The sequence below is a fragment of the Nonomuraea sp. CA-143628 genome (assembly GCF_050942315.1).
Taxonomy (GTDB): domain Bacteria; phylum Actinomycetota; class Actinomycetes; order Streptosporangiales; family Streptosporangiaceae; genus Nonomuraea.
Window position 1 is genome coordinate 1,124,009 of record NZ_CP192072.1, and the last position, 52,887, is coordinate 1,176,895.

Below are 52,887 nucleotides of genomic sequence, written 5' to 3' on the forward strand. Positions count from 1 at the left end.
GGAGTCTTGGGCGCCTGAACCACCCTTCAACGGGTGGATCGACATGGTCGAGGTGGAAGGACGGGTCCTCATCGTGCAAGCGGTTAGCGGGACGAACTCCACGGAATGCCTCAAGGCCGATAAAACTGAAGTGGCCGAGTCCAAGACGAGCGTGCGGGTCCGTGTCGTGCTTCGCGACGTCTGCCCGCGACGTGAGCGCACGCTACTGGAGAAGTGGCGGGACGAGTTGTGGCCGCGATCGTACATCGGTACCGGCGGAGTTGTTGTTGTGCCTGTCACGCTCGACCGCCCCCTGGGGCGCCGGAAGATCTTCGACGAGCAGGGGCATGAGGTCCAGGTCTGCCCGATCGCGGGCTCGCGATTGGAGACCATACAACGGTGCCAGATGTAGGGTGCGGGTGCCGAACACTGCAGGCAAGGGCGAGCACTTGATCTGGGGTGTGCCATGCTACTCAAGCCCGCCGATCGGCGCGGGCTGACTCCGCTGTTCCGGCAGCACGTCCAGCCCTACGGCGAGGTACGGCTGGACGTAGGCAAGCGTCTGCCCCTGGGCGGTGGCGCGGCTACGCCGGGCTTGTGTTCCTGGGCGGGCGTTTCGGCCTTTTCACGCTTCCCTGCCCGCCGCCAGATGCTGGAGTTTCAGGACGACCATGTCGTCACCGAACGCGACGATCAACCGTCCATCCGACGCGACGGCAACGTGCGAAACCGCGCCGGGCAGGTCCAACTGCTGTAGTTGACGTCCACTGTCCAGGTCCCACACCCGGACGGTACGATCCGCGCCCCCGGTCACCACGACCGGCACGCCCTCCCATTCTGTCACGACCACGGCCAGCACCGCCGCCGTGTGTCCCATCATGGGTTCGCGGAGCAGTCGTCCGCTGTCCAGGCCCCACACCCGGACGGTACGATCCGGGCTGCCGGTCACCACCACCGGGACGCCGTCCAGGGCGCCGATCGCGGCAGCGTTCACCACCCCTTCGTGACCGGTGTTCACCCCACCGGCGTGACCGGTGTCCGGCTGGCAGACCGCTCGGCCGCTGGACAGCCACCACACCCGTATCTCGGGCGTATCAAATCCGTGTCCGGCGGTGACCGCCACCGGGCGGCCTCGTAGCGCGCCGACGGCCACGGCAGTGACGTGCGTGTACTCATCTCCTCTCCCGGTGACGGATGTGCACATGGAGCCGTTGTCCAGGAACCACACGCGCGCTTCGTTGTGATGCCCGCCGGTCACCGCCACGGGACGGCCGTCCAGGTAGCCGGTGGCGACTGCGGTGATGTGGCCGTGGTGGTCCTGCTTGTAGTGCGGGGTTCGGAAGGTGATGTCCACGGCCTGGCCGGCGGGCAAACGTAGCAGCCGAGGCTCGAATCGCTGGTTACAGTTGATCACCGCTATGGGATCCCCGTGGAGGTCGGCCAGGGCGAGCCGAATCAGTCCTTTACCAGTGGGGATGGCAGGTCCCAGCGAAGTGCCGTCGGCAAGGTCGGTGACGCACACGTATCCCTCGCCCCGTCTGGCGTCCTTGGCGGGTTCGTCGTGGTGCGCCGTGACGATGACTTCGCGGCCGTCGACCTCACCGACCGTCAGGGCGGTGATGTCGCCCGGTAGGCGGCCTGGCCGCCCGGCGATCGATGCGGCACACACCTCGGCCAGGTCCCAGGCCTGCACCACGGACGACAGGAAGCCGCTGGTGACGGCGATCACCCGGCCGCCGGCCTCGGCCACGCGAACCGCGTCAGGTCTTCCGCGTCCCGACGGCAAGGGCGTACACAGCGGCTCACCTGTGGACGCGTCCAGCACGCGCAGGCACCCATCCCTGTCAACGGCGACCAAGATCGGACGGCCATCGAGTTCCGCGGTCGCGAGCGAGCGGCCGCGATGCCCCAACACGCCCTCGGGCAGCAGTTCTCGGATGAGGGTCCCATCGCGCAGGTCCCGGACTTCGACTGGGCCGTCGTAGCCACCGCAGACCACGACGGGGCGACGGTCGAGGGACAGCGCGAGCAGGCTTTTCGACTGGCCGGACATCTCGATCGCGGCCGCGACCTCCTTCCCGTCGAGCGGATCCCACACCCGCACAAAGCCGTCGGAGTCACCGGTGACCGCGACCGTGCGGCCGTCCAGGGCCGTCGAGGCGATCGAGATCACCCTTGCATCGCCGTGCGCCTCGAACGGGGTGCCCAGCGGGCGCCCGGCGAGCAGATCCCAGACCCTCGCCGCCGGTCCACCGGAGATCGCGACCGGACGGCCCGCCACCATGGCGACGGCGAGAGGATCGCTCGTGTTTCCTTCGGCGACGAACGGCGAGCCGACGCGCCGCCCGGAGCCGAGGTCCATCACCCACACACTCGCCCGCATGAGCCCGTCGACGATGCTGTACCCGCTGACGATCAGCGATGGACGACCGTCGAGCACCACGGTCTCCAGGGCTTCGACACCTCCATCGTCGAATACGGGCCGGCCGACACATCTGCCCGATTCCAGATCCCAAGTCCAGCCGTCACGGCCGAAGGACGCGACGGTCACCACGCCCTGGCCCGGCGTCCCGCCGGCGGCAACCGCCCAAGCCCCTGCCGATCCCAGTTTCTCGTGGTCAGGCAGATCGGCCGACCACAGCAGCGCGCCGTCCAGCGATGTGCCCGTTGCCCACTCGACCCGGAACGAAGCCTCCGCGCCATGCTCGTCCGGCGCCTCAGCGAGCCGTCGACACAAGTCACCGGCCTGCCATCGTGCGGCGTCCACGGCCAGAACCTGGCGCCGCGCGGCGGGCGGCAGGTCACGATGCCTACCAACGGACGTACGGTAGACCGCCGCGGCCAACCGCGCCTCGGTCCCCACTGCTCGCGACGTGAGCGCCAGCACCTCATCCGGGTCAGCGTGGATCAAGTAGTGCGCATCGCCCAGCATCTTCTCGGCTGACGATTCCTCCGAGGAATCCCTGCCGTCCTGGCTCGGTAAGGGATGATCACCAGTAGACATGGCCAGCACGCTAACACCGCCCCGCGTACGTAGCCGCGACACACCTGCGGGCCTGCCGGGCATGAACCCCTTGGGCTCGTCCTTCCTGTGGCGCATGTTCTGCCTCCTGGTGCTGGCCGTCGCCGTCTCCATGGTGGCCGGCATGCGGGAGTCCCGGCCGGTCGATCCGCCCTTCCCCGGGCGGATCGACACGGTCATGGTGGAAGGACGGGTCCTCATCCTGCAGGTCTTCGGCGCGGCGAGCGACTCTGCATGTCTCCAGACCGACAAAGTCGAAGCAGTCGAGTCCGAGGCGAGTGTTCGGCTTCGGATAGTGCTTCGCGATGCCTGCCCGCCCCCCGAACGCACGCTGCTGGAGATGTGGCGGGACAAGTTGTGGCCGCCTGCCGTGCTCGACATCCTCCGTGGCGTCGAAGTGCCCGTCCTACTCGAGCGGCCCTTGGGACGCAGGAAGGTCGTCGACGAGACAGGCCGCGAGCTCCGGGTCTGCCCGATCACGGGCTCGCGACGGAAGACCATGCAACAGTGCCTGACGTAGGTGCGGGTGCCGAACGCTGCAGCCAAGCTCCCTCGGAGGTCAGCCGAACCGGCCTCCAACAGGTGATCACCGACCTGCTCCATCGAGACCGCCGCAGCAAGCTCTCCGGTCTACGGGCTCTCGCACGCCGCTCCGGCGTGATTCTCTGAGCTTCCCATCCGACTTGGGGCGGCGAGGAGAAGCGATTCGGCCATCTGCGTGTTGGTGAGTGGCCAGCCAATCGCGCCGATGGGGAAGCGTACCCACCTCGTACGTCCAAAACCTGGCAGTATCCGCGGGATGGAAGATCCCATCGCTCGGACCACCGCCACGTACGACCGCATCGCCCCCGTCTTCGCCTCCCGCACCGAGAACCCCGACGCCGTGTTCCGCGCCTTTCGAGAGCGCTTCGCTGCCGCGCTGCCCGCCGGAGGACGCGTCGCCGACCTGGGATGCGGCCCGGGAAGGGACGCGGCCTGGTTCCGAGAGCAGGGGCTCTCCCCGGTAGGAGTGGACCGCTCGGCCGCCATGGCCGCATTGGCGGCCGACCGCGGCGTTCCCGTGGCTCTGGGCGACCTGCGCCACCCGCCACTGGCTCCCGGCTCGCTGGCCGGGTTGTGGTCGGTCGCGGCCCTCCTGCACGTACCGGCCGACGAGACCGTCCCCACGCTGCGCGCCTGGCACGCGGCCCTGCGCCCTGGGGGCGTGCTCGGGCTGAGCACCTCGTCCGGCGAGGGCGAGGTCTGGGAGCCGGTCCCGCAGGCCGAAGGGCTCCTGCGCTGGTTCGTACACCGCAAGCCGCGCACGCTGCTCGCGGTCCTCGCCGAGATCGGCTTCGAGGTACGTGAGCACGCCGAGAGCACTACCCACCGTACGTGGCTCAGTGTGCTCGCCATCCGTCGCGAGGTTTGATCACCCGCGTGCCACTGCCCACGCTCACCATCACCACGCGAATCGGCAAGGGCGGCAGCATACGAACCGTACTGCTCGACGACCGCGGCCACGTCACCCTGCTCAAGCTCCACCTGGGCCGAGTTGATCTCGTGCTCGGCCGCGCCGACGTGCTGGTGAAGTAGCGATCAGTCGGCCAAGTCGTCGGTGTCGGACCTCGTTCCCGTGTCGAACCTCGCCGTCACGGGCGCCGCGCTCCAGTCGCTCACCTCATCGCCCCTGTCGACGCGCAGCAGCCGCGCCTGCATGACGTCCGTCAACTGGTCGGCGCCGGGCAGGAACTCCGGGCCGTTGACGAAGTGCATGACGGCCCCGACGACGTCTTGGCGGTCGTCCTCGTCGAGGTCCTCGGCGGCGAACGGCCTCCAGCCCGTCGCGGTGGCCGCCGCGAGGAGGCGAGCCGGGTCGTGGACGTGCACCTCCAGCAGGCTGATCGTGCGTACGACCGGCCCGGGGAAGGCGTCGAGGCGGGCGTCGCCCGGCGTGCGGCTCTCAAGGTCGGCACCGAGGCCGGCCGAGTCGCCGCGGCCCCGCCGCAGGGACTCCCACGTGGCGGCCAACTCGGGGGCGTCGGCCCAGGTCCCGTTCACGACATCGGCCAGCGTACGACGGAAGGAGGCGGCGGGCGCGTCGGGCAGAGCCGCCGCGATCCGCTCCGACTCAGCGCGGGCGGCGGGGCCCAGACCGTGCTCCAGCACCGAGGAGAGAAGGTAGGCGGCGTGCTGAGCGACGGCGGGATCGGTGCAGGTCAGTACGGCATGCAGGGTCGCGGGCTGGCCGGAGCGCTCGACGAGGGCGTACACCCTGCTCTTGGCGCGGGTGTGCTCGCAGTGGAAGGCGCGAGGGACGGCAGAGGCCATGATCGGGTTCTCCATCGACGTGAGGTACGTGGAAAACCGCTGGTGGGCGTGGTACGGCCACGCCCCCTGACGGAGAAGTCCTGCCCGCTGGTGCTGCTGGTACGGCCAGCTGCCCGGTTCGGTGTTCGCATCGTAGCGCTTGGGTGTTGTTTCGGGTGGCTACGCTGTCGGCGCATGGACCCGATCTTCCAGCTTCCGTCCCATTCTCCGCTGGCCACGGCTGTCTCCGAGGACTGGGGTCTGCTCCCGCTGCGCGTCCCAGCCGGTTGGAACGTCATCTACAACACCCTGGAGGCCCGACGCCTGCCGGATGGAAGGGTCGAGACCAACGACTCCGAGGACCTGTATTGGGCCCGTACCGCACCACCGCCGTGGCTGACCGCGCAGGAGGTGGCGGAGAAGGGTGGCCTGCGGGCTCGGGAGATCAACATAGACGCCGGCTGGTACGGCGGCTACGGCTTCCGCGTCGTCGTCCTCGACCCCGATTGGGACCATGAGCGGGCCTCCTACACCACGTCCGACCTCGGTGAGTTCGTCGCCACCCTGGAGACATGGATGTGGATGATCACCCAGCTAGGGGAGCTCCCCAAGCCGTGAGCCCATCGCTGCGGGCACTCGCGCGCCGCTGCGGCGTAAGCCTCTGCTGGACGATGCTGATCGCTTGCGTGCTCGCGCTGGCATCCTGCGCCGCGGAACCTTCGCCGGTGTCCGCCCCGGCGTCCTCGGCGGGCTCGCCGAAGACCGCCGTATGGACCCGCGACTACCGCCACATCGGCGGCGAGATCTGCGGTGACGGCTTCACGATCACTCGTGTCCTCACCACCTCCCGTCTCCTGCTGGCCGGGAGAGCGCACTGCGGCGACGACACGAGACACGTCCTCGACGTCCGCCGTTAGAAGAGGATGACACGCCTGTCCCCGCCCCCCGCCCACCTCCGACCACCCCTCTGCCAAGGCCATGAACGAGATCCCCAAGGTGGTGTTCTCCCGCACCCTGACATCGGCCGACGACTGGCCCGAGACCCGCATCGCCGGCGGTGACACCGCGGAGGAGATCGCCAAGCTGAAGGCCGAGCCCGGCAAGGACCTCGTCGCCGCCGGCGGCACCGCGTTCATGCACTCCCTGATCAAGCTCGGCGTGGTCGACGAGTACCGGCTGTGGGTGCTGCCCGCCGTCACCGGCAAGGGCGCGCCGCTGTTCCCCGAGCTGGATCAGGCGGTGAACCTGCGCTTGGTGAAAAGCACGTCCTTCCCGTCCGGCGTCCTCGAACTGGTGTACGCGCCAGCCGACAAGTAATACCCAGCAAGCGACACGGTCACGGTGGCACCGGGGGCAGGCGCCTGCCCGTCCCCAGTACCGGCCGCGCCTGAGAAGCCGCGGTCGAACCCAGCACGTCAGGCCGTGAGGGCGGCCGCCGCTTCCCGGTAGATGACATTCGGGTCCTCGGACAGCCATGCCTTCACCTGGCGGCTCCAGTCGTCGGCGAGCACCTCGGGCCGATGCGCCTCGATGCCGTCGAGGGCCGCCGCGACGATCACCTCGGGGGCGCCCTTGTCGCCGTCGTACCAGGCCATCATGTCGGTGTCCGCGGCGCCCAGGTGCAGGCCCGTCACCAGTGTGCGCTGGTGGGCCAGTTCCAGACGTACGCTGTTGGTGAGCGCCCACTCGGCGGCCTTCGCAGCGTGGTATCCGCCCGCGCCGTCGAAGGCGAGCCACGAGATCGCGGACAGGACGTTGAGGATCGCGCCGTCGGCCAGCTGGGGCGCGAAGGCGCGGATCACGTTGAGGGTGCCATAGAAGTGGGTGTCCATCTCGCGGCGAATCGTGTCCAGGTCCCCGGTGACCAGATTCGCCCCGGTCGAGATTCCCGCGTTGTTGATGACGATCTTGACATCAGGTGCCGCTGCCGCCGCGGCGGCGACCGATGCCGGATCCGTGATGTCGAGGCGTAGCGGGACGACCCCCGGTATGTCGATGAGCTCCGGGCGGCGGGCAGTGGCGTACACCTTGCCTGCGCCGCGCTCGAGGAGAGAAAGGACGAATTGCCGTCCGAGGCCGCGGTTGGCCCCGGTCACCAGCACATGTGCTCCATTGATCTGCATGCGGATAGGTTAAAACCTGACGTTGACGTCAGAGGCAACTGTTGTGATGGAGGTCACGGTGCGTATCGGCGAGTTGGCGGCAAAGTCGGGCGTCAGCGTACGGGCCCTGCGCTACTACGAAGAGCAAGGACTGCTGGCCGCGTACCGGAGCGACTCCGGGCAGCGCCACTACCCCGAGTCGGCGGCCGACCGTGTCCACCTGATCCAGATGCTTTACGCGGCCGGTCTGTCCAGCCGGACCATCGCCGAACTGCTGCCCTGCGTCGAGGCCAAGGTCAGCACTCCGGAGTCGCGCGCCCAGCTCGCCGCCGAGCGCGATCGCATCGATGCCCAGATCACCGCGCTGACCCGTACCCGTGACCGCCTGGACGTGATCATCCGGAACACCGAAAGTCCGGACAGCGGCTGCGGGTGGATCGCGGACCAGGACGTCGCCGCAGAGGCAAGTCACTCCGCGACGCCGTAACACCGCATCCTGGTGAGGGTTCCAACCTTCTGCCTCTCGCGGGACGTGAGAACCGGTGAGAGGAGATCACTCACCTTGGATCGTTACGACGGCTTCCGCGAGTTCGTGCTCGCCCGTCAGCAGGCGCTGACGCGCAGCGCGTACCTGCTCACGGGAGACGCACACCTGGCCGAGGACCTGATGCAGAGCGTCCTGCTCAAGGTCGCCGGGCACTGGCCCCGGCTGGTCCGGCAGGGCACCCCCGTGGCGTACACCCGCAAGGCCATGATCAACCAGTACATCTCGTGGCGGCGGCGCAAACAGCCGGAAGTGTCCTACATCGACCCGCCGGAGCGCGGGCACGCGCACGACGATGCCACGGTTGATCGCATCGTCCTGCGTCAGGCGCTCGCCAGGTTGACGCCCCGGCAGCGCGCTGTGATCGTCCTGCGCTTCTACGAGGATCTCAGCGAGCGGGAGACCGCGGAGATCCTCGGCTGTTCGCTCGGCACGGTCAAGAGTCAGACCCACCACGCGCTCGGCCGCCTGCGTGTGCTCGCGCCCGAGCTGTCGCAATTGTTCGCGGAGATGAAGGAGGTGCGCCGATGAACGGGCTGCGCGAGGCGCTGCATGAGGTGGCATCCGACGCCCCGGCCCTCGACCTGGCCGATTGGGCGATCACGGGCAGTCGGCGCAGGCGAAGGGCCCGTCTGGCCGTCGCGTCGGTCTCCATCATGGGAGGGCTGGTGGTGCTCGTCGGCGTCGCGCTGGGCGTGGTGCCCGGCATCAGGACGGTGACGGCCGGCAAACCCGTGGTGGCGACGGAGACCGGCGGGATCGCTGATCTGCCCGGCCGGGGTGTCGGGCCGCTCAGCCACGCGTACCGGACCTTCTGCCTCGTCGGCGGACCCATCCCGGCCGACTGCAGGAACGGCGGGTGGCGCGTGGTCACCCGCTCCGGCGCGACGTACCACGTACCGCAGGCGCTGGGCGTCAAGAGCGGGCCGACCTTCTACCCGCTGGCGATCAGCCGCGACGGGCGCGTCATCGCCTACTACAGCAGGTCGGCCGGGACTTTCCAGGTACGTGACCTGGAAAGCGGTGCCGTGCGGGCCGCGCCCGTCGCCATCGCCGAGGCGAAGCTGGGCGGCAACGCGCGTCTGGAGCTCTCCAACGATGGGAGGTACCTCGCCTTCACCGGCTATCCGTCGCGAAAGGAGGACGGCCTGATCATCGATATGCGGGCAAGGACCACGACGCCCCTGCCGGCCGGCTGGGACCCCAGGAGCATCGACGGCACGACCGTGACCCTGGCCCGGTACGGGCGGTGGGGGCAGAAGCCAGGGATTTGGGTGATGCCTCTTACAGGGGGTGGCTCGCCCGTCACGGTGGGCGACATCTACACACGCATCAGCGCGCTCTCCCCCGACGGTGCAGCCGTGGCCGCGCTGGCGCAGGGGAAGTCCCCGGGGACGCAGGACGACACGATCAGCGTGCTCGACGCCAGGACCGGCCGGGCCACGAGCACGGTCACCATCCGTGGCCTGGCGAAAGACACGGGCATGGTCACCCTCGGCGCCTGGCTGAACGCGGCCGAGGTCACGCTTGCCACCTTCCCCTCGGGGAACCGTCAGATCACCTACGCGGTGAACGTGCGGACCGGCCAGGTGAGGAAGCTGGCCGTCTATCGTCCCCAGGCCGCGATGCACCTGGTCGTCCCCGGGGCTCCCGCCACCGCGTGAGGAGCCGCTCAAGGCTGCCCCTGGGCCACGCGGTCCGGGGGGTCCTCGGCTTCCCAGCGCAGTAAGTCGCCCGGCTGGCACTCGAGCACCTCGCAGAGCGCGGTGAGCGTCGTGAAGCGCACCGCCTTGGCGCGGCCGTTCTTGAGCACCGCCAGGTTGGCGGGCGTGATCCCGATGCGGTCCGCGAGCTCGCCCACAGACATCTTCCGCTTGGCCAGCATCACGTCGATGTCGACGACGATCGGCATCAGATCATCTCGTCCAGCTCGGCCTGCATCTGCGCCGCTTCGCCGTCGCGCGCGACGGCCTGGGCGAGCAGCACCCGCAGCACGCGCACGATGAGCGCGACCCCCAGGATGGCCACGCCGATCCCGGCCATGATGACGCTGACGCCCGGGTCGTCCCGCTGGCCCGGCGCGTTGATGGCCGTGACCGCGAACCACACGAGGGCGGCCGCCACGATCGCGCCGATCACGATGTCCACGTACCGGAAGGCGGCGTGGGAGAACACGGTTCCGCGTCGCACCATCGTCACCAGCCGCCATACGCAGACCACGGCGACCTGGACCGACAGCATGCCCAGGATCGTGATCAGGCGCAGCGGGGTCAGCGGGAGTGACCCGTCCTCCGGGTCGTTCCCGCTGATCAATGTCCAGATCATCAACACCTGTATGAACACGGTGCCGGTGAGCACCACCCCGAGCACGGCGCGCAGCGCGAGCACTGTCAGCTTTCCCATGACGCATCCTTCCATCGAGTTGCGATGGGAATCTATCGAATTTCGATAGGTGAAGCAAGGGCAGGGCTACGGCTTGCCCGCCGACTGACGAGCGGGCGCCCGGCCAGGGCGGCGTCCCCCGGGTTAGAGGTACGACGGCCCCGTCACCGCGCTCGCGCAGCACGCCCCGCAGCCGCAGCGCCGCGAACGACAGCCCGTGCGTGGCGAACAGCGCCGGCCGCGAAATGTCCGATAAATGTCCGGCTTATGGCCTGGCCGAAAATTGCTCTGTTTGGAAGCGTTGGCGGCAGCAGCTGCATGGCCATGGATTCATGGTCGGCATCTGATGATTACATTCCAGAAAGGAGTGGCGATGCTCCGCCAATCGGCTAAAAAGGTCAGCCTATGGCGCGTGGCCGCATCCATTCTCGCTCCGGTGACAGCGTGCGTGATTGCCCTCCCGCAGGCAGCGCACGCTGAGTCGGCCGCGCGGCACGCAAGCGGAATAGGGTGCACGACGTCAGCGCTGACCGACGTCGTCGACCGTACCGCGCGAGTGTCGGGTGGTGCGTCGATCAGCTGCAACCGCTTTCTACTCCCCGAGCAGATGATGCTCGTCGTCTTCGTCGAACTGTTCCGAAACGGCGTCAAGGTTGCGGCAGCGACTGATAACAACACCGGCGCGTATGGCTGTTATGCCGGAGTCGAATTCCTCGACAACGCGCCCGGCAAGCAGAAGTGGCAGGTGAGGGCTACTTTCGGCGGTGTATGGCACGAGACGAAGTGGGGGAACGTTCTCTACCACTAGCGCCTGCATCCCCATAACGCCCTCGATTCTTCGGAAGGGAAGTTTCGATGTCATTGCAACTCACCCGTGCCGGGGCACACATCTCCCGCTTGTGTGCGGTGGCGGTACTCACGGCCGGCGCGGCAACGGTCGGCACGGCGTCGACCACAGGCCCGGCTCAGGCAGCGGCGCCCAAGTGCGACATGTGGGTGCTGGCGGACAGGGTGGATCGAGCCGGGCGAGTTTATGGTGCGGGCGGCTCGAACAGTTGCCTGAGCGGTGTCGGGCTGGGTTATATCACCGTCGATCTCTATCTCGACACTCGCTGGGTCGCCGGCCGGCGGGTCATCGACTGCCGTAGCGGCAGATGCGCCACATCGAGCGGTGAGGTGACCATCCCCAGGGGATCGCATTCGTGGTGCGCCATCGTCCGGGGCGGCTGGCTCATCGGCTCAGGCGATACAGGGACGATTACAAAGTCACACTGCATAGTCACCAACTCCTGATCTCACCTCCAGCTTGCCCGTGGGCGCTTTAGGGTTACAGGTACGACGGTCCGGTCACCCGGTGACGGAAGGTCCACCAGACCCACGCCTGTGAGGCCACCAGGAACGGGATCAGCGTGAGGATGACCGGCACAAGGAGCGCGCCTGAGGTGCCCGGTACCAGGGGCAGCCGGAGGCCCGCAAGGACGCCGATCGCCACCAGGGCCGTCGCCGTCAGGGCGTACGTGCGGCCCTCCCCGGTGCCGCCGGACAGCACCGCCGCGCGCTCGCGGAGCACCCCCCGCAGCCGCAGCGCCACGAACGACAGCCCGTGCGTGGCGAACAACGCGGCCACCAGTAGAGCGGGCAGCAGCGCAAGGGGCCCGTGGATGCCGAGCAGCACATCACTGAGCAGCGAACCCCAGCTCAGCGCCAGCCCCCAGCTGCCCGCCACGACGGCGCCGTCCCAGATCCCCTGCCACCGGACGCCCGCCAGCCGCCCACGTAGCCACAGGCCCATGTCCCGGATGACCCAGGAGAGCAGCAGCGCCACGACGAGCGAGTAGTTGCCGCTGAGCAACGAGCCCTCCAGCGCGGGGAAGAGCCCGGCGAGCACCCCGGCGGTGGCCACCAGCCACACTTCGTTGCCGAGGAAGAACGGCGCGATCGCGGCGATCACCTCACGCCGCTCGCCCGGGGTGCGGCCCAGGTACGGCAGCACCATGCCCACGCCGATGTCGGCCCCGGCCAGCACGAGGTAGCCGATGGCGAAGAAGGCCAGGATCAGGATCTCCATGACGGCTCCTCAGAAGGTCAGTACGGGGGCGACGGTCTCGAGCGGGCGGTCGCCCAGCGCGACGGCATCCGGCCCCTTGCGGGCGGTCCTGGCCAGCAGCCAGTAGTTGACCAGGATGAGCACGGCGAACACGGTGACGAACGCGGTCAGCGAGAACCTGATCTGGCCGTACGACACCGGTGACATGGCGTCGGCGGTCTTCAGCAGGCCGTACACGGCCCAAGGCTGACGCCCCATCTCCCGGAACATCCAGCCGGCGATCATGGTCACGAACGGGACGGGGATCAGCGCGGTCAGCAGCCGGTGCCACGGCCGGAAACCCCGTACGACCGGCCGGAACAGCATCAGCAGGAAGCTCGCCCCGGAGACGAAGAAGAGCACCGCGAAGAGCGACATCATGGTGATCCCGGAGGCACGCACCCACTCCAGCGACGGCAGGTAGTCACCCGGGCCGTACATGGCCACCATGTCCGCCTGCGCCTCGGCCATCCGCCGCGCGCTGCCCGACCAGGCGGCCAGCTTGGTCATCTGCAGCGTGTCGAAGCCGAGCCCGCCGAACGTCGCGGTGAACAGCGTCGCGGGCAGCGCCACGCCGATCCCGATGCGCAGCGACTTACGGAAGAAGTCCTGCTCGGTGGTGCGCCTGGCCAGGTGGTACGCGCTCACCCCGGCCATGAGGAAGCCGCCGACGATCAGCGCGCCGCCGCCGATGTGGAAGAAGGCGACCAGCGCCGCCGGATTGACCACCAGCGCGCCGAAGTCGGTGAGGCGCAGGACGCCGTCCTTGAGCTGGTAGCCCACCGGGTTCTGCAGGAAGCCGTTGGAGATCAGGATCCAGAACGCCGAGGCGTAGGCCGTCAGCGTGACGACCCAGATCAGTGCCAGGTGCGCCCAGCGGTTCAGCTTGTTCCAGCCGAAGATCCACAGGCCCAGGAAGGTGGATTCGATGAAGAACGCCACGATCGTCTCGATCGCCAGGGACGAGCCGAACACGTTCCCGGCGAACTCGGTGAGCCCGCTCCACGACAGCCCGAGCTGGAACTCCATGACGAGCCCGGTGACGATGCCCATCGCGTAGTTGATGATGTAGAGCTGCCCCCAGAACCGGGTCATCCGCATGTGCACCGGGCTGCGGGTCAAGGTGGCCCAGGTCTGGATGACGGCCACCAGCGTCGCCAGGCCGAGGGTCAGCGCGACGAACAGGAAGTGCGCCCCCGCGGTGAGGGCGAACTGCAGGCGGGCGAGGTCAACGGTCTCCATGGTCAGAGGTTCCGGCCAAGGTCATCTCCGCCGCGTCATGCTGGGGCGGGCACCTGCCGTACACCTGTGGTGTCAACCGGCCGCCCGCCGTACCACTCAGGGAGTAAGCCAGCCTGGCGTGATCATGCCGGCCTCGTAGGCGAGCACCACGAGCTGCGCCCGGTCGCGCGAGCCGAGCTTGGTCATGATGCGGCTGACGTGCGTCTTGGCCGTGGCCGGGCTGAGCACCAGCCGGGCCGCGATCTCGTCGTTGGACAGCCCGGCCGCGACCAGCGCCATGACCTCGCGCTCGCGCTCGGTGAGCGCGTTGAGCCGGGGCCCCGGCTCCGGGCGCTTGACCCGGCCCGCGAACTCGGCGATCAGCCGCCGGGTCACCGAGGGCGCGATCAGCGCGTCACCCCTGGCCACCACGCGCACCGCGTGGATCAGCTCGGCCGGCTCGGTGTCCTTGACCAGGAACCCGCTGGCCCCCGCCCGGAGCGCCCCGTAGACGTAGTCGTCGAGGTCGAACGTGGTCAGGATGATCACCTTGACGCCGTCGAGCCGCGGATCGGCGACGATCACGCGGGTCGCCTCCAGGCCGTCCAGCTCGGGCATCCGGATGTCCATCAGCACCACGTCGGGCCGCAGCTCGCGGGCCTTGGCCACGGCCTCGGCGCCGTTGGCCGCCTCGCCGACCACCTCGATGCCGTCCTCGTCGCTCAGGATGGACCGGAACCCAGCCCGTACGAGGTTCTGGTCATCGGCGAGCACCGTGCGGATCATCGAACTCCGTTCAGGAAGCAGAGGTCATGCGTTCAGCGGTAAGTGGGCGACGACCTGGAAGCCGCCATCAGGCCGGGGGCCCGCCTCCAGTGTGCCGCCCAGCGCGGTGGCGCGCTCCCGCATGCCCTGCAGCCCGAACCCGGTCCCGCTGGTGAACGTCGCGCCCGGCCCATCATCCTCCACGCGGATCACGATATTTCCGGACTCGTGGGTGACGGTCAGCTGAGCCGTATCGGCTCCCGAGTGCCGGGAGACGTTCGTCAGGGCCTCCCTGATGATGCGCGTGGCGGCCAGGTCCACCTCGGCCGGCACCTCGTCCAGCGGCCCCGACAGCTCGGTCCGCACGTCCAGCCCTGACGCCGCGACCAGTGCCTCCACCCGGGCCAGGCTGTCGGCGGGCGCGGTCGGCGCACCCTCGTCCACCTGCCGCAACACCCCGAGCGTGGTACGCAGCTCGCGCAGCGTCTCCTTGCTGGCCTCCTTGATCGCCCGGAGCGCGGCCTCCGCGTCCTCCGGCCGCTTCTTCAGCCCGTGCAGCGCCGCCGCGGCCTGTACGTTGATCATCGAGATGTTGTGCCCCAGCAGGTCGTGCAGCTCCCTGGCGATGCGCAGCCGTTCCTCACCCGCCCGCCGCTTGGCCTCCTCCTCCTTGCCGTGCAGGGCGTCGAGCACGCGCTGCTCGGCCTCCCGGAGGTAGGCGCGCCGGTTGCGGGTGACGCCCCCACCGGCGACGGCGGCCACCACCCATCCGGCGATCATCATGAACATGCTGTCGCTCACGTGCCTGACCCCGCCGGTCTCGCCCAGGCCCATGGCCAGCATCGTGGTCGCGCCCGCGGCGATGGCGGCGATCAGGTGGCCCAGGTCGGCGGCGGTGTACAGGGCGACGAACGCCATGACCATGATCGGCCCGTCGAGCCGGGCGAGGGGATAGTAGAGCGCGACGGCCGCCAGCACGGCGATCAGCGCCACCACCGGGTAGCGGCGCCGCGCCAGCACTCCGGCACTGGCCACGAGCGGTAGCACGACGTCCAGCGCGTTCGGTGTCACGGCGGGTTGGAAGAAGGAGGTGGCGACCGTGCCCGCCAGCGTGACGATGACCACCGCGACCGACACGATGGTGCTGGCCGACAACCTGCGCATGGGGCCCATTCTGTACGGAGGCCCGCTCGGGTGGCCAACCGCCCCGCAATGGGTAGAGCCGGAGCATGAGCGAAGAAGACGACTTGCGGCACGTCGAAGAGGACCTGGCCAGGCTGCGCGCCGAGACCAAGGACCTGCGCGACCAGATCCGCGACATGGGCGCCACCGACCAGGTGGAGATCAGCGCGATGATCAGCATGGCGGACGAGCAGGAAGGGCTGATCGCGGAGCTGGAAGGCCGCCGAGACGACCTCCTCCGGCGTCTTGAGGGTGCCGGTTAAGGAGCGAACAGGGCTGGTTGACCGCGCTGGTCAGCGCAGGGGCGCGCCCACTTCGTGCAGGTGCCGCAGCGCCTGCCCGTACGAGGTGATCAGTCCCGTCTCCAGGTAGCTGACCCCCAGGTCGGCGCAGTACTGCCGGACGATCGGCTGCGCCTTGCGCAGGTTCGGTGACGGCATGTTGGGGAACAGGTGGTGCTCGATCTGGTAGTTGAGCTGCCCGAGCGCCACGTCCACGAACACGCCGCCCTTGACGTTGCGCGAGGTCAGCACCTGCTTGCGGAGGTAGTCGAGCTTGTCCTCCTTGGTGAGGATCGGCATGCCCTTGTGGTTCGGCGCGAACGTGCTGCCCAGATAGACCCCGAACAGCCCCTGGTGCACCAGCAGGAAGAGCAGCGCCATGCCGAACGGCAGCACGGCGAAGATCAGGCCGAAGTAGCAGGCGAAGTGCGCCAGCAGCAGCGCCCCCTCCATCCTGCGGTGCTTCGTCGTCGGGTGGAACACCGCCTTGACACTGGCGATGTGCAGATGCCACGCCTCCAGCGTGAGCAGCGGGAAGAACCAGTACGCCTGCCACTTGGCGATGAACCTCGGCAGCCCGCGGCTCCGCTCCACCTGGTCGGTCGACCAGACGATCACGGCGGGCGAGACGTCGGGATCCTCGTCCTCATGGTTGGGGTTGGCGTGGTGGCGGTTGTGCTTGGTGTTCCACCAGCCCCAGCCCAGGCCGATGCCGAAGTCACCGATGATCAGGCCCAGGATGTCGCTCGCCCGGCGGGTCCTGAAGACCTGCCGGTGGCCCAGGTCGTGGGCGACGAACCCGATCTGCGCGGAGGCCACGGCGAGCGCGACAGCCACCAGCAGCTGCCACCATGAGTCGCCGACCCACACGAACAGCGCCCATAGACCGACATAAGCGGCCAATACCAGGGTCAGCCGCACGGCGTAGTAGACCGGACGCCGGTCCAGCAGGCCGGCGTCCTGGATTTGTCGGGCCAGTTTGGCGAAGTCACTGCCACGGGTTTCGAGCGTGCCTGTATCGGCCACAGGTCTCCTTATTTAGAGGTGGAAGTTACCCCCACCCGGCGCATTCTCCGCGATAAGGAGAGATCACGGCTAGTGCTCCGCCATCGCGCCTGCTCACCAGGCTGCCCAGTATGGTCCATGCCGACCCATGCTCGGCGCGAGGTCACGGGGACGAGAGCGCGTGCCTCTCCGGATTCGCGATCGCCGCACCCCTGACCAGGGCCTCCGCGTAGCGCTCGTCGCCCAGCGCCGCCCGGCACCGCCCGGCCAGCGCGACCACGAACGGATCGGCCGACTCGGTGATCCCGCGCAGCACCCGGGCCGCCCCCAGCAGCTCGGCGGCCATCAGCGGGTCGCGGTGCTCGGCCACGCCTTCGAGCACGGTCGCGCGGGCCGTCCTGTCCTCGCAGGTGGCCATGAGCTCCAGCGCCCTGCGTGATGGCTCGGCCGGCTCGGCCACGCGGGCCAGCTCGACGTTCATGAACGCCCTGAACTGGGGAGGAGCGTCGATGTCCATGCCCAGGGCGCCGCGCAGCAGCCGGGCGGCCTCACCCGGATCGCCGGAGCGCCGGGCCAGCTCGGCTCTGGCGTGCGTCACCCGGGCGATCGTCAGCGCGTCCTCCGAGCGCAGCGCCGCCTGCCAGGCCCGCTCCAGGGTGGTGGCGGCGCCCGCGTGGTCGCCGGTGCGCATCATGAGCTGGCTGAGCCGCAGCAGGAACATCATCGGCCCGAGCGGCGCCCCCAGCCCGGACAACTCCGTCGCGATCGGCTCCGGCTCCTTGGCCAGGGCCAGCGCGCGGGCGAAGTCGCCACGGTTCTCGGCGGCCAGCGACAGCCAGAAGTAGGCGGCCCACTGCCCCCAGCGGTCGCCGGTCCGGCGCAGCCCGTCGAGCGCCGGCTCCAGCAGGGACTCGGCCCCGTGGACCGCCCCGTACTCGAACCGCACGATGCCCGCCACCAGCAGCGCCGTCGACCTGGTCCACGTGTCGGGATGATCGCCAAGCCGCTGAGCGGCCGCCTCAGTGAGGGCCACCACGTCGCGCGGCGGACCCATGGCGATGCCCATCGCCCAGGAGTGCAGCGCCGCCGGATGGTCGGACTCCCGGACCGCCCGGCTCGGCTCGGCGCCCATGGCGGCCATCATGCACAGCCCGTGGGCCAGCTCCCGCCCCTCGGGCGGGACGTCACCGACCGTGCGCAGCGCGGCGGTCGCGTTCGCGATGACCTCGTGCCGCCGCCCGCGCATGATCCACGGCCACATCCTGGGCAGGATGATTCGGAGCGGGTCGTCGGAGTGCCGGAACGCCGCGTCCAGGTTGCCCTGCTCGGTGTCGAGCACGGCCAGCCACCTGACCTGCTCACCGGTCCGCAGATGCGGCTCGGCGGCCTCGGCCAGCTCGGCGTAGTAGCGGGCGTGGGCCTGCCTGATCTCCGGCAGGTCGCCTGTGACGTACTGCCTGATCGTCTCCAGCATCGTGTAGCGGTCACCGGAGAGCGCGATCAGCGACTTGTCGACCAGCGAGGACAGCAGATCGAGGTCGCCGCCGCAGACCCGCCCGATCGCCTCGGCCGTCGCCCCGCCGGAGAACACCGACAGCCCGCGCAGCAGCTCCCGCTCCTCCGGCGACAGCAGGTCCCAGCTCCAGTCGATGACCGCGCGCAGCGTGCGGTGCCTGGGCTCGGAGGTACGGCTGCCGCGAAAGCCCAGCCGGTCGCCGAGCTGCTCGACCAGCACGGACATCGGCATCGTACGCAGCCGGGCGGCGGCCAGCTCGATGGCCAGCGGGATGCCGTCGAGCTCGCGGCAGATCCGCGCGGCCTCGGCCGGGTCCGGGCTCAGGTCGGGCCGCGCGGCGGCGGCGCGGTCGCGAAGCAGCTCCACGGCGGGCTCCTCCGCCAGCGGGAGTACGGGGTGCAGGGTCTCGCCGGGGATGTTCAGCGGCTCCCTGCTGGTGGCGATGACCCGCAGCCCGGCCACCTCGCCCAGCAGCCACTGCGCCACGCGCGCGGCCTCGTCGATCAGGTGCTCGCAGTTGTCCAGCACGATCACCGGTGATGTGCCACGCAGCGCCCTGACCAGGTCGGACGTCTTGAACACGGCTTCCAGCGCGGCCCGCACCCCGGCCGCCGGGGCCAGCTCGACCAGCCACACCCCGTCGGGCACGCGCAGCGTCGCGGCCGCCTCGACGGCCAGCCGCGTCTTCCCCGCCCCGCCGGGCCCCACGAGGGTGATCAGCCGGACGCCCGCCGGGATGCGGTCGACGTCGTCGCCGCGGCCGACGAAGCGTGTCCGAATGCGGGCGACGTCATCGCCGTGGCCGACGAAAAGCGCCCGGATGCGGGCGACGTCGTCGCTCCGGCCGACGAAGCTGGTCAGCCGGGCGGGCAGGTTGCTCCTGGGCTCCGGCTCCTCGTCACGCAGCGCCGCGAGGTGCGCCTCCCGCAGCTCGGCCCCCGGATCGACGCCCAGCTCGTCCGCCAGCCGCGCCCTGATCCGCTCGAAGACCTCCAGCGCCTGGCCACGCCGTCCGTCCGCCACCATGGCCCGCATCAGCAGCGCGTGGAACGGCTCGCGCAGCCGGTGCTCGGCGACCAGCTCCTCCAACTCCGCCACGACGTCGCCGCCCGCGGTCAGATCCGCCGCGATCCGGCTCGCCAGCGCCGCCAGCCGCAGCTCCTCCAGCCGGGCGGCCGGGGCCAGCGCGAAGGGCAGGTCGATGCCGCCGAGGGCCGGGCCGCGCCAGAGCGCCAGCGCCGCGTGCGCGTCGCCCGCGCGGGCCAGCCGCTCGAACGCCCACGCGTCCACCTCATCGGCCGGTACGTCGAGCAGGTAGCCGCTCGGATGGGACGAGATCAGCCCGGGAGCCTCCCTGCGCGCCCTGGACACCAGCGACTGCAGCGCGGCCATCGGATGCTCGGGCGGCTCACCCGGCCACAGGTCGTCGATCAGCCGGTCGTTGGTCACCACCCGGCCGGGATCGAGCGCCAGGCGGATCAGCAGCGCCCGCACCCGCGCGCCGCCGACCGCGGCCCCCGCGATCTGGAGCGGCCCCAGGATCCCGATCCGCATCCACCCTCCAACAGCGGCCGCCGGCCCGTCCTCGGACGGGCCGGCTCTCGACGGCCTCCCGCGCCACAGGTGCGGGCGCGGCTCAGCTCTTGGGGGCGGCGCTCTGGACGACCTCGAACGACCAGATCTGCGACCCGGACGCGGCGGGCCCCTGGCCGTGGCCATGCCCCTGGGCGGCCCCGGCTTGCGCTTGCGCGTGCCCGCGCTGGAAGGCCTGACCTTGCTGCCACGTCTGGAAGTCGTCCTCGCTGCGCCAGCGGGTGTAGACCAGGTATTGGTCGGTGCCCTCGACCGGCCTGAGCAGCTCGAACCACTCGAACCCGTCGGCCGACTCCACCATGCCCGCCCGGTTGGAGAAGCGTCGCTCCAGCTCCTCCCGCATCTCCGCCGGCACGGTCAGGACGTTGATCTTCACGACTGACAACGGAACCCCTCTCCTCGCCTCCAACGCTAGCGTCAGCGCGCTACGCCTGGCGATCTGGGCGCGCGAAGGTACAGCGTTGGACTACGAGAACACCTTCGCCTTGAGCGACGGGAAGCGCTGGACCGTACGCAGGAACGTCTTGAAGCCCATCCTGGCGGCCCGGCTCTCGCCGATGAACTGCTCGGCCGCGCGGAGCGAGTCCCGCACGGCCGCGAAGCCGTACTCGCGCATCCGCTCCTCGTACTCCGCGATGGCCTCGACCGTGTCGCGCCCGCCGGTCAGCGCCAGGCAGAGCAGGCGGGCGTCGCGTAGCGCGGTGTTGGCGCCGATGCCGCGCATCGGCGTCATGCTGTGGATGGCGTCGCCGAGCAGCGTGATGGTGGTGGCCGGCCACGGCTCGATCGGGATCGAGGTACGGATCGGCAGCAGCGAGACCGTGTCGGGGTCGGACAGGTCGATCAGCTTGTGGAGATCGGGATGCCAGGACTCGATCATCTTCGCCACCGTCTGCTTGAGCCGCGCGCCCGGCAGGTCGGCGACGTCGGCGGGAAAGCGGTCCTTGGTGGCGCCCACGGCCCAGAGGATGTAGCTGCCGGCGTTGTCCATCAGCGCGCCCTGCTGCTCGGTGGCCCCGATGGCGCCGACCGGCGCGGTGTCGCTCAGGTCGTGCGGGGCGCAGAACAGGCCGAGGCCCTTGGGCGGGACGATGGTGTTCGGGCCCTCGACGAGCCGCCGCGAGATGAGCGCCCTGGTCTCGTCGGTGAGCGGGAACTTGCCCGCCACTGTGGTGATGCCGGTCTCGACGCGCTCGGCGTGCGGCAGATACTGCTTGCGCACCCGCGAGTTGCCGCCGTCGGCGGCGACCACGACGTCGGCCGTGTCGCTGGAGCCGTCGGCGAAGAACAGCTCGACCCGCCCGTCGGGCAGCCGTTCGTAGCGCTCGTACGTCTTGCCGAACCGCACCACCTCCTCCAGCCCGGTCAGGAGCACCTGCCTGAGCGTGATGCGGCTCACGGAGTGGTGGTCGTCGGCCGGGTCGGCCGCGGGCGGGGTCTCGATCAGCGCGAGCGTGCCGAGCCGCTCGGTGAGGAAGCCGAAGTCCTGGCCGCCCTGCCCGGTCGTGGCGAGGAACGCCTGCCAGAGCGCCGTCGGCAGGCAGTCGTGGAGGGCGCGGGCGCCGTTGGGGTCGATGTGCACCCGGTAGCCCTGCAGCCGGTCGGCCGGAGTGCGGTCCCGCTCGTAGACGGTGACGTGCTTGCCGGCCTTGAGGAGCCCCTGAGCGAGGCAGAGGCCGCCGACCCCGCCGCCGATGATCGCGATGTGCTCTGTCATGTCCATGACTATCAACCGCATGGATGATTCTGTCAACCATCCGGATGGATGATAGTGTTCCGGGCATGAGACGAGCGCCGGAGGAGAAGCAGCGCGACCCGGAGCGCACCAAGGCCCGCATCCTTCAGGCGGCGCTGGAGGAGTTCGCGGCCAAGGGGTTCGCCGGGGCGCGGGTCGGCGAGATCGCGGCCAGGGCCGGGGTCAACAAGCAGCTGATCTCTTACTACTTCGGCGGCAAGGAAGGGCTCTTCCGCGCGCTGAACACCCGCTGGCAGAGCGAGGAGAGCGTGTTCGCCGATCGCGGGTCGTCGCTGGGCCGGCTCATCGCGGGCTACGCGCGCGCCAATTCCAGCCGCCGTGACTTCGGCAAGTTGCTGGTCTGGCAGGGGCTCACCGACGACGCCCCGCCCGATCCCGCCGTCGACGACGAGGTGCGCCGCGACCTGGAGCACCTGCGCGCCCGCCAGGAGGCGGGGGAGTTCCCCGCCGACCTGGACCCGGCCGCGGTGCTGGTGGCGCTGTTCGGGATGGCCTCGGCGGGCATCGTCTTCCCGCACCTCGTCCGGGCCGCCTGCGGGCTCGACCCGGGCTCACCCGAGTTCGGCGACTACTACGCCGAGCAACTGGAGCGGCTGGCCGACCACCTGCGCGACTAAAGCTGGACTACGAGGTCAAGGGCAGCGGACGATCATCCCCGCGTACGAGAGGTTCCCGCCGAACCCGAACAGCAGCATCGGCGCTCCCTGCCGCACCTCGCCCCGCTCCAGCAGCTTCGACAGCGCCAGCGGGACGCTCGCGGCCGAGGTGTTGCCCGATTCGACCACGTCACGGGCCACGATCGCGTTGACCGCGCCGAGCTTCTGCGCGATCGGCTCGATGATCCGCAGGTTCGCCTGGTGCAGCACCACGGCCGCCAGCTCCTCCGGCTTGACGCCGCCACGCTCGCACGCGCGCCGGGCGATCTCCGGCAGTCGCGTGGTGGCCCAGCGGTAGACGGTCTGGCCGTCCTGGGCGAAGCGGGTCGGCGTGCCGCCGATGCGCACCGCGTTGCCCAGCTCGGGGGCCGAGCCCCAGACGACGGGCCCGATCTCCGGCTCCGCCGCCGCGCTGAGCACCGCCGCCCCGGCGCCGTCGCCGGTCAGCACGCACGTCGTACGGTCGGTCCAGTCCGTCACGGCCGTCATCTTGTCCACCCCCACGACCAGGGCATGCGTGGCGGCCCCCGCCTTGATCGTGTGGTCGGCCATGGCCAGCGCGTGGGTGAAGCCGGAGCACGAGACGCCCAGGTCCATGACGGCCGCGTCCGGCACGCCGAGTTTGGCGGCGACGCGGGAGGCGATGTTCGGCGCCCGCTCGGTCTGGGTGCAGGTGGCCACGAGGACGAGGTCGATGTCGGCGGCGTCGAGCCCGCTGCTCGCCAGGGCCTTGGCCGCCGCGTGCCCGGCCAGCTCGGTCACGCCCTCCTCCGGCCCGGCCATGTGCCTGGTACGGATCCCGACCCGCTTGGTGATCCACTCGTCGGAGGTGTCGACCATGGCGGCGAGGTCGTCGTTGGTCAGCACCTTGGCGGGCTGATAGTGGCCGGTGGCGACGAGTCTTGATCCAGTCATGGCCGGGACTATAGCAACCGAACGTTCGGACGCTAAATGGCGCCCGGACGCTAAACTGCCTGGATGAGTCCACGGAGATCCGTGGCGGAGGCCCTCGGCACCCGCTCCGCCATCCTCGACCGCTCGGTCGCCATCGCCTCCCTCGAAGGGCTGGAAGGGCTGACCATCGGCCGCCTCGCGACCGAGCTCGGCATGAGCAAGTCCGGCGTTATCGGTCATTTCGGCTCGAAAGAGGCGCTGCAGCTGGCGGTGCTGGAACGGGCCGGCGAGGTCTTCCGCGCGGAGGTCTGGGAGCCGGTCGTCCGGATCGAGCCGGGACTGCGCCGGCTGCGGGCGCTTTGCGAGGAGTGGATCTCCTACCTGGAGCGCGGCGTCTTCCCCGGGGGCTGCTTCTTCGTGGCCGCGGCCCACGAGTTCGACGGGCGCGTGGGGGCGGTGCGCGACGCGGTGGCGGCCCGGTTCGACGCCTGGCGGGGACGACTGCTCAAGGAGACGCGGCGGGCCGTGGCCGCCGGGGACCTGCCGGGCGGCACCGAGGCCGATCTGCTGGTGTTCGAGCTGAACGGCCTGGTCATGGCCCTGAACCACGCCTTGCAACTGCACGGCGACCGGCAGGCCGTCGTGTGGGCGCGCCGGGCCGTACGGGCGCGTCTGGGCATGCCTTAGGCCGGCGCGCTCAGGGGGAATCCTGGAGCACCGCGACCCGGATCGTCCCGGCGGCGTGCAGGCTGGTCAGGAGCGTCCAGTCGTCCGCCGGGTCCAGCCATACCTGAAGCTCCTCGGGGCCGCGCGGCCGGGGCAGTGACCCGGCCGGCTCGTAGAACGACGCGACCAGCACCAGCGGTACGGGCGCGGCCCACTCCTCCGGAGCCGGCGGCACGTGCCTGCCGCCGAGCAGCGCGGACCGCTCCTCAGGCGTGCACTCCTCCAGCGGCCCGGCGGCGGCCAGCTCCGCCTGCGCCCTGACCTGGGCGTCCAGCGCGATCCGTTCGCGCGCCTCGCGTCGCTCCTCCGGAGTGGCGAGCGCGTCGTAGCCGGGCCTGAGCGCGCCGACCAGCTCGTCCGGCTCGTTCGCGTACGCCCGCGAGCCGCCGCCAGAGAAGATCATCTCGTACCGGTACAAGGAACCGTCGACCTTGACCGGCATGGCGGGCGGCCGGTCCGCCGCCGAGGTGTTGCGGACGACGACCGCCGCGCGGTTCGCTTCACTCATCGCCACCATGGCTCTTCCGTCTTCTCGTTCCATCGGGTGATCGCGAACAGGGCTGTGAGCTGCGCCTTGTCGGCCGCCCGGTGGTAGAGGTGGTCGGCCAGCTCCAGATAGGACGAGTAGTCCAGGCGCCTGCCGAGCTCAGTGTGGTTGCCGGCGACGTCCTTTTTGTCGTGGTTGAGCGGGAACTGGTCGTCGCCGAGCCGCAGCGCCAGGTCCACCGTTCCCAGCGCCAGTTTGATCTGTGCCTGGTTGACGCCGAGGTCCAATGAGCCGTCGGGGAGGCGGAACTCCGTGTGGTCCGTCCGGCCGCCCTCGACCGATTGCACGTTGACCGCGGAGTTGCGCTCTAATTGCGAGCTCACCAGTTCGTCCAATGTGACGTACCCGGCGGGGTCCCACATGTTGGGCGCACAGTGGACGAGCCCCCGGTGGCGGTCCTGCTCCGGGTTCGTCATCAGCCGCAAGAACGTGTCGAAGTAGTTTCTGTTCACCAGCCTCAGCAGCCGCTGGTAGAAGGCGGGGATGTGGTCGAACGCGGAAGTGTCCACGTGGACGTGGCCCCCCGTGCTCGACGTCGCCACGCCGCCGTGCGACTTGATGATCTCGAACGCGAGCCGCATGCTTTCCCACGTGCGCGGCGTGTCGTACAGCGGTGGTGGGACGAGCTCTCCGGCGACCGTTACGTCCTGTTCCAGCCGCCAGCCGTTGTCGCCCTCGTAGTAGCCGACGTCGTGGCTGGTGTGGTACGGGTGGATCCACGGATCCCGAGTCAGCCCCGCGTCGTACAGGTCGCGGGCGATGGCCAGGTTGATCGCGTCCTGGTGCGGCTTGAGCGACTCGGGCAGGTCGTACTCTATCTCCCGGGAGAACTTGAACCCGGTCCCGGGCGCGGCCAGTCCGCCGGTGGCGTCCTCGGTCAGGTAGGGCACAACCGGCTCGCCGCGCTCCGCCCGCGCGAACGCCGCCGCGAGGTCGCGTTCGAACGCCTCGGGGTTCCACCGATAGGAGACCTCCGGCTCGCGGGGCCGGCTGTCCCAGGCGCGGGCGCGGGCCTCCAGCGCACGAGCGTGCTCCGCCTCCAGGTCGGAGACGCGGTCGCCGGCCTTCACCGTCGACGCGCCGGCGGCGGCAGCGTCACGGGCGGCGGCCTGGCGGAGCTGGTCTGTGAGCGCCTCCTCGGCCTGGCGCATCAAGGTCGGCGTGAAGCGGTACGGCACCTCCGCCGGCGCCCGGTGATAGGAGTTCAGCCGGTGGACGAGGTCGGCCCGGTCGGCGGCGCCGGCCGGGTCCAGCCCGCGCTCCTCGGCCCCCGTGAACACGTGGGCCAGCCGCTGGACCGAGTGCTCCAGGCCGAGATCGCCCGCCAGCTTCCGCAGGGGATCGAGGACCCACGCCGGGGCGTCGCCCGGCCCGCTCACGATCCGGTCCATGCACGCCAGCGCACGCGTCGCGGGCTCGCCGAGTCCGATCGCGTACCGGTCGGACACCCGCAGCCTTGCCCAGGTGTCCGGAGTGGTGTCCATGTATCCCCGCAGCGCCGCCACCAGCGCCGCCCGGTCAGGAACACCTACCGGGGCGAAGCCGAGCCGCTGCGCGCGCTCGGCCACGTGGGCGAGGCGGCCGATCCGGTCGCCGAGGCCCAGTTCGCGCGACAGCCCGAGCAGCGGGTCCAGCGGGGGACGCGGCGCGCCGTCGCCGACGACGACGCGGTCCATCCGGCCCAGGAGCGCGGCCTTCGCCGGGTCCAGGCACGCGCCGGGGAATCGCTCGTCCATGACGAGCGCGTCCCAGCCGTCCGTGTCGCGTTCGCGGTATCGCGTGAGGCTCTCCACGAGCTCCGCGTGGGTCGCCGGCCGTTCCGGGAGAGCACCGTGCGTGTCCGCCTCCACGAGCATCTCGGAGAACGTCCGGAGCGCGTGCGAGAATCCCGCCTCGGCCGCCAGGTCACGCAGCCGACCATCGGGCGCGACCGAGCGGAGCGCCCGGTCGGTACGGCTCACCGCCCGCGCGGCCGGGTCGCCGAGCCCGTCAATGGCGTGCTCGTCCGCGATCCGCAGCCCGTCCCACAGCTCGGAGTCGCTCTCCCTGGCCCGCCCCAACTCGTGCACCAGGTCGTGCCGCCCCGCCACGCCCTGGACGTCCACGCCCCTCGCCTCGGCGTCCAGGAACAGGCGCCCTAAATGATCAAGCGAGTAGAGCCCGAGGTCCAGGTCGAACGTGAGGTTGCGAAGCTGGTTGACCCTGATCTCGCGGGTGGTGCCGTTGGCGGAGCCGATCGCCAGATCCATCCGGCCGAGCGCCCGCGCGAGCGGGAAGGAGGGGCACGTGAGCTCCCCGTTGGTCAGCCACAGGCCGGGAAAAACCAGCGGGTCCGTCTGCCGGTACAGCTCCAGCCGATCGACCAGGTCCAACCTGTCCGTCGCCCCGGCGGGGTCGAATCCTTGCCGCTGCGCCTCGTCGAAGACGCGTACCAGCCCGTCGAAGGCGGCAGGCATGCCCACGTTACGCGACAGCTTGTGGACGTGGGTGACCATGTCTCTCGTGGTGGGGTTCTGCATGGTGGAGGTCACGGTGCGGCCCATCGTCCCCAAGGTGTGCGCGAACGCCTCGTCCGGCACCTCGATCCGCAGCCTGGTCGCGATGCGGCGGCCCAAGGAGGTCACGTCGGGATCCAGGGGCGGCGGGGTTGTGCCGTCCCGGTTGATGAGCTTGTCGATGCGGCCCTTGCCGGTGCCGTCGCCGTCCGCGTGGTGAGCTCCGGCGGGCGCGCCCTCGCGCGGTGCGGGGGCCCCGTCCTGGGCGTGCGTCGCCGGCTCCGGAGCCGTGTTCACCGGATCCCGAGCCTGGTCGAGGGCGGCCGGGCGGTCCGGGCCCTGCACGACGGCACCGCCGTCGCCCTGCTGCGAGCCGGCGGCGCGGTCGGTGTTCGTGGGCTGCGACCTGTGGCCGGCGTCCGGGGATCGCCCCCTGTGGTCGGCGTCCTGCTGTGAGTCCGCCTGGACGGGGAGGTTGTTCTGCGCGTCCGGGCCCGGCGGTGGCAGGGTGGGCGGCACGTACGGCGTGTGGAGAGGGAGGTCGTGGAGGGGCTGCGGGTGCCCTGGCGTGGTGTTCGACGCGCCGGATACGTGGGCCGGCACGCCCGCCTGGCCGTGCGCCACCGGCGCGGGCGCCGCGCGGCCGCCGTTCACGACCGCGCCCCCGGCCGAGCCGTCCCCCGCCTGGACCATGTGGCCGTTCGCCGGGTCGGAGAGCAGGTGACCCGCCTGACCGTCTGCCACACCGGACCCGTGGTGAACCATCTGGCCAGGCGCCTGGTGGGCCGTCTGGCCTGTTGCTGGACCGGGAACCTGGTGGGCTGCCCGTCCGTCTGCTGGAACGAGCGGGTGGGCCGCCCGTCCGTCTGCTGGACCGAGCGCCGGGCGAACGGCCTGGCCGGCCGCCTGGGCGTCTCCGGCTGGACGCGCGTCCCTCGGGCCGATCCGCTGCTCCGGCCCGCCCGGAGCCTGGGGCCTCTCACCGCTCAGCACCACCTGGGTCGGCTCGATGACCCGCCGCGACCCGGAGCCGTCCGAGGTTCTGACCCCAGCGGCCTCTCCGCCCAGGCCCCGCCCTTGACCGTGCGTCAGATCGTGCCCCGGACCGGCGGGGTGCCCGCCGGAGACCGGGTCCGGACCGGCGGGGTGCTGGGCGGAGGACAGGTCCGTGCCGGTGGACCGCCCGCCCGCGCCCGGCTCGGCGCTGTGCACCGGGCCCGGCGTGTCGCCGGCCCCCAGTAACGCGATGTGGCCCAACGGAGGAGGGGCGGGCGGGGGAGGACCAGACAGGGAAGGAACGGATGGGGAATGGCCGGAAGGGGAATGGCCCGACGGGACCGGCCCGGCCGTGAGCTCGCCGGCCGGCATGGGCATGTAGTGGGTCCGGGCGCTCTGCGGGATGCCGATGCCTCCGGCCGTGCCCGCCACGAAGGAGTAGAACAGGTGCGCCGGGTCGAGCTGGTCGCTGAGGGCCAGCCCGGGTATCGATCCCACGGTGCCCGACACGCCGCCGGCCAGCGCCCGCCCGTAAACGCTCTGCCCCATGGCCGCGAGCTGGTCGCGCACCCCCAGCTCGGCCCGCGACACGATGAACACCAGCTCCCGGGTGGCCAGGCGCGACAGCCCGAAGTCGACCCCGGTGAACACCAGGCCGGTCAGCGCCCCGTTGCCCAGGGACAGCAGCAACGAGTCGAGGTCGAGCTTGTCCCGGTTGCCGAAGAGGATCTGCGCCGTCTGCACGGACAGGTCCAGGCCGCCCATCACCGCGGCGAAGCCCAGCATGTTCATCAGCAGCCGCCACTTGAGCGCCTGGATCGACATCCGGGTCATCAGCGTGCGCACCTGGATCAGCTTCAGCACCGACGGCCCGTACAGGTACACCCACACCAGCAGCCGGGCGATGGCCAGCGCGAGCAGCGCCAGCGCCGCGTACTGCATCCACTGGGTGTGTTCCATGTCCTCCGCGTGGTCGCGCAGCCGCCGGGCCTCCTGACGGATGGCCTCCTCCACCCGCTTCAGCAGCGCGTCACCCTCCAGGTTCGCCAGCTGGGGCGCCGTCCGCCCGTCACCGGCGAGCAGGTTCAGGACCCGCTGGAACGCGTCCTTGGCGGCGCCGTCCCACTCCGAGCCCTTCAGGTAGCGCAGCACCGGCTCCGCGTCCTCGATGCGGATGGCGGCCAGCTCGTCGGCCAGCGCCTCCAGTGCCTCGGCCTCCCGCACCAGCGCGTCGGGAACGGCCTCCGGGAACGCGCCGGCCGTCAGCGGCAACGCCAGATGCCTGACCAGTTCGGGGACCAACCCCAGATCCAGCCCCATCAGCCGCTTTCCCGGACCGTCACGCGCCCGGCCCGCGCCGGTCGGCGCCCGGCAGGAACGACTCGAAGCCCGTGCCCTCGCCGAACAGGTCCTCGAACGGGACGTCCTCGGCGACCATCGGCCCGGCCAGGGTGCTGAGCTCCGCGGAGACCTTTTGAGTGGCTATAGCGGCCTGCTCGACGACGCATGCCGCCAGCTCGGTGGGCGTCAGCTCGCGGTACACGCGGGGATCGAAGTCGACGGTCCGCAGCTCACCCCGGGGTCCGACGGTGACGGTGACCATCCCGTCGTCGGACTGCGCGGAGCCCGTCAGGTCGCGCACCTTGCGGTGCATCTCCTTGACCTGTTCGGTCTGCCGATCGACGTCCTGGAGGAGTTGTTGGAGCAAATCCCATGAATCACTCATCGTCGCATCAACCCCACGAAGCCATCAGGACGCACGCATACTATCGATCAAGTCGGTGAGTCAGGGAGGGTGCGGCCGGATGGAACCCGACGGCGTCAGTTACAGCGCCAGCCGGATCAAAGGGCTGGCGGGGGCGATGGGCGATCTCGCGGACAGTCTGCGGGGCGTGGAAGACCGGTACGAGACGCACAAGGAGGCGGCCCGCAAGGCGCTCGGCGACGACGACTATGCACGCGCGTACTGGCAGGCGAACGGGCAGCGGCTGGAAGCGATCGGTACCGCACTCAAGCTCCTCACCCAGGCCGCCCAGCGTGAGGAGGGGCGCCTCGGCAGCGCCTCCGCCACCTACCGCGCCACCGACGACGCCAACGGCTGAGCGTCCCCAGATCCCAGGCGTTCCCGGAGCGGAGGCGCGCCGGACCGATGCCGGGACAGCGCGCTTAAGACGCCGCGCGTCCCCGCGGGGTGCGGCGTCGGTATGAGGTCGCTCCGGTCAGCTCGCCGAGAGCTCTTCGAAGAGCGTGAGCGCCGCCTGGCGTACGTCCTGCGGTGCGAGGCCGTCGAGCGTCTCCCTGGCCTGGACGACGTCGCGTGTGGTGGCCAGCGTGATGGCCACGGACTTGGCCGCCGCGCGGTCCAGCGAGCCCGCCGGCGCGGCGTCGGCCAACTGCTGGGCGCTCGCGGCGAGGTCGAGGTTGTCTCTCAACGGGCCTCCTCGGGTGATAGCGGGTCGGCCCATTGCATCACCTGACAGGGTGATTCAGCCACTTTTCTTGGGGCCGTTCCCGTTTCGTCGGTCGAGAGGTCGTGCATACGTCCCCGCTTACCCCGTCTGACCACACGTTACGCACCCGGTATCGCGAGGCCCGATTCGTAGGCGGTGATCACCGCCTGCACCCTGTCGCGCAGCCCGAGCTTGGCGAGCAGGTTGCTGACGTGCGTTTTCACGGTGTGCTCGCTGACCACCATGGCCTTGGCGATCTCCGCGTTCGACAGTCCGCGCGCGATCAGCTGCAGCGTCTCACGCTCTCTCGCGGTCAGTACGTCCAGCGCGTCGGCGGGCCTGGCGGCGGGCCGGGAGGTGAACTCGGAGATCAGCCTCCTGGTCACCGTCGGCGCCAGCAGCGACTCACCCTCCGCGACCACCCGTACGGCGTTGACCAGATCGTCCCGCCGCACGTCCTTCAGCAGGAACCCGCTGGCCCCCGCCCGCAGCGCGTCATAGACATAGTCGTCGTGGTCGAACGTGGTGAGCATGAGCACCCGGCACCCGGTCTCCGCGCACACGATCTTGGCCGCCTCGATGCCGTCCATCCTGGGCATGCGGATGTCGAGCAGGAGCACGTCCGCGTCGTGTTCGCGGACCGCGGCGACGGCCTGGAGCCCGTCGCCCGCCTCGGCCACCACGTCGATGTCCGGCTGCGCGTCCAGGATCATCGCGAACCCGCCGCGGACCAACTCCTGATCGTCGGCGACCACGACCCGGATGCCCGGGGCCGCGTCCTGGCCGGTCATGCCGAGGCCAGCGGGAGTCGTACCGACACGTGGAAGCCAGGCCCGTCGGTTCGGGGACGGGCCGCGGCGCTGCCACCGCAGGCGGCGGCGCGCTCGCGGATGCCGATCAGCCCGTGCCCGCCCGAAGGCAGCCCGCGCCCGCTTGACGGCAACCCGTGCCCGTCGTCGGTGATGTCGAGCATCAGAGTGTCGTCCTCCCAGGTGAGCCGGATGTCCGCGTGGTTCGCGCCGGCGTGCTTGACGATGTTGGTGAGTGCTTCCTGCGTGACCCGGTACGCGGCCACCGCGCAGTCGGGCGAGACGTGCCGCGGCGTGCCGGTCGAGGCGAACGCCACCCGCAACCCCGTGTGGGAGACCTGATCCGCCAGGGCGGGCAGGTCGTCGATGGTGGGCTGTGGCGCGCGCGGCGCCTCCTCGTCCTTCAGCACGCCCAGCATCCGGCGCAGCTGCGTCATCGCGTCCCGTCCCGCCGCGGCGATCGCGTCGAAGGCGGCCTCCGCCCGCGCCGGGTTGCTCCTGACCACCACGGGCCCCGCCTCGGCCTGGACGACCATGAGACTGACCGCGTGGGCGAGGATGTCGTGCATGTCGCGGGCGATTCTGGCGCGCTCGCGCTCGGCCGCGCGTTCCGCTTCCATCTGTCGCTCCCTTTCCAGCCGTTCGGCCCGTTCCTCCAGCGCGGCGGCGTGGGCGCGGGAGGTGGCGGTGGCCCTGCCGATGGCGTACGCGGCGACGAACAGCACCGTCCCGCGCAGCGCGGTCTCCGACGAGCCGACCACGAGCAGGCCACCGGTGACGGTCATGGCGAGCACGAGGATCCGCTGCCAGGTGCCGGAGTAGGCGGCGACCGTGTAGAGCGCGACCATGCCGCCGTACCAGATGGGCTGGCGCGCGACGTGGTCGGCGAGATCGTAGAGGGCGCCCGTGCACAGGCAGAGGACCAGTACGGTGATCGGCGCCCGCCGCCGCCAGACCAGGGGCAACGACGCGGCGACCACCACCACGTACCCCCACCAGTCCCAGGGCTCGCCGGTCCGCTCGTCGCTGAACAGCAGGGGCCAGATCTGGACGATCAGGATCACCGCGGTGAGCGCGGCGTCCACCCAGAGGTGAGGGAGCGCCGCGATCCTTCGACGGACGATGTCGATAAGCGACAAGTCGGACACAGCGCCCCATCTTTCCCTATGCCGGCTCTCACGCATGTACGGGAGCGTGCCTCGCCGTCGTCGGACGGCGGCCCATCAGCGGCAGGAACGAGACGAACAGCAGGATCGCGCCCAACGGGATGAGGTCCTTGTCGACCGCCGACAGCACGACCTCGCCCAGCACCGCGACCGGCACCCAGGCCTTGACCAGCCGGTGCCCGGCGAGCAGGGCGGCGAAGGCGAGCTGGGCCACGTAGAACAGGATCGGCCCCGCGCTGTAGACGGCCAGAGAGACGCCCGGCACCGCCTGTACCTGCTCGAACATCGGGCCCATCGCGTCATGGTCGGCCGCCAGGAAGCCGACGATGATGTCGATCGCGAACTGGGCGGCCGCGCAGCCGATCCCGACGACGCCCGCGACCAGGGCCGCGGTGGCGAGGGCGGACCGCCCCAGCATCCTCCGCATCTCCCAAAATATCGGGATAAACAGTGTCAAAGCCCCGAGAAAGGCGAGGTGTCCGGCGGTCCAGGCCAAGCCGGGGCCTCGGACGCCGTCGAAACCGTCGACGATTCTGAGCAGACCGTAGGTCAGGACGAGCAGGGGGGCGGCGATGAGCGCGGTGCGGTTCTTCACGACCGGTTCTCCTTCGAGCTGCGGGATGTTTCGAGCTGCGGGATATGCAGCCCATCCTCGGAGTTCGCCGCTCAAAGGGGATCGCCGCGACGGGCGATCCTTGGACTCCCTCTCAAGAGCGAGTCCCGTCGCCCACGAGGGCGATCCACCCTCAGGAGGCCGCTTCGATGACGCCGTGGACGGCCCGGGAGACGCGCTCGGCGGCCGTGCCGGGATCGGGTCGGCCGGCGTCCAGCCACGCGATGACCCCTTCGATGGTCACCGCGAACACCAGCCGCGCCGCCCAGTCCGCCCACTTCGGATCGGTGATCCTGGTGGCCAGATGATGGCGGGCGATCCGGACGGACTCGCGGGTGAAGTCGTCGATGAGGTCGCGGAACTCCGGCTCGCGAGCCGCATACCGGAACAGCAGCCGGAACCCGTCGGGATCAGCGTCGGCCGCCCGCATGAGCGCCGGGATCGTCTGGTCGCTGTAGCCCGATTCCCCCACCCGCTCGTTGAGCCGCGAGCCCGCCCGGTCGAGCACCGCCCGATAGAGGTCGGTCTTCGACTCGAAGTGCCGGTAGAGGATCACCCGGCTGACGCCGGCCTCGGCGGCCACGTCGTCGAGACCGGTGGCCGTGTAGCCACCGACCGCGAAGGCGCGCGTCGCGGCGTCGAGGATCTGCTCCCGGCGCTCGGCCCGGGGCAGCCGCCGGACGGTTTCCATGCGCGCTCCTCTTGTTTACTTGGAAGTCTACAAATACCGTTGTTCACATGCCAGTAAACAAGCTTCCCTTCGACCAGCCCGAGCTCCTCCGCCCGGCCCCGCTGCTGCGCGCGCTCCAGGCCGAGGGGCCGGTGCATCGCGTAAAGACGAGCACGGGCGACGACGCCTGGCTGGTGACCGGCTACGAGGACGTGCGACGCCTGCTCGACGACGACCGGCTCGGCCGCTCGCACCCCCAACCCGAGACCGCCGCGCGTATCGGCGAGTCCGCGCTGTTCGGCGGCCCGATGGGCGATTTCGACACCGAGCACGAGGACCACACCAGGATGCGGGCGGTCTTCCAGCCGCACTTCTCGCCGAAGCGCATGCGGGCGTTCCGCCCACGCGTGGAAGAGCTCACCGACCAGCTGCTCGACGAGCTGGAGCGGCAGGGCTCACCGGCCGATCTCCACCAGGCGCTGGCGCTGCCGCTGCCGATCCTGGTCATCTGCGAGCTGCTCGGCGTGCCGTACGAGGATCGCGACCAGTTCCGCGCCTGGACGGAGGCGGCGGGCAACACCGCCGACAACGCCCGCTCGATGCAGGGCCTCGTCGACCTGTACGAGTACGGCAAGAGGCTCGTCGAGCGCAAGCGGCACGCGCCGGGCGACGACGTGATCTCTCGCATGGTCGCGCAGCCCGACACGGACGACGACGAGATCGCGCGGCGGGCCATGAACCTGCTGTTCGCCGGACACGAGACCACGGTCGTGCAGATCGGCATGGGCGCGCTGTACCTGCTGGCGAACGCGGAGCAGTGGGACGCCCTGCTGGCCGGGCCCGACCTGCTCACCGGGGCGATCGAGGAGATCCTCCGGGTGCCCATGGTGAACGGGACCGGCGGCATTCCCCGATACGCCCGTGTCGATCTGGAGATCGGCGAGGTCACGGTCCGGGCGGGCGAGCTGGTCCTGCTGCACATCGGCATGGCCAACCACGACGAGACGATGTTCGCGGACCCGGAGCGGTTCGACATCACTCGGGAGGCGATGGCTCACGTCTCGTTCGGTTACGGCGCTCGCTACTGCATCGGGGCGCCGCTGGCCCGGATCGAGCTGCAGGCGGTGTTCGCCCGGCTCATCCCGCGTTTTCCGGGGATGCGGCTGGCGGTGCCGGTCGAGGAGCTGCGCGTACGCGCCGACTCGCTGACGGCGGGCCTGACGTCACTGCCGGTGAAGTGGTGACGTTTCCCTTGCTCAGGAGGGAATGCGTTCGAGCAGGCTCTGCATGTCGTCGGCGTGCTCCTGCTCCTCGCCCGCGTGCTCCAGGAACTCCGCCGCCACCGACTCCGACTGCAGCCCGGAGGCGGTGTAGTGGTGCCGCTTGTAGCGGAGCACGCACACCAGCTCGGTGACCAGGGCCTCGTTGCAGATCTGGATGACGCGCTCCAGATCGGCGCCGTAGGCGTCAGTGATCGGGCCCTTGTCGATCTCGGCGCGGGCACGCTCGCGAATGGTCTTGATGTCGGTCAGGAACTCTGCCATGGCGCCCCTATGCCCACTTGTATGGCAAAGACGCCCCATCACCCGCAAAATCAGCCCTCACCGTTGGCGAGCCGGGCGACGGTGTCGGCGACGCGCCGCTGCCTGGTCTCGGCCTTCTTGGCGCCCTCGACCTGCAGGACGTAGCGGAGTTTGCGGGAGTACGACAGCCCTTCGAAGAAGCGCTTGGCCTCGGGAACGTCGTCGAGCGCGGCGGCCAGGTCGGCCGGCACCGCCACCTCCCGGGGCGCGGTGTCCAGCTCCAGCGTCACCTCCACCTCGTCGCCCGCGGCCACCCCCGCGCCCTGCCGGTTCTCGGCGCTGACCGGCAGCATGTACCGGCCGCCCATGGAGGCGACCGTGCTGCGGTAGCCGTAGCCATTGATCGTGACGCTGACGGCGGGCCGCCTGCTTCCGCCGAGGCCCTCGACGACCTCGGCGGGGACCTCGATGCCGGTGGCGGTCTTGCCGCCCAGTTCGACGACGCCGCGGAATCTCATCGGAAGAATCCTTCCAGGGCCGGTGCCAGGGCCGCGGCCTTGACGATGTGCGTCTGGCCGTCAAGCGTGTGGTGCTCGGCGTTGGGCAGCACGTCGGCCCAGGCTCGCATGCCGTTGCGCATCCATGCGGGGCTCTTGCCGCCGCAGATCACCAGGGTCGGGATCTTGACCGAGGCCCAGGGGGCGGCGGGGAGCGGCTTGCCGCGCTCGTAATCGGCCACGAACGCGACGTCATAGAGCAGCGTGTGGACGATGGCCTTCATACCGGACCAGGCGGGCATGAAGCGCATCATGGCGACGAGCACGCCGGGCAGGTTGACGCCCTTGCGCATGAAGTAGGCGACCGCCTGGCCCCGGCGCCCGGTGGCCACCATCTCTTCGAGCTGCCGCACGTAGTCGTCCGGGATCGGCGGCCTGGTGTCGTCGACCACGAACGGCGCCTCGTAGACGGCCACCTTCGACACCGGCAGGCCACTCTCGACGGCCGCCATGGCCAGCCCCGCGCCGGAGGAGATGCCGTACAGGAAGGCAGTGCCGCCCGCCTCCTCCACCAGCGCGGCCAGATCCTCGATCTCGCGCTCAGGGGAGAACGGCGCGGTGTCGCCGCTGTCGCCGCGCCCCCGGCGGTCGTAGGTGTAGACAGTGAAGCTCCGAGCCAGCTCCTTGGCCAGCGCCGGGTTCGGTCCGGCCGCGCGGTGGCACATCGCGCCGTCGACGAGGATGACCGCCGGACCCTGGCCTATGCGGTCGTACGCGATCTGGGTGCCGTCTTTGGAAGTGACCTTGTCCATGTCTGTCTCCTTGTCGGATGGTCGCAGCCTCTCACCGACAATTATTTTTGTCAAGCTTGGAGCTGGGCAGAGAACGTGCTCATGCATGCCGCCGCCGGAGGCGTGGGCAGCCAGGCCGCCCGGTTGCTGGGCGCGGGCCGCGTGGTGGGCACCGTCGGCAGCCCCGCCAAGATCGAGACCGCCAAGTCGGCGGGGAGCTGCGGGTGCAGGTCGAGTCGCTGCGGCTGGAGCAGGCCGTGGAGGCACACCGCCGCATCGAGTCCGGCCGCACGGCCGGCAAGCTCGTACTCGAAATCGAACGAATGTGAGTGCCCGAACTCAGTACGGCGGATGGTGTCGGTGAACGCGGCCGCGTTCACCGACACCATCCGACGGGATCGCAGAGCGTCAGGTCACCTTCGGCGTCGCGCACGCCTCAGCGTCGACCGGACGGGAGCCCGAAGAGCCGAGGCGCGCGGTCCTTCCTGGCGGCCCTTGGGGTTCAGCAGAGGGCCCCCTTGTAGTAGGCGTAATGAGCCAGTGAATGCAGCACGTTCTGGCCGGGACCCGCACACAGGTCGTAGTCGGGGGATGCGGCCACCAGCACACGTACCCAGACGCGGGTGTTCGCATCGCAGTGCACATAGTACGGCGGATGCCCCCCGAGCCCGGTCGTGCCAGGCACGAAGCCGCAGTAGTTGTCCGCGTGAGCGGGTGAGGCCGTCACCGCGGAGGTCGCGATCGTGGCCAGGAGGACGGAGGCGGCGACGGTCGCCGTTACCAGCTTGCCGAGCATGTGATTCTCCTTGTCATGGCCAGCGGATGTCGCCGGGCTTGTCGCAGGTCTGGCCGGCGTACCAGGCGCTCTTGACGATGAAGACGTGGCCGATGTCGGTGCGTCCCGGAGGGACGCACAGATCCGGCTCGTTCGTCGGGGTAGTGAAGTGGACGTGGATCCACACGTTCGTGCGGCTGTCGCAGTGGTAGTAGACGGTGCGAACTCCCTCCACCTTGAAGCCGCAGCCGTCAGCATGTGCCTGAGTGAGAGGAAGGGCCACCGGAAGAGCGGTCAGCGTGCCGGCGATGGCGATGCCGGCGGCTGCGCGTCGTACGTGTGACGTTAGGCGTTTCATGGATATGAGTTCCTCCTTGGTCTTGAACCGCAGCGGCCATATCGCCAGGTCGCCGCGGTGCTAGCCAGCAAAGCCCGTGGTCCGGGTGTCCAACAGGTGTGCGGACGGACTCGGACGGACTCGGACGGAGTCGCTCCATCGATGACCAGACCTGGACGGCGGGTTGCCTCACACAGACGTGATCACCTTGGCATTTGGTACGGCGGGTCGCCGAAGTGCAGGCTCTCCGGGGGATGGCCGCTCACCGACTTGATGAGATCGGAGGACACCTCGCGCACCTTGCGGTTCAGGATGCCGAGCGCCTGGTCGATGAGCGCGCGCGTGCCGACAGCCCGAGGTCCTCGGCGCCGTGCATGACGGCGGACAGCTCATGAAGCGTTGCGGGGACGCTCTTCGCGTCCATCGGGGAGTCTGCCATCTCGCTGGGTCGATGCCGCTTAACGTCCGAGGCGGCCCTGTTCGTAGGGTGGCTTCATGAGCATCGCCGATGATCCGGACCGCGCACCCGCCCGCTCGCACCTGTACGCCATGGGACTGTCGGAGGAGGAGATGCGCCGCCCCATGATCGGCATCGCCTCCACCTGGACCGGCACGATGCCCTGCAATCTCACCCAGCGTGAACTGGCCGCGCACGTCGCCATGGGGGTGCGCAGAGCGGGCGGCACGCCGATGGAGTTCAACACGATCGCCGTCTCCGACAACCTCACCATGCACACCCCCGGCATGCGGGCGTCCCTGGTCAGCCGCGAGATCATCGCCGACTCGATCGAGCTGATGGGCCGGGCGCACGGGTTCGACGCGCTGGTGTGCATCGTGGGGTGCGACAAGACCGTACCGGCGGGCATCATGGCGCTGGCCCGCCTGGACGTACCCGCCGTCGTCCTCTACAGCGGCAGCATGATGCCCGGCCGCTGGCGCGACCGGGACGTCACCATCCAGGACATGTGGGAGGCCCTCGGCGAGCGCGCGGTCGGCCGGCTCGACCAGGCCGACGTGGACGACCTGGCCAAGTACGCGTGTCCGGGCCCCGGCACCTGCGCCGCCCAGTACACCGCCAACACCATGGCCTCCGTCGCCGACTTCCTCGGCCTGGCCCCGTTCGGCATCGGCGACATCCCGGCCGTCGCCGAGACGAAGAACGCCGCGGCCGAGCGCGTTGGCGAGCTCGTCATGGACGCGCTGGCCCGCGACGCCCGGCCCTCGCGCATCCTCACCGAGGACGCCCTGCACAACGCCATCGTCTCGGTGGCCGCCATGGGCGGCTCGACGAACGCCGTACTCCACCTGCTCGCCATCGCCCGCGAGGCCGGGCTGCCGCTGCGCGTCGACGAGATCGGCGCCATCTGCCGCCAGGTCCCCATCATCACCAGGCTCATGCCCAGCGGCGCGCACACCGCCGCCGACCTGTGGCGCGCCGGCGGCACCGCGCTGGTGGCCCGGCGGCTGCTGGAGGCGGGCCTGCTGCGCGCGGACGCCGCCCTGGTCGACGGCCGTACGTACGCCGACGTCGCCGCGGCGGCGGAGGAGACGCCGGGTCAGCAGGTGGTCACGACCGTTGAGAACCCCGCCAAGGCGCGCGGGGCGCTGGCCGTCCTGCGTGGCTCACTCGCCCCTGACGGATGCGTGCTCAAGCTCAGCGGCAAGGCGGATTTCCGGCATGAGGGCCCGGCCAGGGTGTTCGACGGTGAAGAGGCGTGTTTCGCGGCGATCCAGGAGGGGCGGATCCTGCCGGGAGACGTGATCGTCGTCCGCTACGAGGGCCCGGCGGGCGGCCCTGGCATGCGGGAGATGCTGTCGATCACGGGCGCGCTGGTGGGTACAGGGCTGGGGGATTCGGTGGCGTTGGTCACCGACGGGCGGTTCAGCGGGGTCTCACATGGAATGGTCATCGGGCACGTCGCACCCGAGGCGTACGTCGGCGGGCCGCTCGCGCTGGTACGCGACGGGGACGTGGTCGTCATCGACAGCGCGGCGGGCACTCTGGACCTGAACGTGGCGGAGGAGGAGCTGGGGCTGCGACGGGACGCTTGGGTGCGGCCGGAGCGGCCGGTCGAGCGGGGCGTGCTGGCCAAGTACGCGGCGACCGTCAGATCCGCCTCGGACGGTGCGGTGACTGTTTGACCAGTGCCAGAGCTCTTGGCTGGCTAGCCTGGGACGACAATGACTCGAACCTTCTTCGAACCCGGCGAGACCGATGAGTTCGAGGCGGCCGTGGATCTCCTTTCCCGCCGCTGCCTCGCCTGGGCGGACGAACGCGGCCTGCCCGCCGACGAGACGGTGCTGGCGGCGGCCCTGGAATCGCGCCACCGCAGCCGCGACGGCCGCCTGGCCTACTGGGACACGGACCAGGTGCGGCGTTTCCTGCTGGAATGGGTCCCGCACTACGTGGTCGCTCCTTGGGACATCCTCGAGGCCGCGCCGGACTGCCTGCTGACCTTCCTGCGCTACCTCGACGCCTCAGGTCTGCGCGACCCGCGCGGCACCGCGGTGGCGGACCTGTCGTCCGCCGTGACCGAGGCCGAGTACACCGCCGCGCTGAACGATCCCCTCCGCCAGAGCGTCGCGAAGTTCTGGACGCAGACCGCGGTCGACAGGGGTGTCGATTTCGACGATCGCCGGGCGGTGGAGAAGTTCCAGCGGGACCTCGACGCCGGGCGGGTGACGTTCGACGCCGAGGCCCTCGACAGGCTGATGGAGGCCCGGTACACCCAGTCGGGTCCGGATGAGGAGCGCGCGTTCGCCCAGCCGCCCATCGCCCTCCCGTCGGCGGCGGAGCTCACGGAGGCGGCGGCGCGGAGCGTTCTCGTACGGCGACTCGCCGCCGTGGCGGAGTGGGCCGGTGCGGACGGGAGACCGCTCACCGCCGCGGGGGCTCCCCGGCGCCCCGACGCCCGAGAGCTGGCGGCACTGCTGGAAACCGGGGAAGACAACCTGCGCGTCGTCGAGATGCGCCAGGTGAACCGCCTGCTCGCCTGGGCGAAGAAGGCCCGCCTGATCCGTGCGAGCAAGGGACGGCTGTTCCGGGTGGCCAAGGCCGCGCCGATCCTGCGCGATCCGGACGCCCTTTGGAGACGTGCGTTCGAGGCGTTCTTCGAGCTGGGCAGCACGATCGGGGCGCCGCCTTCGTCCTGGTACCCCGTCTCCATGCTCGTCGAGTCCTTCGACGAGATCCTCCCGGACGTGCTGAACTCGATGTACGGCCTGCCGAGTCCTGTCCCCGTGGCCCGCCTCCAGGAGTCGGTTTGGCTGGCCTGCAAGGAGTACTTCCTGGTCGATGACAAGGGGTTCCGGGAGGAGGCGTGGCGGCGGCAGGTCGATCTGGACCTGGTGTCCGCACTCGAGGCGCTGGCCGCGCTCGGTGCCGTGGAGCTGAGCCATGGGGCGGCCGACGAGCTGTACTCCAGCGACCTCGATCACGAAGACCAGCCCCTGGAACCGGAGGCGGCCGCTCGGCTGCGCGCCCGCCTGCGCGATCCTGACCTCCTTCTGGCCCAGCTGACGCCGTTGGGCCTGCGGGCCACGCGGGAACGCATGCTCGCCGAAGGCCGCGACGCCCCGCTGATCGGCGAACTGGCCACCGCGCCGCCCGCCGCACTGCTCGGCCTACTCGCCCAGCACTATCCGCCGGAGGCGGCCGCCGTCGAGCTGGCCGGGTGGCTGGCGGTGCCGGGGCAGGATGTGGAGACGCTGCTGCAGGCCGTACGGGACTGCCCGTTCCGTACGCGTGCGACGGCCATGCTCGGCGCCATGACGGAAGCTCTGACCGACGGCCTGCCCATCATCCGCGGCCTGCGTGACGACCCGGTCCTGGGACCCATCGCCTTGACCGCGCTCCTCGACGGCGAAGACATCCAGCCCGAGTCCCTCAACAACCGCGAACAACTGCTGCTGCTGGCGGAAGGGCTGCTCAACCTCCTCGAACTCGGTGGACCGGAGGCCGTCCTCGAGCAGGTCGCCGACATGGCGGGAAAGGACGCGACGGAAGTGATCGAGGCGGCCGTGAGCTCTGGGCATCCTGACGCCGTCGGCTTGGCGGAGCTGGGCGAGCTCGTGGCCCAGTCGGCCCGCGCCCACCCGCTACGCCTCGTGCCTGGCAACGCGCCGGGGTCGCGCGGGCGGCGTCGCGGCCACGGCCACGGCAAGAGGCGCAGACACTGACCTGTCTTCCTGCCACGTCATCGAACTCCAGCCGGAGGGCTAGTTCGTCACCTACGGGTCATCGGAAGCAGCCAGCCGCTGTGGACACGACCTAACGGCGGGACGGCAGGCTCGGCGTGACCGTATCCGGTCCCATGTGATTCCAAAGGATCGACAGCGGCGAGAAGACGATTCGATCCCCTGACGGGAGGTTCGTCGTACCGAGGTGCAGGACATACCCGGCACGGAACCTGTCGCCGAGCTTGTCTCTCAGCCAGCGCAGGTGCTTGGCGTCCTCGCTCTTGGGCGTGGCCGATGCCTTGACCTCGATGCCGACCACAGTGCCATCGCGGCGCTCGAGGATGAAGTCGATCTCGCGCTTCTCCCTGTCCCGATAGTGCCGCACGGTGACATGTCGGCGGGCGAAGGTCGACAGCTTGAGAAGCTCCGCGAAGACGAAGGTCTCCAGCAGTCCGTCGAGGGCTGGATGACCAGGGGCAAGGAGCGACTCCGCGTCCACGTCCATGCAATGGGCGGCCAGTCCGCTGTCGGTCACATAGGTCTTGGGCGCGTGGGTCACCCGTGAGCTGAGCTCGTTGGACCATGCGGGCGCCGGAGCGACCAGGAACACGGTTTCCAGGTAGGCCAGATATGTACGCACGGTTGCGACGTCCAGCCCCAGCCCGTCGGCGATATGGGCGAGGACGAGCTGGCCGCCTGCCCGGGCCGCGACCAGAGCGATCAGATCGGGGATCGCCTGGGCCTTGTTGACATGGGCGAACTCGCGGATGTCGCGCGAGATCACGGTGTCCAGGTAGCCGCGGAACCATGCCCGAATCGCCACTGGTGAGTTCAGGCGCAGGACTTCCGGATAGCTGCCCTGGCTGATGAGGTGGATGTAGTCCTCGCGTGTCCATGCCGACTGGCGACCGGTGAAGCCCGCCGGGTCGATGAAGGCCTGGTCGCAGAATCCGCCCGTGTCGCCCACGCGCTCGCTGACCGCGAAGGGCCACAGGTTCACGAAGGCCACCCGGCCCGCGAGCGACTCCGACAAGGTGGGGATGCTGAGAAAGCGGGTCGACCCTGACAGCACGAACTGACCTGGAGACCAGTCCTCGTCGACTACCTGCTTGATGGCCAGAATCAGGGGATCGCCGGCTCGTTGAATCTCGTCGATGATCACCGGTTGAGGCCGTCTGCGTACGAAGGTGCGCGGATCGTCCTTGGCGATGGCGAGCTCTGAAGGATCGTCGAGGGTGGTGACCGTGGCTTCGCCGAACCGTCGGCAGGACTGGAGCAGCGTTGTCTTGCCGGACTGGCGCGGCCCGTTGATGATGACGATCCTGAGCTCTGCGAGAAGCTCCTTGAGAGAGTCGGCTGCGAGCCGAGGAAGAAGATCCATACCGCCCTCACCTGCAAATAGACTTCGACGCAGAGCTGTTTTCCCTGTTTCGCGGCCCAAGTTTTCCCTGTTTCGCGGGCCGCGCGTACGCAGGATCGCCGATCGACGCTCAAGGAGACCCGCAGGCTGGCGTCCTGACCTTGGGCTGGGGTCAGCGGACCTTTCGGAAGAAGGCCCGCACGTCATCAACCAGCAGGTCAGGGGCCTCCATGGCGGCGAAGTGGCCGCCCCGGTCGTACTCCGACCAGTGGATCACGTTGTGCTCGCGCTCCGCGACCCGCCGGATCCCGCCATCGCCGGGGAAGACCGCGACCCCGTGCGGGACCTCCGAGCGTTCGACCGGCGTTCCCCACTGTGCCGAGCCCTCCTTGTAGAGCCGGGCGGATGAGGCGGCGGTGCGGGTCAGCCAGTAGATCGTCACGTCGGTGAGCATCTGGTCCAGGTCGACCGCGTCCTCGGGCAGGTCGTGCGCGGGGTCGGTCCACTCCTTGAACTTCTCCACGATCCAGGCCAGCTGGGCGGCGGGGGAGTCGTGCAGGCCGAAGGCTATGGTCTGCGGCCGGGTGGCCTGGATCATCGCGTAGCCGGAGCGGTCGTTGTCGGCGTACTGCTGCACGCGAGCCAGTTCGGTCTCGGTCAGACCCTCCATCTCGGCCGGGTCGAAGGTCGGGAAGCCGAGCGCGCCGTTGACGTGCACGCCGGCCACCCGGTCAGGGGCGACGCGACCGAGTTCGGGGGAGATGACCGAGCCGCTGTCGCCGCCCTGGGCGCCGTAGCGCTCGTAACCGAGGCGGCTCATCAGCTCGGCCCACGCGCGGGCGACCCGGCTCAGGTCCCAGCCGGTCTCGCGGGTGGGGCCGGAGAAAGCGAAGCCGGGGATGGACGGGGCGACGACGTGGAAGGCGTCGGCGGGGTCGCCGTCGTGGGCGCGGGGATCGGTGAGCGGGCCGATGATCTTCATGAACTCGACGATCGAGCCGGGCCAGCCGTGTGTGAGGACCAGCGGCAGCGCGTCCGGCTCGGGGGAACGCACATGCAGGAAGTGGATGTTCTGGCCGTCGATCTCGGTGGTGAACTGCGGGTACTCGTTGAGCGCCGCCTCGTGCTCGCGCCAGTCGTACCCGGTGCGCCAGTACTCGGCCAGCCGCCGCACGTACGAGACCGGGATGCCGTACGACCAGCCGACGCCGGGCAGTTCGTCGGGCCAGAGGGTGCGTGCCAGCCGGTCGTGCAGGTCGTCGAGCGCGGACTGCGGGATATCGATGCGGAACGGACTGATCTCCGTGGTGAACGTCATGCGGTACACGCTAGGCATGAGCTAGGACAGGACCAGTCCTAGGAGTGCGGCAATCTGGAGAGCATGTTGGAGACATCGGCCCGGTTGCTCAAACTGCTCTCGCTCCTGCAGACCCATAGCGAGCGGTCGGGTGTGGAGCTGGCGGAGCGGCTCGGCGTGACCGTGCGTACCGTCCGCCGTGACATCGGGCGGCTGCGCGAGCTCGGCTACCCCGTGCACGCCATCCCGGGTGCGCCCGGTTACCGCCTCGGCGCGGGTACGGACCTGCCGCCGCTGCTGCTGGACGACGAGGAGGCGGTGGCGGTCGCGGTGGGGCTGCGGACGGCGGCCGGGGGCTCGGTGTCGGGGATCGAGGAGACCTCCGTACGGGCGCTGGCCAAGCTGGAGCGGGTGCTGCCGTCCCGGCTCCGGCATCACGTACACGCGCTGCAGTCGATGACCGTGCCGATGGGGCGGGCGGGTTCGGTGGTCGACCCGGCGGCCCTGACCGCCATCGCCGCCGCCTGCCGTGACCACGAGACCCTGCGGTTCGATTACCGGGCGCACGACGGGCAGGAGAGCGTCCGCGCCGCCGAGCCCTGTCGGCTCGTCCACTCGGGACGGCACTGGTACCTGCTGGGATGGGACACCGACCGGGCCGACTGGCGTACCTACCGGATCGACCGCCTGAGCCTGCGGACGCCGAACGGGCCGCGGTACGTCCCCCGCGACCCGCCCGACTCCGACGTGGCGGCCTACATGTCCCGGTCGATCTCCAGCTCTCCCTATCGGTATCAGGGCCGATTCAAGATGTACGCGCCGACCGAGGTCGTCGCAGCGCACATGACGGCCACGACGGGGACGATCGAACCGATCGACGAGCGGTCCTGCATGCTGTCCAGCGGGGCGAACCACCTCGACGAACTCGCCGTCTGGGTCGCGCTGATGGACATCGACTTCGAGGTGCACGCGCCGCCCGAACTCGTCGACCGCGTCCGCGCCCTCTCCACCCGCCTCGCCGCCGCTGGACGCGTGCGTGTCAACCCAGCTTGACTAGATTGACGGCCCGCTTGAGGAAGACGATGCCGTCGATCATGTCGAGCTGGGCCGGGTCCAGCGGGAAATAGGCGAAATCCTGGGCGACACGCTGGGTGGGCTTCGTGACGGCCTCGGCCAGCCGGCGGGCATCGATGAGCGAGTGGTCCCACGGGAGCGTGGACAGGGTGCCCTCCACGGTGTCCTCGGGCGGGGTGTCGTCGCCGACCGTGCCGAAGGCGGAGGCCAGGAAGGCGTACCGGTCGCCCAGGTTCGTCCCGGTGATCGCCCCCGCGCTCCACCACTCCAGCGTCTGGTCGCCGAACGACATGAAGGTCTTGTTCCGCTGCAGGTGCAGGTTGGAGGAGAAGACCAGGGCCGGGCCGTGCTCGGCGATGGCCCGCAGGTTGTCGGCCATCATCGCGTCCCGCAGGGCCGACAGCCGGGTCCACCGTGCCGGGGACGCGTCGGCCATCCAGTAGTGGAAGCGGAGCAGGCCGACGGCGGTGCGCCCGTACAGTGCCGCCAGCTCCCTGTCCTCCCCGCTCAGCCCCGGCATCTGCGTGTCGAGCAGCGCCACCAGGTCGTCGGCGATCAGCCGCAGCCGCTGGGCGTCGGCGGACTGGCCGATCGACTGGGACGGATCCATGGCCGTGGCCTCGTTCGACCACCGGTCGTCCGGGCCTAGCAGCGTGTCGAGGGTTTCCCTGGTCACCACGGCGCTGGGGAGCGGGCCGTCGAGGAGGTCGTAGAGGCCGGTGAGCGCCTGACGCGGGCTCGCCGCCCAGTACTCCAGCGGGCCGTCGAAGCCGAAGAACCGGAGCTTTTCATCATGGCTCTCGTTGTACGTACGCATCCAGCGGACGAGCTCGCGATTGGCCGGGGAGGTGCCGAAGTTGTGGCTGAAGCCGCGCTCCATTACCTCGTCGAGCGTCCCCGTGCCTGTCGTGATGTAGTCGTTCACCACGAGGCCCATGAGGCAGTCGCTCTCGATGGCGAACGACCGGTAGCCCTCGTGCTCGACCAGATGCCGGAAGATCTCGTTGCGCGCCTCGCCCAACTCCTGCACGAAGTGCCGGGCCTCGCCCAGGCCGAGCAGCAGGGGCTTGGCGGGCAGTGACTGGAGGAACGCCGAGATGCTCGCGCCGTCGAGCGGACGGGCGGTGTCCTTGATATCCATTCCTTAAACGGTATCGTTGAACTGTCGATGTAAACTTTCCCGCGCTAATACCCTCCCCCACCGCGATGGACCTTCAATCGGTGATGCATCCATGAGGCCAGTGGATCTGGCGCGCGAGCACGGCCTGTCCACCCAGGCGATCAGAAACTACGAGGACGCCGGCATCCTGCCCGCCGCCGAACGCACCGTCCACGGCTACCGCACCTATACGCCACTGCACGCGCAAGCGCTGCGCGCGTTCCTCGCCCTCGTGCCGGGCCACGGTCACCACACGGCCACGTCGATCATGCAGGCGGTCAACCGGGGTGCCATCGAGGACGCGCTGCGGCTCATCGACGAGAGTCACGGCCAGCTCCTCGACGACCGCCGCACCCTCCAGGCCGTCGAAGCCGCGCTCCGCGACCTGGCGCCGGTGCCACAGGAGCGCGGCGACACGTTCATCGGCCCCCTGGCGCGCAGGCTCGGCATCCGCCCCGCCACGCTGCGCAAATGGGAGAACGCCAGGCTGATCCAGCCGCGCCGCGATCCGCAGACCGGCTACCGGATCTACGGCGCGGCCGACGTACGGGATGTCCGGCTGGCCCACCAGCTCAGGCGGGGCGGCTACCTGCTGGAGCAGATCGCCCCGCTGATCGCTCAGGTCCGCTCCGCCGGAGGCGTCGCCCCGCTGGAGTCGACCCTGCGCGATTGGCAGGCCCGCCTGTCCGCCCGGGGCCGCGCGATGCTCAAGGGCGCGGCTGACCTGGACGCGTACCTCCACGCCCGCTGAGGTCGAGGTCATGGATTGTCGGCGAGCACACAGGCGACGGGCGGATCGAGCTCAAGGGTCTCGACCCGGAGCTGAGTGAAGCCGGCCTGGGTGAGCAGGTCCTGGAGCTCTTGGGCGGCTCGGACCGTGGTGTCCCGGGTGGCACCGGGGGAGCGGGGCTGGCTGACGAGCGCGATGCGTCCTCCGGGGCGGAGCAGGCGGCGCAGCTCGCGAAGCCGCGCCATCGGGTCGGGCCAGAACCCCAGGGAATTGACGGCGAGGATGGCATCGAGCGGGTCACCGAAGCTCGGCAACCGCTCCACGGAGGCGCACGTGAGGTGCACGCGGCGGGCGCGGACGGCGGCGGCGTTGTGGCGGGTGGCCCGCCGGACCATAGCCTGCGAGTGGTCGACGCCGAAGACATGGCCCTGTGTGGCGCGGGCGGCGAACTCGGCGATGGCCACGCCGGGACCGAAGCCGATCTCGAGTACGCGGTCGGTGGGCCGCACGTCCAGCAACGACACCGCCCAGATGTTGCGCTGCCGGTTGGAGGGGCGATGAGCGAACATCCAGCCGACCGCCGACCCGACGATGCCCCGGGGTTGATGGGCCTGGCCCACCAAGTATCTGATCACGCGTTGCTTGAGAGATGTACCCGCTGTCTGCATGATCCGCAGTCAACGGCTTCAAGTACGCTTGAAGTCAACATGGACTCTTGAGGCCGACATGGACGAGCAGTTGACGATCGGCGAGCTGGCTCACCGCACCGGTGTGGCCACCTCCGCTCTGCGCTACTGGGAGGACCTCGGCCTGCTACCGGCACCGGCCCGGGTCTCCGGCCAACGGCGTTATCCGCCGTCGGCGGTCGAGCTGGTCGGGGTGGTGTTGTTGCTGCGAGGCGTCGGTTTCACGTTGCGGGAGGTCAAGGAGTTCGTCGCGGCTCGCTCGCCGGACGGCGACGGCTGGCGGGAGCTGTACGAACGCAAGCTCACCGAGCTGGATCAACGGATCGCCCAGGCTCAGGTGGCACGCACGGCCATCGCCCATGGGTTGGCCTGCCCGCACGAGAGCATCTTCGAGTGCGCCAACTTCACCAGCGGGGTCACGGCGCTCCTGGCGGGACATTCTGTCGAAGAGGCTCATTCGCAGATTCATTCGCACCCGTCTTAGGAATGGCGCGCGTTTCGCAGGTGCTCGGCCATCGTCTCGCTGACCGGGATGTTGGTAGGGAGCTGCGGGGCCTCGAAGTAGCGGGCCTTGTGCTTGCGCAGGAGGGCTTCTCCATGCTCCGCCCAGGAGAACCCACGCTTCTTGAGCAACTTCTGGAAGACCACGCCGGCTTTCTCGGGGTCACGTTCGGCGAGGATTCTGATGGCCGCAGGGGAGACGCTGTCATCGCGCAAGTAGCTGGTCATGGTCTCGCGGTAGCGTCGGCGGGCGATCAGGGCCGGGTTGTCGAACAGGGCCTGAAGCAGGCCGAAGTCGAAGTAGAAGCTGAGCCCCGTGTCCGGGTCGAAGTGGATCGCCACGGTCTCGGCGAAGGCCATCTCTTCGGCGAAATCGAAGTCGGCCCGTGCCTTTTCGGTGACAGCTGCCTTTTCTGCGACGGCGTTCCAGAACGCGTTCACCCGCTCGGTCAGCACGTCGCAGGAGACGACGATGAGTTCGTCGCCGTACAGCTCGATGAAGAGCTCCCGTTGGTCGGCGAGTATGCGCCGGGCGGTGGCAAGCTTCTCCGGGTTGCGGAAAACCAGCTCGGGGCTACGCAGCGACAGCTCCGCAGCCTGGGTGAGCAGGGTGGCCCGTTCACTCGCGGGGAAGGCGGCGAGATTGCCGCTGACCAGCCAGTCGTCTCCGAGGGGAACCACCCGGCCGATCAGGAACATGCCTTTCTTCAGCGGTCGGAAGGCGGCCTTGCCCATGTTGGACCGGGTGCGATAGGTCAGCTCGTCCACCAGGTTGAACAAGGAGATGGCGTCTCCATCCTTCGCCCGTACCTCGAAGATGCCCTCGACGACGTCCTTCCAGCCGAGGAGCATGTCGCGTTCCTCGGCGCTCAGCTCGGGATGGGCCAGGACGAATCTGTCGACCACCGTGCCACCATCTTGGAGCCTGTGCTGGAGGATGAAGTGGTCGATGACCAACGACGCGCCCGCCTCATCGTCGACCAGGCCGTCAGGAAATGTCTGGTCCAACACCGTTTCCAGCCGCCGCCGAAAGCGGGCCGACAGGGCGAAGTCGACCAGTTGCTCCTTGAGCGTCCCCGCTCGCTCCATCAGATCCACGACAAACCCATCCAATCGGCGGTTCCGAGCACATGATCGTGACCATTGTCGAGGTACGAGCCGCCTGATCGCAGGTTGTCGACGGCTTTGGCGCCGCCATAAGGGATGCCGTACGTCAGGAGCCCGTGATGCTGAGCAGCGAAAACCACTGATTGATGACGCGAGCCTTTCCACGAGACGGTGGTATGACGGCGAGATAGCTGGTCACGCTATTGCGCTTGACCCGCTTCTTGAAGGTCTCGCCGTGGCTCAGAGCAGCGGTTTCGCGCCCAGGGAAGCTCGCCGTAAGCGTGCTTCCGGACCGGGCGATGAAGCTGTCTCCCTGCAGGGCCCCGTACCAGATGAGGGCCCCACCCGCAGAGGTCTTGAGCGCGAAGATCTCCGGTACGAGTTTCGGCTGGTAGCGCACATTCCACTGGCCGCCCATCCCTTTTCGCTCATCCAGCACGGCATTGGCGGTCTCGGTGGTGAACTTGCCCGGAGCGATCGTCTGCCGGGCCTGCGGGTCGGCGCCCGCCGTGGCGATCAGGCGTACATGCGACTGGGCCGCCTGCCGGGGTGAGATCGCGAGAGTTCCGCGCTCGTCCGCTGGTAGCGCGGTGGCCAGTCCGTCGCGATCCTTGGCTATGGTCGGCACCTTCATCGTCGAGTCCGTGAGGGAGGACGCGACCACGCGCCACCCTTGGGGCGTCTTCTGGAAGATGGCCTGCGTCCAGGATTTGCTCCCTTTCTGCGTGAATTCGGCCAGGAACCACGGCGGATTGGCGCCGCTCCTGGGAATGGTGAAACGCGTCTTGCGTATCTCCATCGGATTGGTGCTGCGGTTGCCGATCATCCCGTTCAGGCGCTCGTCGGCCTTGGTCTGCCGCAGGGAGAGCCCAGCCTCCGCCGCTTCCCATCCTTTACCCTGCAGTTTGGCCTGGTCGGCCAGCTTCTCGTAGCGGCCGAGAATGCCCTTGGCCTCAGCCGCGGTGACCACTCCTTGCTGGGCTGGAGCCGTACTTGCCGCTCGCCCGCCGGCTGCCCATGGGGATTGCTGAGTGGATCCGCCCCCGCAGGCGGCGACACCAGAAAGGACCAGAATCGCAAGAACGGGAGCTGAATGGCGAATGTTCATCGCTGTCTCCGGATGTCGATTGCCACGATGTACGTGGCGCGGATCGACTCGGGTTCAGACAATTACCAGACATTCTTGTTATAGATCGCGCTGAATTTCACCGAGGTGTCTGGAAGTTGCTTCTCAAGGCATGGGGGCGGCCCCCGGAGCGGTTCTCCAGGGGCCGCGGTGGCGGACGACGCCAGTTCTATGCCGTCGGAATTTCGCGCACGAGCCTGGAAGTCCAGTCGCACCAGACGAGTCCGGGCAGGAACGCCCCGCCAGCCTCGTCCAGGTGCTCCTCGACGTAGGGGATCGTCGCGTCGCAGACCTCGATCCCGAAGTCGAAGAAGTCGACGGTGTCGGTGTTCAGGTGGTAGCTCCAGCGCGGGTTGTAGGGGGTCTGGCGCTTGAGGATGCGTCCGATGACGTGCGGCCGGTCTGTGGTCTCGCCGTTCACCAGGTCGCGGGCGTGCTGGATCTTCACAGGGTCGGTGAGCTTGATGATGAACTGCTCGTGGGTGATGTCGGTCATCACGAAGTAGGCCGAGTCTGCCGCCTGAGCGGGTGTGGGGGCGGCGACGCTGAGCGCCGCGATGGCGACGAGAGCTGTGAGGGTCTTGGTCAGGATGCTGCGCATCGAGATCCTTCCATCCCGTAGCGATTACCGAGGGTTGCGATCGCATACGCTAAGTAATCATGCGGAGGCGAGGGCGGCCTCTAGCGTCACAGTGACAACGCGGTCACCGAGAGCGAGATTGTTTCGAGGTCAGGCCGCGAGTCACCGCCCCTTGCCGGGGAAGGAGCACTGCTCAGCTCTTCCCAGGAACCTCTTGACGATCCCCCAGAAAGAGGCACTGTCGATGGCGCAAGTCTGGTCGACGCTCACGGACACGCCGGGCAGTTCACTCGCGGCCTTGGCCACGGCCGAAGAGTCGGCACCCGCCCTGATCCGGGCGCGGAAGGACTCGGGCATGTCGGTGAGGGTTGTCGCCTTCAGGAGCCGGGGGTTGTCCTTGTACGCCTGACGGAAGCTGTCCCAGGCCTGCTGTTGGTCCTCAAAGCGGACGCTTTCCACCTCCGGCCGGGCTTCCAGCGCCAGTTGGAGGTTCTTCCGTTCTGCCGGGGTGATTCCGACGCCCGCGCAACTCGCGATGGACATGCCGTCCGTGCAGAGGAAGGCCGAGACCTCGGGCCCTTCAGACACCGTGCTGCTCTGTGACATAGCGACGATGCTTTCCTGCGGTTCCAGCGAGGGGGCGGTGAGCTCTACCACTCCGAAGATTGTCACTGCGACTGCCATAGTGACGGCGGCGACTCTGACCACGCCCTTCCTGGAGCCGCGGCTGGGCCGCGGAGCGGGGAACGGACGTTGGTCGTCGCGGACGATCTCCGCGCGAGCCGACATGGCGTCGCGGAGCCGCTCTTCAATGCTGTTCATGCGTTGTCTCCCAACTCGTGAAGGAGTCTGGCCCGGGCTCGGGCGATCACGGACCTGACGGTGCTCTGCCTGATGCGCATGGCCTCGGCGATCTCGGCGTCGGACAGGTCGAGGTAGTAGCGCATCACCAGGGCCTCTCGCTGGCGCCGCGGCAGGCGGGCCAGTGCGCGCAGCACCTCCCGCCGCGACTCCCCGATCAGCGCGGCGGTCTCCGCCGAGTCGGCCAGGCCGGCGACCGGCTCGACCCGGCGCAGCGCGAGCGCCCGGCGGCGAAGGACCGACCGGGAACCATTGAGCACGCACGTCCTGACATAAGCGATCGTCGTGACTCCCGGCCGCCACTTGCCATGCAGCCGGGCGAACACGTCCTGCACCACGTCCTCGGCCGTCTCTTGGTCGCCGAGAAGCAGCACCGCGAGCCGGACAAGACTGAGCCGATGCTGGCGATAGAAGGCGACCAGCTCAGTCTCAGGGGGTGCGGCCGGCGGAGCGGACACCTTCGATGCCGGCTCCCCCAGCCGCAAGATTTCGCTGTCCATGGTCTATGAACGCGCACCCCTGCCGATCCGCTGCTTCTCCACATCAATAACCCGTAGCA

58 protein-coding genes (1 of these 58 running past the window's edge) are annotated in these 52,887 nt (G+C 69.6%); 22 read left to right on the forward strand and 36 right to left on the reverse strand.

From position 1 onward, the window contains the following. A protein-coding gene (locus ACQP2T_RS05375) for a hypothetical protein (protein ID WP_433515071.1) crosses the window boundary here: on the forward strand, positions 1 to 391 show its 3' portion. The gene continues 86 nt to the left of window position 1, outside the view; the window shows 391 of its 477 coding nt (coding positions 87–477); its start codon lies beyond the left edge, outside the window; the stop codon is at positions 389 to 391. 213 nt (positions 392 to 604) lie between these two features. Here the strand turns inward: ACQP2T_RS05375 and ACQP2T_RS05380 are convergent, their stop codons facing one another. Further along, positions 605 to 2,983 carry a WD40 repeat domain-containing protein gene (locus tag ACQP2T_RS05380; protein WP_433515072.1) on the reverse strand — a complete coding sequence of 793 codons (2,379 nt, stop codon included), beginning with the start codon at positions 2,981 to 2,983 and terminating at the stop codon, positions 605 to 607. Between ACQP2T_RS05380 and ACQP2T_RS05385 the strand changes: the two genes are divergently transcribed. The 3 genes from ACQP2T_RS05385 (at position 2,982) to ACQP2T_RS05395 (ending at position 4,576) form a co-directional block, all read left to right on the forward strand. Next, a complete protein-coding gene (locus ACQP2T_RS05385; protein WP_433515073.1) occupies positions 2,982 to 3,521 on the forward strand; it encodes a hypothetical protein in 540 nt (179 codons plus the stop codon). The two genes, ACQP2T_RS05380 and ACQP2T_RS05385, sit on opposite strands and share 2 nt — an antisense overlap. A 279-nt stretch (positions 3,522 to 3,800) precedes the next feature. After that, positions 3,801 to 4,412 carry a class I SAM-dependent methyltransferase gene (locus ACQP2T_RS05390; RefSeq protein ID WP_433515074.1) on the forward strand — a complete coding sequence of 204 codons (612 nt, stop codon included), beginning with the start codon at positions 3,801 to 3,803 and terminating at the stop codon, positions 4,410 to 4,412. A gap of 8 nt (positions 4,413 to 4,420) precedes the next feature. Continuing rightward, a complete protein-coding gene (locus ACQP2T_RS05395; protein ID WP_433515075.1) occupies positions 4,421 to 4,576 on the forward strand; it encodes a hypothetical protein in 156 nt (51 codons plus the stop codon). A gap of 3 nt (positions 4,577 to 4,579) precedes the next feature. Here ACQP2T_RS05395 and ACQP2T_RS05400 read toward each other — a convergent pair whose 3' ends face one another. Next, a complete protein-coding gene (locus ACQP2T_RS05400; RefSeq protein WP_433515076.1) occupies positions 4,580 to 5,311 on the reverse strand; it encodes a hypothetical protein in 732 nt (243 codons plus the stop codon). A gap of 174 nt (positions 5,312 to 5,485) precedes the next feature. On the opposite strand from ACQP2T_RS05400, the gene ACQP2T_RS05405 reads away from it, so the two are divergent. The 3 genes from ACQP2T_RS05405 to ACQP2T_RS05415 all read left to right on the forward strand — a co-directional run bounded on the left by ACQP2T_RS05405 (position 5,486) and on the right by ACQP2T_RS05415 (position 6,607). Continuing rightward, positions 5,486 to 5,908 (forward strand): hypothetical protein, encoded by a 423-nt coding sequence (locus tag ACQP2T_RS05405; RefSeq protein WP_433515077.1) that lies wholly within the window; start codon positions 5,486 to 5,488, stop codon positions 5,906 to 5,908. Between the two features lie 107 nt (positions 5,909 to 6,015). Continuing rightward, on the forward strand, positions 6,016 to 6,207 hold the full coding sequence (locus tag ACQP2T_RS05410) for a hypothetical protein (RefSeq protein ID WP_433515078.1): 192 nt from the start codon (positions 6,016 to 6,018) through the stop codon (positions 6,205 to 6,207). A 61-nt stretch (positions 6,208 to 6,268) separates the two neighbouring features. Continuing rightward, positions 6,269 to 6,607, forward strand: coding sequence for a dihydrofolate reductase family protein (locus ACQP2T_RS05415; RefSeq protein ID WP_433515079.1), 339 nt, complete (start codon positions 6,269 to 6,271; stop codon positions 6,605 to 6,607). Positions 6,608 to 6,705: 98 nt separating this feature from the next. On the opposite strand, the gene ACQP2T_RS05420 is transcribed toward ACQP2T_RS05415, so the two are convergent. Then, positions 6,706 to 7,413: an SDR family oxidoreductase gene (locus ACQP2T_RS05420; RefSeq protein WP_433515080.1), complete on the reverse strand. Its 708-nt coding sequence runs from the start codon at positions 7,411 to 7,413 to the stop codon at positions 6,706 to 6,708. Positions 7,414 to 7,471: 58 nt separating this feature from the next. Here ACQP2T_RS05420 and ACQP2T_RS05425 point away from each other — a divergent pair, with 58 nt between their 5' ends. The 3 genes from ACQP2T_RS05425 to ACQP2T_RS05435 all read left to right on the forward strand — a co-directional run bounded on the left by ACQP2T_RS05425 (position 7,472) and on the right by ACQP2T_RS05435 (position 9,600). Beyond that, complete coding sequence (locus tag ACQP2T_RS05425) at positions 7,472 to 7,879, forward strand: MerR family transcriptional regulator (RefSeq protein WP_433515081.1); 408 nt, start codon at positions 7,472 to 7,474, stop codon at positions 7,877 to 7,879. A 75-nt stretch (positions 7,880 to 7,954) separates the two neighbouring features. Continuing rightward, positions 7,955 to 8,467, forward strand: coding sequence for a SigE family RNA polymerase sigma factor (locus tag ACQP2T_RS05430; protein ID WP_433515082.1), 513 nt, complete (start codon positions 7,955 to 7,957; stop codon positions 8,465 to 8,467). Then, on the forward strand, positions 8,464 to 9,600 hold the full coding sequence (locus ACQP2T_RS05435) for a TolB family protein (protein WP_433515083.1): 1,137 nt from the start codon (positions 8,464 to 8,466) through the stop codon (positions 9,598 to 9,600). The genes ACQP2T_RS05430 and ACQP2T_RS05435 overlap by 4 nt, the downstream gene beginning before the upstream one ends. 8 nt (positions 9,601 to 9,608) lie before the next feature. On the opposite strand, the gene ACQP2T_RS05440 is transcribed toward ACQP2T_RS05435, so the two are convergent. Both ACQP2T_RS05440 and ACQP2T_RS05445 read right to left on the reverse strand, forming a co-directional pair. Beyond that, on the reverse strand, positions 9,609 to 9,848 hold the full coding sequence (locus ACQP2T_RS05440) for a helix-turn-helix domain-containing protein (RefSeq protein WP_433515084.1): 240 nt from the start codon (positions 9,846 to 9,848) through the stop codon (positions 9,609 to 9,611). Further along, on the reverse strand, positions 9,848 to 10,339 hold the full coding sequence (locus tag ACQP2T_RS05445; protein ID WP_433515085.1) for a DUF2975 domain-containing protein: 492 nt from the start codon (positions 10,337 to 10,339) through the stop codon (positions 9,848 to 9,850). Before ACQP2T_RS05445 ends, ACQP2T_RS05440 begins: the two co-directional genes overlap by 1 nt. 352 nt (positions 10,340 to 10,691) lie before the next feature. Here ACQP2T_RS05445 and ACQP2T_RS05450 point away from each other — a divergent pair, with 352 nt between their 5' ends. Next, positions 10,692 to 11,126 carry a hypothetical protein gene (locus ACQP2T_RS05450; RefSeq protein ID WP_433515086.1) on the forward strand — a complete coding sequence of 145 codons (435 nt, stop codon included), beginning with the start codon at positions 10,692 to 10,694 and terminating at the stop codon, positions 11,124 to 11,126. A 519-nt stretch (positions 11,127 to 11,645) separates the two neighbouring features. Here the strand turns inward: ACQP2T_RS05450 and ACQP2T_RS05455 are convergent. The 4 genes from ACQP2T_RS05455 to ACQP2T_RS05470 all read right to left on the reverse strand — a co-directional run bounded on the left by ACQP2T_RS05455 (position 11,646) and on the right by ACQP2T_RS05470 (position 15,554). Continuing rightward, the gene (locus ACQP2T_RS05455; RefSeq protein ID WP_433515087.1) at positions 11,646 to 12,386 is read right to left on the reverse strand and encodes a cytochrome d ubiquinol oxidase subunit II; all 741 of its coding nucleotides are present in this window, start codon (positions 12,384 to 12,386) and stop codon (positions 11,646 to 11,648) included. Positions 12,387 to 12,395: 9 nt separating this feature from the next. Continuing rightward, positions 12,396 to 13,646: a cytochrome ubiquinol oxidase subunit I gene (locus ACQP2T_RS05460; RefSeq protein WP_433515088.1), complete on the reverse strand. Its 1,251-nt coding sequence runs from the start codon at positions 13,644 to 13,646 to the stop codon at positions 12,396 to 12,398. 96 nt (positions 13,647 to 13,742) lie between these two features. Then, positions 13,743 to 14,411, reverse strand: coding sequence for a response regulator (locus ACQP2T_RS05465; RefSeq protein ID WP_433515089.1), 669 nt, complete (start codon positions 14,409 to 14,411; stop codon positions 13,743 to 13,745). Positions 14,412 to 14,435: 24 nt separating this feature from the next. Next, on the reverse strand, positions 14,436 to 15,554 hold the full coding sequence (locus tag ACQP2T_RS05470; protein WP_433515090.1) for a sensor histidine kinase: 1,119 nt from the start codon (positions 15,552 to 15,554) through the stop codon (positions 14,436 to 14,438). 65 nt (positions 15,555 to 15,619) lie between these two features. Between ACQP2T_RS05470 and ACQP2T_RS05475 the strand changes: the two genes are divergently transcribed. Beyond that, a complete protein-coding gene (locus ACQP2T_RS05475) occupies positions 15,620 to 15,835 on the forward strand; it encodes a hypothetical protein (protein WP_433515091.1) in 216 nt (71 codons plus the stop codon). 30 nt (positions 15,836 to 15,865) lie between these two features. Here the strand turns inward: ACQP2T_RS05475 and ACQP2T_RS05480 are convergent, their stop codons facing one another. The 4 genes from ACQP2T_RS05480 to ACQP2T_RS05495 all read right to left on the reverse strand — a co-directional run bounded on the left by ACQP2T_RS05480 (position 15,866) and on the right by ACQP2T_RS05495 (position 21,684). Beyond that, the gene (locus tag ACQP2T_RS05480) at positions 15,866 to 16,879 is read right to left on the reverse strand and encodes a fatty acid desaturase family protein (protein ID WP_433515092.1); all 1,014 of its coding nucleotides are present in this window, start codon (positions 16,877 to 16,879) and stop codon (positions 15,866 to 15,868) included. Between the two features lie 142 nt (positions 16,880 to 17,021). Next, a complete protein-coding gene (locus ACQP2T_RS05485; RefSeq protein ID WP_433515093.1) occupies positions 17,022 to 19,928 on the reverse strand; it encodes a BTAD domain-containing putative transcriptional regulator in 2,907 nt (968 codons plus the stop codon). 82 nt (positions 19,929 to 20,010) lie between these two features. Next, positions 20,011 to 20,352 carry an antibiotic biosynthesis monooxygenase family protein gene (locus ACQP2T_RS05490; protein ID WP_433515094.1) on the reverse strand — a complete coding sequence of 114 codons (342 nt, stop codon included), beginning with the start codon at positions 20,350 to 20,352 and terminating at the stop codon, positions 20,011 to 20,013. Positions 20,353 to 20,433: 81 nt separating this feature from the next. After that, a complete protein-coding gene (locus ACQP2T_RS05495) occupies positions 20,434 to 21,684 on the reverse strand; it encodes an FAD-dependent oxidoreductase (protein ID WP_433515095.1) in 1,251 nt (416 codons plus the stop codon). Positions 21,685 to 21,749: 65 nt separating this feature from the next. Between ACQP2T_RS05495 and ACQP2T_RS05500 the strand changes: the two genes are divergently transcribed. Continuing rightward, a complete protein-coding gene (locus ACQP2T_RS05500; RefSeq protein WP_433515096.1) occupies positions 21,750 to 22,340 on the forward strand; it encodes a TetR/AcrR family transcriptional regulator in 591 nt (196 codons plus the stop codon). Positions 22,341 to 22,355: 15 nt separating this feature from the next. On the opposite strand, the gene ACQP2T_RS05505 is transcribed toward ACQP2T_RS05500, so the two are convergent. Next, on the reverse strand, positions 22,356 to 23,294 hold the full coding sequence (locus ACQP2T_RS05505; RefSeq protein WP_433515097.1) for a beta-ketoacyl-ACP synthase III: 939 nt from the start codon (positions 23,292 to 23,294) through the stop codon (positions 22,356 to 22,358). A gap of 63 nt (positions 23,295 to 23,357) precedes the next feature. On the opposite strand from ACQP2T_RS05505, the gene ACQP2T_RS05510 reads away from it, so the two are divergent. Continuing rightward, entirely contained in the window at positions 23,358 to 23,960 is a 603-nt protein-coding gene (locus ACQP2T_RS05510) for a TetR/AcrR family transcriptional regulator (RefSeq protein WP_433515098.1), read from the forward strand. Between the two features lie 10 nt (positions 23,961 to 23,970). Here the strand turns inward: ACQP2T_RS05510 and ACQP2T_RS05515 are convergent, their stop codons facing one another. From ACQP2T_RS05515 to ACQP2T_RS05525, 3 genes are read right to left on the reverse strand one after another with little or no spacing between them, the layout of a single operon-like run. Further along, positions 23,971 to 24,507 carry a hypothetical protein gene (locus tag ACQP2T_RS05515; RefSeq protein WP_433515099.1) on the reverse strand — a complete coding sequence of 179 codons (537 nt, stop codon included), beginning with the start codon at positions 24,505 to 24,507 and terminating at the stop codon, positions 23,971 to 23,973. Beyond that, positions 24,504 to 29,357: a hypothetical protein gene (locus ACQP2T_RS05520; RefSeq protein WP_433515100.1), complete on the reverse strand. Its 4,854-nt coding sequence runs from the start codon at positions 29,355 to 29,357 to the stop codon at positions 24,504 to 24,506. The genes ACQP2T_RS05515 and ACQP2T_RS05520 overlap by 4 nt, the downstream gene beginning before the upstream one ends. A 19-nt stretch (positions 29,358 to 29,376) precedes the next feature. After that, the gene (locus ACQP2T_RS05525; protein ID WP_433515101.1) at positions 29,377 to 29,763 is read right to left on the reverse strand and encodes a YbaB/EbfC family nucleoid-associated protein; all 387 of its coding nucleotides are present in this window, start codon (positions 29,761 to 29,763) and stop codon (positions 29,377 to 29,379) included. Between the two features lie 79 nt (positions 29,764 to 29,842). Between ACQP2T_RS05525 and ACQP2T_RS05530 the strand changes: the two genes are divergently transcribed. After that, positions 29,843 to 30,139: a hypothetical protein gene (locus tag ACQP2T_RS05530; protein ID WP_358181978.1), complete on the forward strand. Its 297-nt coding sequence runs from the start codon at positions 29,843 to 29,845 to the stop codon at positions 30,137 to 30,139. A 117-nt stretch (positions 30,140 to 30,256) separates the two neighbouring features. On the opposite strand, the gene ACQP2T_RS05535 is transcribed toward ACQP2T_RS05530, so the two are convergent. From ACQP2T_RS05535 to ACQP2T_RS05555, 5 genes are all read right to left on the reverse strand, one after another. Continuing rightward, positions 30,257 to 30,469, reverse strand: a complete 213-nt coding sequence (locus ACQP2T_RS05535; protein WP_433515102.1) for a hypothetical protein — start codon at positions 30,467 to 30,469, stop codon at positions 30,257 to 30,259. A 137-nt stretch (positions 30,470 to 30,606) separates the two neighbouring features. Continuing rightward, a complete protein-coding gene (locus ACQP2T_RS05540) occupies positions 30,607 to 31,278 on the reverse strand; it encodes a response regulator (RefSeq protein WP_433515103.1) in 672 nt (223 codons plus the stop codon). Continuing rightward, positions 31,275 to 32,444, reverse strand: a complete 1,170-nt coding sequence (locus ACQP2T_RS05545) for a sensor histidine kinase (RefSeq protein WP_433515104.1) — start codon at positions 32,442 to 32,444, stop codon at positions 31,275 to 31,277. Before ACQP2T_RS05545 ends, ACQP2T_RS05540 begins: the two co-directional genes overlap by 4 nt. Positions 32,445 to 32,472: 28 nt before the next feature. After that, entirely contained in the window at positions 32,473 to 33,057 is a 585-nt protein-coding gene (locus ACQP2T_RS05550; protein WP_433515105.1) for a hypothetical protein, read from the reverse strand. 151 nt (positions 33,058 to 33,208) lie between these two features. After that, the gene (locus ACQP2T_RS05555) at positions 33,209 to 33,766 is read right to left on the reverse strand and encodes a TetR/AcrR family transcriptional regulator (protein WP_433515106.1); all 558 of its coding nucleotides are present in this window, start codon (positions 33,764 to 33,766) and stop codon (positions 33,209 to 33,211) included. 47 nt (positions 33,767 to 33,813) lie between these two features. On the opposite strand from ACQP2T_RS05555, the gene ACQP2T_RS05560 reads away from it, so the two are divergent. After that, a complete protein-coding gene (locus ACQP2T_RS05560) occupies positions 33,814 to 34,989 on the forward strand; it encodes a cytochrome P450 (RefSeq protein WP_433515107.1) in 1,176 nt (391 codons plus the stop codon). A gap of 12 nt (positions 34,990 to 35,001) precedes the next feature. Here ACQP2T_RS05560 and ACQP2T_RS05565 read toward each other — a convergent pair whose 3' ends face one another. Genes ACQP2T_RS05565 through ACQP2T_RS05575 form a run of 3 tightly spaced genes read right to left on the reverse strand, consistent with a single transcriptional unit; the run spans position 35,002 to position 36,577 of the window. Continuing rightward, entirely contained in the window at positions 35,002 to 35,289 is a 288-nt protein-coding gene (locus ACQP2T_RS05565) for a ferritin-like domain-containing protein (RefSeq protein WP_433515108.1), read from the reverse strand. A gap of 50 nt (positions 35,290 to 35,339) precedes the next feature. Then, positions 35,340 to 35,786 (reverse strand): YdeI/OmpD-associated family protein, encoded by a 447-nt coding sequence (locus ACQP2T_RS05570; RefSeq protein ID WP_433515109.1) that lies wholly within the window; start codon positions 35,784 to 35,786, stop codon positions 35,340 to 35,342. Beyond that, positions 35,783 to 36,577, reverse strand: a complete 795-nt coding sequence (locus ACQP2T_RS05575; RefSeq protein ID WP_433515110.1) for an alpha/beta fold hydrolase — start codon at positions 36,575 to 36,577, stop codon at positions 35,783 to 35,785. The genes ACQP2T_RS05570 and ACQP2T_RS05575 overlap by 4 nt, the downstream gene beginning before the upstream one ends. A gap of 17 nt (positions 36,578 to 36,594) precedes the next feature. Between ACQP2T_RS05575 and ACQP2T_RS05580 the strand changes: the two genes are divergently transcribed. After that, positions 36,595 to 36,885 carry a zinc-binding dehydrogenase gene (locus tag ACQP2T_RS05580; RefSeq protein WP_433515111.1) on the forward strand — a complete coding sequence of 97 codons (291 nt, stop codon included), beginning with the start codon at positions 36,595 to 36,597 and terminating at the stop codon, positions 36,883 to 36,885. A gap of 173 nt (positions 36,886 to 37,058) precedes the next feature. On the opposite strand, the gene ACQP2T_RS05585 is transcribed toward ACQP2T_RS05580, so the two are convergent. Together ACQP2T_RS05585 and ACQP2T_RS05590 are read right to left on the reverse strand one after the other, a co-directional pair. Beyond that, on the reverse strand, positions 37,059 to 37,352 hold the full coding sequence (locus ACQP2T_RS05585) for a DUF6355 family natural product biosynthesis protein (protein WP_433515112.1): 294 nt from the start codon (positions 37,350 to 37,352) through the stop codon (positions 37,059 to 37,061). A 13-nt stretch (positions 37,353 to 37,365) separates the two neighbouring features. Then, positions 37,366 to 37,689 (reverse strand): DUF6355 family natural product biosynthesis protein, encoded by a 324-nt coding sequence (locus ACQP2T_RS05590; protein ID WP_433515113.1) that lies wholly within the window; start codon positions 37,687 to 37,689, stop codon positions 37,366 to 37,368. A 474-nt stretch (positions 37,690 to 38,163) separates the two neighbouring features. Here ACQP2T_RS05590 and ACQP2T_RS05595 point away from each other — a divergent pair, with 474 nt between their 5' ends. After that, a complete protein-coding gene (locus tag ACQP2T_RS05595; protein WP_433515114.1) occupies positions 38,164 to 39,810 on the forward strand; it encodes a dihydroxy-acid dehydratase in 1,647 nt (548 codons plus the stop codon). A gap of 39 nt (positions 39,811 to 39,849) precedes the next feature. Beyond that, a complete protein-coding gene (locus ACQP2T_RS05600) occupies positions 39,850 to 41,847 on the forward strand; it encodes a hypothetical protein (RefSeq protein ID WP_433515115.1) in 1,998 nt (665 codons plus the stop codon). Between the two features lie 91 nt (positions 41,848 to 41,938). Here the strand turns inward: ACQP2T_RS05600 and ACQP2T_RS05605 are convergent, their stop codons facing one another. Further along, positions 41,939 to 43,288: an ATP-binding protein gene (locus ACQP2T_RS05605; protein ID WP_433515116.1), complete on the reverse strand. Its 1,350-nt coding sequence runs from the start codon at positions 43,286 to 43,288 to the stop codon at positions 41,939 to 41,941. 91 nt (positions 43,289 to 43,379) lie between these two features. After that, positions 43,380 to 44,525: an epoxide hydrolase family protein gene (locus tag ACQP2T_RS05610; protein WP_433515117.1), complete on the reverse strand. Its 1,146-nt coding sequence runs from the start codon at positions 44,523 to 44,525 to the stop codon at positions 43,380 to 43,382. A gap of 63 nt (positions 44,526 to 44,588) precedes the next feature. Here ACQP2T_RS05610 and ACQP2T_RS05615 point away from each other — a divergent pair, with 63 nt between their 5' ends. Next, positions 44,589 to 45,557: a helix-turn-helix transcriptional regulator gene (locus ACQP2T_RS05615; RefSeq protein ID WP_433515118.1), complete on the forward strand. Its 969-nt coding sequence runs from the start codon at positions 44,589 to 44,591 to the stop codon at positions 45,555 to 45,557. Here the strand turns inward: ACQP2T_RS05615 and ACQP2T_RS05620 are convergent. Continuing rightward, positions 45,544 to 46,719, reverse strand: coding sequence for an erythromycin esterase family protein (locus ACQP2T_RS05620; RefSeq protein WP_433515119.1), 1,176 nt, complete (start codon positions 46,717 to 46,719; stop codon positions 45,544 to 45,546). The two genes, ACQP2T_RS05615 and ACQP2T_RS05620, sit on opposite strands and share 14 nt — an antisense overlap. Before the next feature lie 91 nt (positions 46,720 to 46,810). On the opposite strand from ACQP2T_RS05620, the gene ACQP2T_RS05625 reads away from it, so the two are divergent. After that, a complete protein-coding gene (locus ACQP2T_RS05625) occupies positions 46,811 to 47,488 on the forward strand; it encodes a TioE family transcriptional regulator (protein ID WP_433515120.1) in 678 nt (225 codons plus the stop codon). 8 nt (positions 47,489 to 47,496) lie between these two features. Here the strand turns inward: ACQP2T_RS05625 and ACQP2T_RS05630 are convergent, their stop codons facing one another. Next, positions 47,497 to 48,102, reverse strand: a complete 606-nt coding sequence (locus ACQP2T_RS05630; RefSeq protein ID WP_433515121.1) for a class I SAM-dependent methyltransferase — start codon at positions 48,100 to 48,102, stop codon at positions 47,497 to 47,499. A 91-nt stretch (positions 48,103 to 48,193) separates the two neighbouring features. Here ACQP2T_RS05630 and ACQP2T_RS05635 point away from each other — a divergent pair, with 91 nt between their 5' ends. Then, a complete protein-coding gene (locus ACQP2T_RS05635) occupies positions 48,194 to 48,637 on the forward strand; it encodes a MerR family transcriptional regulator (protein ID WP_433515122.1) in 444 nt (147 codons plus the stop codon). Here ACQP2T_RS05635 and ACQP2T_RS05640 read toward each other — a convergent pair. The 5 genes from ACQP2T_RS05640 to ACQP2T_RS05660 all read right to left on the reverse strand — a co-directional run bounded on the left by ACQP2T_RS05640 (position 48,634) and on the right by ACQP2T_RS05660 (position 52,828). Continuing rightward, positions 48,634 to 49,752: a hypothetical protein gene (locus ACQP2T_RS05640; RefSeq protein WP_433515123.1), complete on the reverse strand. Its 1,119-nt coding sequence runs from the start codon at positions 49,750 to 49,752 to the stop codon at positions 48,634 to 48,636. The two genes, ACQP2T_RS05635 and ACQP2T_RS05640, sit on opposite strands and share 4 nt — an antisense overlap. 115 nt (positions 49,753 to 49,867) lie before the next feature. Continuing rightward, positions 49,868 to 50,869, reverse strand: a complete 1,002-nt coding sequence (locus ACQP2T_RS05645) for a hypothetical protein (protein ID WP_433515124.1) — start codon at positions 50,867 to 50,869, stop codon at positions 49,868 to 49,870. A gap of 187 nt (positions 50,870 to 51,056) precedes the next feature. Next, positions 51,057 to 51,488, reverse strand: a complete 432-nt coding sequence (locus ACQP2T_RS05650; protein WP_433515125.1) for a calmodulin-binding protein — start codon at positions 51,486 to 51,488, stop codon at positions 51,057 to 51,059. Positions 51,489 to 51,629: 141 nt separating this feature from the next. Beyond that, positions 51,630 to 52,289: a permease-like cell division protein FtsX gene (locus ACQP2T_RS05655; RefSeq protein WP_433515126.1), complete on the reverse strand. Its 660-nt coding sequence runs from the start codon at positions 52,287 to 52,289 to the stop codon at positions 51,630 to 51,632. After that, positions 52,286 to 52,828, reverse strand: a complete 543-nt coding sequence (locus tag ACQP2T_RS05660) for an RNA polymerase sigma factor (RefSeq protein ID WP_433515127.1) — start codon at positions 52,826 to 52,828, stop codon at positions 52,286 to 52,288. The genes ACQP2T_RS05655 and ACQP2T_RS05660 overlap by 4 nt, the downstream gene beginning before the upstream one ends. Between the last annotated feature and the right edge of the window lie 59 nt (positions 52,829 to 52,887).

Excerpts from the sequence above, each read along its gene's own strand:
- ACQP2T_RS05625 (WP_433515120.1), top strand. The coding sequence starts at position 46,811 with ATGAGGCCAGTGGATCTGGCGCGCGAGCACGGCCTGTCCACCCAGGCG.
- ACQP2T_RS05475 (WP_433515091.1), top strand. The coding sequence starts at position 15,620 with ATGAGCGAAGAAGACGACTTGCGGCACGTCGAAGAGGACCTGGCCAGG.
- ACQP2T_RS05500 (WP_433515096.1), top strand. The coding sequence starts at position 21,750 with ATGAGACGAGCGCCGGAGGAGAAGCAGCGCGACCCGGAGCGCACCAAG.
- ACQP2T_RS05615 (WP_433515118.1), top strand. The coding sequence starts at position 44,589 with ATGTTGGAGACATCGGCCCGGTTGCTCAAACTGCTCTCGCTCCTGCAG.
- ACQP2T_RS05465 (WP_433515089.1), bottom strand. The coding sequence starts at position 14,411 with ATGATCCGCACGGTGCTCGCCGATGACCAGAACCTCGTACGGGCTGGG.
- ACQP2T_RS05420 (WP_433515080.1), bottom strand. The coding sequence starts at position 7,413 with ATGCAGATCAATGGAGCACATGTGCTGGTGACCGGGGCCAACCGCGGC.
- ACQP2T_RS05390 (WP_433515074.1), top strand. The coding sequence starts at position 3,801 with ATGGAAGATCCCATCGCTCGGACCACCGCCACGTACGACCGCATCGCC.
- ACQP2T_RS05540 (WP_433515103.1), bottom strand. The coding sequence starts at position 31,278 with ATGACCGGCCAGGACGCGGCCCCGGGCATCCGGGTCGTGGTCGCCGAC.
- ACQP2T_RS05570 (WP_433515109.1), bottom strand. The coding sequence starts at position 35,786 with ATGAGATTCCGCGGCGTCGTCGAACTGGGCGGCAAGACCGCCACCGGC.
- ACQP2T_RS05445 (WP_433515085.1), bottom strand. The coding sequence starts at position 10,339 with ATGGGAAAGCTGACAGTGCTCGCGCTGCGCGCCGTGCTCGGGGTGGTG.
- ACQP2T_RS05655 (WP_433515126.1), bottom strand. The coding sequence starts at position 52,289 with ATGAACAGCATTGAAGAGCGGCTCCGCGACGCCATGTCGGCTCGCGCG.
- ACQP2T_RS05660 (WP_433515127.1), bottom strand. The coding sequence starts at position 52,828 with ATGGACAGCGAAATCTTGCGGCTGGGGGAGCCGGCATCGAAGGTGTCC.
- ACQP2T_RS05435 (WP_433515083.1), top strand. The coding sequence starts at position 8,464 with ATGAACGGGCTGCGCGAGGCGCTGCATGAGGTGGCATCCGACGCCCCG.
- ACQP2T_RS05620 (WP_433515119.1), bottom strand. The coding sequence starts at position 46,719 with ATGGATATCAAGGACACCGCCCGTCCGCTCGACGGCGCGAGCATCTCG.
- ACQP2T_RS05530 (WP_358181978.1), top strand. The coding sequence starts at position 29,843 with ATGGAACCCGACGGCGTCAGTTACAGCGCCAGCCGGATCAAAGGGCTG.
- ACQP2T_RS05440 (WP_433515084.1), bottom strand. The coding sequence starts at position 9,848 with ATGCCGATCGTCGTCGACATCGACGTGATGCTGGCCAAGCGGAAGATG.
- ACQP2T_RS05595 (WP_433515114.1), top strand. The coding sequence starts at position 38,164 with ATGAGCATCGCCGATGATCCGGACCGCGCACCCGCCCGCTCGCACCTG.
- ACQP2T_RS05495 (WP_433515095.1), bottom strand. The coding sequence starts at position 21,684 with ATGACAGAGCACATCGCGATCATCGGCGGCGGGGTCGGCGGCCTCTGC.
- ACQP2T_RS05380 (WP_433515072.1), bottom strand. The coding sequence starts at position 2,983 with ATGTCTACTGGTGATCATCCCTTACCGAGCCAGGACGGCAGGGATTCC.
- ACQP2T_RS05515 (WP_433515099.1), bottom strand. The coding sequence starts at position 24,507 with ATGAGTGAAGCGAACCGCGCGGCGGTCGTCGTCCGCAACACCTCGGCG.
- ACQP2T_RS05635 (WP_433515122.1), top strand. The coding sequence starts at position 48,194 with ATGGACGAGCAGTTGACGATCGGCGAGCTGGCTCACCGCACCGGTGTG.
- ACQP2T_RS05525 (WP_433515101.1), bottom strand. The coding sequence starts at position 29,763 with ATGAGTGATTCATGGGATTTGCTCCAACAACTCCTCCAGGACGTCGAT.
- ACQP2T_RS05520 (WP_433515100.1), bottom strand. The coding sequence starts at position 29,357 with ATGGGGCTGGATCTGGGGTTGGTCCCCGAACTGGTCAGGCATCTGGCG.
- ACQP2T_RS05470 (WP_433515090.1), bottom strand. The coding sequence starts at position 15,554 with ATGCGCAGGTTGTCGGCCAGCACCATCGTGTCGGTCGCGGTGGTCATC.
- ACQP2T_RS05560 (WP_433515107.1), top strand. The coding sequence starts at position 33,814 with ATGCCAGTAAACAAGCTTCCCTTCGACCAGCCCGAGCTCCTCCGCCCG.
- ACQP2T_RS05455 (WP_433515087.1), bottom strand. The coding sequence starts at position 12,386 with ATGGAGATCCTGATCCTGGCCTTCTTCGCCATCGGCTACCTCGTGCTG.
- ACQP2T_RS05460 (WP_433515088.1), bottom strand. The coding sequence starts at position 13,646 with ATGGAGACCGTTGACCTCGCCCGCCTGCAGTTCGCCCTCACCGCGGGG.
- ACQP2T_RS05585 (WP_433515112.1), bottom strand. The coding sequence starts at position 37,352 with ATGCTCGGCAAGCTGGTAACGGCGACCGTCGCCGCCTCCGTCCTCCTG.
- ACQP2T_RS05650 (WP_433515125.1), bottom strand. The coding sequence starts at position 51,488 with ATGCGCAGCATCCTGACCAAGACCCTCACAGCTCTCGTCGCCATCGCG.
- ACQP2T_RS05555 (WP_433515106.1), bottom strand. The coding sequence starts at position 33,766 with ATGGAAACCGTCCGGCGGCTGCCCCGGGCCGAGCGCCGGGAGCAGATC.
- ACQP2T_RS05610 (WP_433515117.1), bottom strand. The coding sequence starts at position 44,525 with ATGACGTTCACCACGGAGATCAGTCCGTTCCGCATCGATATCCCGCAG.
- ACQP2T_RS05405 (WP_433515077.1), top strand. The coding sequence starts at position 5,486 with ATGGACCCGATCTTCCAGCTTCCGTCCCATTCTCCGCTGGCCACGGCT.
- ACQP2T_RS05415 (WP_433515079.1), top strand. The coding sequence starts at position 6,269 with ATGAACGAGATCCCCAAGGTGGTGTTCTCCCGCACCCTGACATCGGCC.
- ACQP2T_RS05450 (WP_433515086.1), top strand. The coding sequence starts at position 10,692 with ATGCTCCGCCAATCGGCTAAAAAGGTCAGCCTATGGCGCGTGGCCGCA.
- ACQP2T_RS05580 (WP_433515111.1), top strand. The coding sequence starts at position 36,595 with ATGGTCGCAGCCTCTCACCGACAATTATTTTTGTCAAGCTTGGAGCTG.
- ACQP2T_RS05600 (WP_433515115.1), top strand. The coding sequence starts at position 39,850 with ATGACTCGAACCTTCTTCGAACCCGGCGAGACCGATGAGTTCGAGGCG.
- ACQP2T_RS05645 (WP_433515124.1), bottom strand. The coding sequence starts at position 50,869 with ATGAACATTCGCCATTCAGCTCCCGTTCTTGCGATTCTGGTCCTTTCT.
- ACQP2T_RS05505 (WP_433515097.1), bottom strand. The coding sequence starts at position 23,294 with ATGACTGGATCAAGACTCGTCGCCACCGGCCACTATCAGCCCGCCAAG.
- ACQP2T_RS05575 (WP_433515110.1), bottom strand. The coding sequence starts at position 36,577 with ATGGACAAGGTCACTTCCAAAGACGGCACCCAGATCGCGTACGACCGC.
- ACQP2T_RS05385 (WP_433515073.1), top strand. The coding sequence starts at position 2,982 with ATGGCCAGCACGCTAACACCGCCCCGCGTACGTAGCCGCGACACACCT.
- ACQP2T_RS05485 (WP_433515093.1), bottom strand. The coding sequence starts at position 19,928 with ATGCGGATCGGGATCCTGGGGCCGCTCCAGATCGCGGGGGCCGCGGTC.
- ACQP2T_RS05400 (WP_433515076.1), bottom strand. The coding sequence starts at position 5,311 with ATGGCCTCTGCCGTCCCTCGCGCCTTCCACTGCGAGCACACCCGCGCC.
- ACQP2T_RS05510 (WP_433515098.1), top strand. The coding sequence starts at position 23,358 with ATGAGTCCACGGAGATCCGTGGCGGAGGCCCTCGGCACCCGCTCCGCC.
- ACQP2T_RS05565 (WP_433515108.1), bottom strand. The coding sequence starts at position 35,289 with ATGGCAGAGTTCCTGACCGACATCAAGACCATTCGCGAGCGTGCCCGC.
- ACQP2T_RS05590 (WP_433515113.1), bottom strand. The coding sequence starts at position 37,689 with ATGAAACGCCTAACGTCACACGTACGACGCGCAGCCGCCGGCATCGCC.